Genomic DNA, 41,954 nt, shown 5'->3' with positions numbered 1-41,954 from the left:
CACCGAAGAATCGCTGACATCCATGCTCTGCACCAGCCGGAGCTGGATGTGTTTTTGCAGCCACCAAAAACCTAGCGCCACCGACACCCCCCGGCTGATCCCGGTAGCAACGGCAGCGCCCCCGATTCCCATGCCCCAGTGGTAGATGAATAAAGGATTTAACGCCAGATTGAGCAACGTGGCCATAATCTGCAGAACCATGACCTTACGGACATGCCCCATGGCAATGAAAATGCCGTCCAATAACGGCGCCAGGGCAAGGGGAAATCCTGCAATTGCAAGCCAACGCAGATATTCCGCCGCCTCTTGCCGGGCTTGAGGGGCAAGATTGAGCAAAGCAGCAATCCGGTCAGCGCCTAAACCTGAAATCAACAAAACCACACTGCCAATGGCAATTGCGCCAAACAAACCATTACCCACCACCCGCCGTCGCCATTGATCATCCCGTGCACCAGTGGCGCGCGCAACCAAGGGCCCGGCGCCTGCCGCAGTAATACTGTAAATGGCATAAAAAGCAATCAAAACAAAGGTGCAAGCCCCCACTGCCGCTTGCGCAGCCACACCGATCCACTGGACAGAAAATTGATCGATAACCTTAAAAGCGTTATTAAGCAGGACGGAAACCGCCGCCGGCCAAGCGAGTGCGAAAACCTGGCCGATGGTAACCTTGTCATGAATGATTTTGTCAGTCACACGGCTCTACCCAAAATTTGGGCTCTAAAATCCAGGATCGCTTGCACTTGGGGCACTTCCCTGGCTTTTTTATTTTTTCTTTACCGAATACAAAGCCACAATGGCGGCATCTTGCAGGCTCAATCTGCAAACAAAGGTTTTGATGCACCAGGGAAAGGCGAAGATGCTGTAAATCTTCAGCCACCTCTTTGGGGGTGCACCCGAATTGTTGGGCCAATTCCCAAAGTGTCCAGGGCCGGATTTGGAGAACTTCTAATAGCTGCTTTCTGCTCACATTTGAAATAACTGCCGGGTTTTTTGACACATTATGCCAAAAACCTTATCGTAACGGCTTTTCGCACCTAAATAGCTATGGCCAAACGCAAAGTCAGTTTTGAAACCCAACTGAAAGAACTGGAAAAGATTGTCACCCGCCTGGAACAAGGCGATGTCAGCCTAGAAGAATCCCTGAAGCTCTTCGAGAAAGGGGTACAATTGGCCAGTGCCTGCCAGAACGCCTTGCAAGAAGCGGAACAAAAAGTTCAAATCTTGACCCAGGCCAATGGTGATTCCCAACTCAAACCATTCCATAGTGATAATGAGCGCTGAAAATCAATTGAAAGCATTTATGGCATCCTGCCAGCAACGAGTCGAATCGGCGCTGGATCAACGTTTACCCCCGGCAGACAAGCTCCCGTCCCGCCTGCATCAAGCCATGCGCTACAGTGTGCTCAACGGTGGCAAAAGGCTGCGGCCGATTTTGACCTATGCCACAGGGGAAGCACTGGGCATTCCCCCAGAACAATTAAATGGCCCTGCCTGCGCGGTGGAATTTATTCACGTTTATTCTCTCATTCACGATGATTTACCAGCCATGGATGATGATGAGCTACGGCGCGGAAAGCCCACTTGCCATATTCAATTTGATGAAGCCACCGCCATTCTCGCAGGCGACGCCTTGCAAGCGTTAGCATTCCATGTACTGGCAGGGGATCCGAGCATGGACGTTTCCGCCGATGCCCGTATTGCCATGGTTGATACTTTGGCCACTGCCAGTGGCTCAACGGGCATGGTGGGCGGACAGGCAATAGACCTGGCTTCCGTGGGGCTAAAGCTGGACTTGCCGGCCCTGGAGATGATGCATATCCATAAAACCGGGGCCCTGATTCGTGCCAGTGTCCGTCTGGCAACCTTGGCCAAGTCTGGTGTCGCACCGGAAATTGCGGAGGGGCTGGATCATTATGCCAAATGTATCGGCCTGGCTTTCCAGATTCAGGACGATATTCTGGACGAAGAAAGTGACACTGCCACCTTGGGAAAAACCCAAGGTAAAGATAGGGCTCAAAACAAGCCCACCTACCCTGGATTGCTTGGCCTTGAAGGCGCCAAACAAAAAGCCAGGGAAATGCACGAAGCCGCTTTAGCGGCACTAGAACCTTTGGAAGGGCAAGCCGATTTGCTGAAAGCCTTATCTCTCTTTATTATTCAGAGGCGTCATTAGTATAATCGCTTGGTATTTACAATGTTAAGATCAATCAGCCTGTCAGGCTGAAGTCAAGAGGAGGTAGAAAATGGCAAATGAAAATGAAAAGGATCAATCCACAGAAGAAAGTGGGGTTACCGAAAAAGTCGAAGAAGCCGTAGAAAAAGCCAAAGAAGTTGCAGGTGAAGCCGCGGAAAAGGTCGAAGAGCTCGCTGAAGATGTCACGGAAGAAGCGAAGGAAGCCGCATCAGGAATTGCGGCCACTGTCCTTTCTTTAAAGGAAAAGAACCCAAAGCTATTTTATGGCGGCATTGCCGCAATTGTTTTATTGCTCTTCGGATCATTCTTCCTTGGGGGTGGCGGTGGCACCAAAGCACCGGTGCCGACTATTCAAATCGGCAAAACCTACACCTTGGTTAATCCCAATGTAACGGGCGGTGGGGACGTGCTTTTATTCTCTGCGCCGGGACGTTTAGGCGCTACAGATCCTAAAATCCGAGAACAAGAGCAAGTGTGCGTTGTGGATTCCGGCACTAAAGCGAAGGTCACCGAGCAGACTGTGGTCAACTATATTCAATACGTTAAAGTCGAGCCCCTGGAAGGAGACTGCGCGGGCAAATCCGGCTGGACATCCATTGTTAACTTGAAAGCCGAGTAAGACTTTCAAAACCCTCACAGAGAAAAGGTATGGGTTGAATGGCCCATACCTTTTTTTATATCTCCCGGAAAACCCGTACCGGACTTTGCCGAAACACCTTGCGGGTGCTCCAATAGCCTGCTATCCCTGTCAGCAAGGCCCCAGTGACAGGTAATATCAACCATAGAAATGGATGAAGCTGGTATGCCATCCGAAAAACCCTGGCATACACAACCCATATCACAATTTCAGTCAGACACACTGCTAATGTCCCCGCCAACGCACCCAGCCCAAGAAATTCAACCCACAGGCTGACTTGTAATAACCGCTTTCTAGCGCCAAGCGCTTTCAACAATGCCCCCTGATAGATTCGCTCGTCAATGGAGCTTCTCACGGCCGCCATCAACACGGTTATCCCTGCCAGTAAGGCAAAGGAGAGCACGTATTCCACAGCAAAATTGACCTGGCGCAAAATCATCCGGAAGCGCTTCAAAATCATTTCCACCTCCACCAGGGTCACGTTGGGGAAACGTTTGATTAATTGGCTGAGCCTGGCTTTTTCCGTCACCGGAAGATAAAAGCTGGTCATATAGGTAGCGGCAAAACCCTCTAGACTTCCTGGCGCGAAGATCATATAGAAATTAGGGGTCATGGAATCCCACTGCACGGTACGTAAGCTGGTTGCGCGAGCATCTATCCGCCTGCCTTCCACCAGAAAACTCAAACGATCACCCACATGAATTCCCAGGCTTTTAGCTAAATCCAACTCGACTGACACTTGCCGCTCTTCGAGGTGATTTCGCCACCATTGACCGGAAACCAGACGATTATCGCCCGGCAATTGCGTTGCCCAGGTCAGGCTTAAGTCCCGATTGATCGCCATTTCCCCTTCACTATCCTTGCGCGCCAGACGATGGACATCCATGCCGTTGACTTCAATCAAACGGCCCCGAACAATGGGAAAGAATTCACTGCTTTGAGCGCCCAAATCATTGATCAAAAAGTTTTTAAACGATTCCAATTCATGGGGGAAAATATTCAGCACAAAGTGGTTGGGGGCATTGTCTGGCAACTGACTTTGCCAAGTCTCCACCAAATCGGTTCGTACCAGCAAACTCACAGCCATCGCCGCCAAAGTCACGCAAAAAGCCAGAACCTGCCCGATAGTGGCTTGCCGGTGCCGGCTCAGGTTCCGGAGACCCAAACGCCAGGCCAGGCTCGTTCGTTTGATGGCAACCTGACTGACAAGCAACAACCCATAAACCAATGCCGCGAGAACCAACAACCCACCAATTCCGCCCCCCAAAATAAGAAAGCTTAATTCATAATCTTTGGTAAAACGCCATAACAAAAGCGTCACCACCATCACAGCCAGACCATAAACCAGCCACGCACTGATGGGCGGGGGGCTCAATTCCCGGCGCAATACCAATAATGGCGGCACCCTCTTTAAGCGCAGCAGCGGCGGCAAAGCAAAACCCAACAGCATCAGCAGGCCGGTGACCGGACCAAAGCTATAGGCGAACCAGTCCGGTTGGGCGAGATGTTCGGGCAATAAATTCCGTAAAAAATAAAGCAGCGTCTCCTGTACCGCCCAGCCGATAAAAGTACCCATCGCACAGGCGATGATGCCCAGCACCAAAAATTGCAGCACATACAAACGCAAAATTTCTCCTTGCCGCGCTCCCATGCATTTCATGACGGCAGTGGCATCGAAATGGCGCTCGCTGTAACGACGCGCCGCCATCGCCACGGCCACCCCGGCAATTAGTACCACCATGATACTGGTGAGCCCAAGGTAGCGCTCTGCCCGGCTAACCGCCCGCCCGACATCCGGCCGGTCCACCCGGATATCCAGCAACCGCTGATTGCTTTGCAGTTTTGGCTTCAGCCAGCGTTTGAAAGGCTCTAATTGCCGCTGACCGCCCGCAAACAGAAAGTTGTAATGTGCCCGGCTGCCCGGGGCCAAAATTCCCGCAGCAGGCAAATCTTCAATTCGCATTAACACCCGGGGCGCCAGACTATAAAAATTGGTGCGGGTGTCAGGCTCATAAGTAATAATCCGGTCAATCGCCAGAGATACCTTGCCTACCTGCAAGGTATCGCCCAAGCGCAGCCCCAATTGCGCCAAAACCCGGCTTTCCACCCAAACATGGCCAGGAGGCGGGGGCTGACGGGTGACTGTCTCTTGGGCCAGATCGGTTGTCGTGGTTTTCAAAAAACCCCGTAGCGGATAGTTTTCGGAAACTGCTTTCACCCCCACCAACAGCAATTGATCTTGCTCTACCACGACGCTGGTAAATTCAATTTTTTCGCCGGTGGCAAGCCCCATTGACCGGGCCCGCTCCAACCAGACTTTGGGAAGAGGCGAATGGCTGGTAACCACCATATCCGCCGCCAGAAAATCCGCCGCTTGTTGCGTCATGGTGCGAGTCAACCGATTGGCCACCAATACGATGGCAGTGGTACTGACAACCGCAATGATCAATGCCAATACCAAGATACTCAGCTCTCCCGCCCGCCAATCTCTGCGCAACAGGCGCCAGGCCATCGAGAATCCGGTTTTCATCGCTGCACCTTGATTTTTCCCGCTTCCAATAACAGGGTTTTCTCACAGCGTTGGGACAACGCCTCGTCATGGGTCACCAATACCAGCGTCGTGGCCTGAGCGCGGTTCAATTCAAACAATAGATCGATGATATGGCCGCCAGTACGCCGATCCAGATTGCCGGTAGGCTCGTCGGCAAACAGGATTTTGGGCATGGTGACAAAGGCCCGGGCAAGGGCGACTCGCTGTTGTTCTCCACCCGACAATTGCCGGGGATAGTGCTCCAACCGGTGACTGAGTTCTACCCGTTGCAGAAATTCCCGGGCCATGGCCTCCGCTTTCGTCTCGCCTTTCAATTCCAGAGGCAACATGACATTTTCAAGGGCCGTCAAGCTGGGCAGTAATTGAAACGACTGAAAAACAAAACCCACCATTTGCCCCCGTAGTTGGGCGCGGCCGTCTTCGTCCAAATCAGTCAAGGAAACGCCATTAATGAGTACACTACCAGAGGTTGGCAAGTCCAAACCCGCCAGCAAGCTCAGCAATGTGGACTTCCCGGAACCAGAGACGCCCACGACAGCGACGGTTTCGCCAGCATGAATTGTCAGGTTGACATCCGTTAAAATATCCAGTCGGCCCTCCAAGGTAGGGACCGATTTTCCAAGATGATGGGTTTGAATCATGGCTTGGGCAGTGTTTTCTGCCTTGGCCATCTCACGAATTGAGGCTTGTTGCATGGTTAAAGCTTGGCTCTTGTTCATTCTGTTCATCGGTTTGCCGCAGTCAGTGTATTCGGCCACCATTTTAGTCTTGGGCGATAGTTTAAGCGCGGGTTACGGCATCCCTATCGATCAAGGCTGGGTTGCCTTGCTGGAACAACGGCTTAAAAAAGAGCATAAAGACATCCAGGTTGTCAATGCCAGCATCAGCGGGGAAACCACTGCCGGGGGAAGGTATCGGCTTCCCGGGCTTTTAAAACGCCACCACCCGGATATTGTCATCGTGGAGTTGGGGGGTAATGACGGTCTGCGCGGCATCGCGCCAAAACAAATGGAACAGAATCTGGCAGCCATGATTGAGACGGCACGGCAAGGCGGCGCCAAAGTATTGTTGCTGGGCATGAAGATGCCCACCAATTACGGCCCTCAATTTGCGCAACTGTTTGAATCTGTTTATGCAAAACTGGCGAAAAGATATGGGGTTAGGTTGATTCCTTTTTTCCTCGATGGCGTGGCCATGGATGCCAGTTTAATGCAGGCTGACGGCATTCATCCCAACGTCAAGGCTCAAGCGCAACTGCTGGAGGCCGTCTGGGGACCTTTATCCAACATGTTAAACTAATTCACTGATGTTACGCACGATCATTCCCCATTATCGTCCCCCTCCCCCGCAAGCGGGGGAGGGGGCAAGGACGGATTCCCTGACTGCCGTGCCGGCAAGGGAGGGAATGTAGGCTGTTCTCCGGCCTTCATCTACCACGATGGGAGAGGCGATAACCAAGCATTGACTCCCCTCTCCCTGTGGGAGAGGGGCCGGGGGAGGGGGCATTCCGGGCAAGTGCGTAACCTCAGTAATTCATTTTATCCCAAGAGGAAGATTTATGGCCGTTGACCCCGTTTTATGTTCTGCTGCCGATAGTTTATTGGTAGTCATTGATATTCAGCCCTGCTTGGCTGAAGCCATGCCGGAAGAAGAGCGGGAATCGATGATAGGCAATACCGCGATGTTGCTGCAAGCGGCATCAGAACTGGATATTCCCATGATTTTAACCGAACAATACCCTCAAGGACTGGGGACTACGACCCCGGAGTTGCTCGGCTTTCTGCCCCAAAACACCTCGCCTCTCCCTAAAACCGGCTTTTCCTGTTTTTGCGCGGAAGGGTTTAAGAGCGTATTGGCAGACTCCCGGTGCTCGCAAGTGATTGTTACAGGACAAGAGACGCATGTTTGCGTGTTGCAGACGGCATTTGACTTCCTTCATCAGGGATATCAAGTCTTTGTCGTGGAAGACGCTGTTTGTTCCCGCAATCCGGAACATAAAATCTATGCCTTGGAACGCATGCGCCAGGCAGGGGCGGTGGTTACTTGCGGCGAATCGGTGTTATTTGAATGGCTCAGAGACGCCAGCCACCCAAAATTCAAATCCCTGGCCCAACTTATCCGCTGAAAAACCCATGGATATTCAATCTCTCCTCGACAAACTTACCCAAAACGAACCCATTCAATTTGCCGATACCATGGCCGTCATTGAACGCCATTTTCACTACAACCCCACCGCTTTTGCCAACGGGCTGGGGAATGAGCGTGTTTTCAATGACGCGGGCGCCAATGAAGGCTCTTGCAAAATCTTTGCGTTTGCCCGGCATTTAGGCCTGGATGAAAATCAGACCTTGGCGTTATTTGGCGAACATTACAGGCATGTATTGGAGCATCCGGAAGGCAGCGATCACCAAAATATCCGCCAATTCATGCGCCACGGTTGGGCAGGCATCGAGTTTGCCGGCGAGCCCCTTACTTCGCGGCAGTAATCTGGTTGCGGCCAGATTTTTTGGCCCGGTACATGGCGGCATCCGCCGCTTTGATGAGTTGCTCCACCGTATCTTCTAACCTGGGAACCTGGGCCACCGCGCCTTCACTAATCGTAACCACCCCAAAAGGGGAATCAGGATGCTCAATTTGCAAATCGAGGACGCTTTGGCGCAGTACCTGCGCGACTGCCATCACGCCGGATTGATCGGTCTCGGGCAGCACCACAGCAAATTCCTCCCCGCCATAACGGGCCACAAGATCGTGGGATCGATGCACCACCTTGGCGAATGCAGCGGCAATTTGTTTTAGGCATTCATCCCCGGCTTGATGACCAAAATAGTCGTTGTAGGGCTTGAAGTAATCAATATCAATCATAATCATGGCAATCGGCCTCTGATTACGTTTTGCCCTAGCAAATTCCTTTTCCAGAAATTCATCAAAATAACGGCGATTGTGAAGGCCGGTTAAGGCATCGTGAAAGGACATTAACCGCAGCCGCTGATTGGCCTCCTTCAGTTCTCTGGTAGCCTGCATCAATTTTTGAGTCTGACGCTTGCGCTGCTCGATTTCTTTCTTGAGCCTCAAAGCAGACCGGATCCGGGCAATCACCTCCACGCCTTTGAAGGGCTTTTCAATATAATCCATGGCACCGGCTTCGAATGCTTCCTTAAGATGTTCTTCTTCAGTGCTGCCGGTAATCATAATCACGGGGATATCGTGGGTGTTAGAGGCTTCTTTTATCTTTCTGCAGGTTTCAATACCCGATGAATCCGGTAAAAAAATATCCAAAATCACTAAGTCGATATTAGACCCGGGGGCTCCACCATCAATGCCCAAACATTCAAAAGCCTGGTTAGCCGTATGAACGGAAAGGGTTTCATATCCCTCTGCTTGAAGCCGCAAACCTAATAATTTACCCAAATGGCTATCATCATCCACTATCAAAATGGCCATTACCACCTCATTTCTTTGCGCAATCCCCCGTACCCTTCTGCCTTATTTAAAAGACGGTATATAACCAACAATAGTTCGAATTTCCTATTTTTATTGAGGTTAAGTGAAAAAAAATTGAAGCGCTTGGCGTAATCTCCAAATCGAGGAAATACTGTCTGATTCAGCGTTTTCCTAAAGAAAAACCAGTCACCAAAGGGTTGGATCTGTCCATCAACACCAACCCTTGCCAACTTCAGCTTTTTGCGATGTACTTTATCATACCGCCTCAAGCTTAGGAGAGATCCCATGTCCGATTATTCTACCGAAGACATACGCAATATTGCCTTCATCGGCCACGCTGGTAGTGGCAAGACAGAACTGATTGAAACCCTGCTCGCCGCCAGCGGAATGATTCCACAAAAAGGATCCAACGGCAGTCGAGTCTGCGATTTTGATCCTTTAGAAAAACAACTAGGGCATTCCCTGGAGCCTTCACTTTACTTTCTTAATCATTTAAATACGCGGATAAATTTGCTTGACACGCCAGGTTTTCCTGATTTCTTAGGGCGAACTTTAAGCGTCTTACCCGCCGTAGACACCGTGGCTTTAGTCGTGGACGCCGTTACCGGATCCAGCACGCTCGATCAAAAACTCATGGAAGTGGCAGCCCAAAGAAAACTCTGCCGGTTGATCATTATTAATAAAATCGATTCCCCAGAAGCCGACCCCAACGGCATATTACAAGCGCTGCAAGAAGCTTTTGGCAACGAATGCCTGCCCTTGAATCTGCCTGCCGATCAAGGCAAATCCGTGGTGGATTGTTTTTTCCAACCTGACGGTAAACCTACAGATTTTTCATCGGTGGAACAAGCCCACTCCGATTTAGTGGATCAGGTGGTGGAAGTGGATGAGGCCCTGATGGAAATCTACTTGGAACAAGGCCAGGAACTGCAACCGGAACAGCTCCACGACCCCTTCGAAAAAGCACTCAGAGAAAGCCATCTAATTCCGGTGTGCTTTGTTTCCGCCAGGACCGGCGCGGGCATAGAGCAATTGCTCCAAGTCATGGCCAAACTCATGCCCAACCCCAAGGAAGGCAACCCCCCCCAATTTTATAAGGGAGAGGGGGAGCAGGCAGAACCTGTGACAGTTTCCCCGGAGATCGATGCCCATGCTATCGCCCATGTATTTAAAATCAATGTGGATCCCTTTATTGGCAAATTGGGCATTTTTAGAGTGCATCAAGGCTCGATTGGCAAGGATAGCCAATTGTTTATCGGGGATGGCCGCAAACCATTCAAGGTCAGTCATCTTTATCAACTCCAAGGCAAGCAGCAATTTGAAATAGACCGGGGCGTCCCTGGGGATCTTTGCGCGGTCGCCAAAGTGGAAGCCATTCATTACGACGCCGTGCTTCATGATTCCCACGATGAAGACTTCTTTCACCTGGAACCCATCCAATTACCTACCCCCATGGTCGGCGTCGCCGTGCAGCCGGTCCGTCGTGGTGACGAACAAAAACTCTCGGATGCCCTGCACAAGCTGGTGGCCGAGGACCCCAGCGCCAAAGTGGAGCACGACCCGGAAGCTAACGAAACCGTGCTGTGGGGCTTGGGAGGGCTTCATTTGAGGGTGCTGCTGGAACGGATGAAAAGCCGGTTCAACCTGGAAGTTGAAACTCATCCCCCCAGTATCCCCTACCGGGAAACCATTTCCCGCCCCGCGGAAGGCCACCACCGCCACAAAAAACAAACCGGCGGCGCGGGCCAATTTGGCGAAGTTTTTCTGAAAATTGAGCCCTTGCCTCGGGGCGCGGGTTTTGAATTCGTCAACCAAGTGGTAGGCGGCGCCATCCCCTCGCAATTTATTCCGGCAGTGGAGAAAGGGGTGCGTCAAGCCATGGCGGAAGGGTTTGTGGCGCAATTCCCGATGCAGGATATCCGGGTAATTGTTTACGATGGCAAACACCACCCCGTCGACTCCAAGGAAGTCGCTTTCGTTGCCGCTGGCAAAAAGGCCTTTTTCGATGCAGTGGAAAAGGCCCAGGCAATCATTTTAGAGCCCATTATGCAGATCATCATTACCGCGCCTAACGCCAGCATGGGTGATATTACCGGTGATATCGCCTCCCGCCGGGGACGAATCAATAGCAGTAACGCTCTCGCGAATGGCTGGGTGGAAATCAATGCCTTGGCGCCTTTAAGTGAATTGCAAGACTATGAATCTACTTTAAAATCCATTACCGGCGGCGAAGGCAGCTTTACCATGACCTTTAGCCACTACGATCCTTTGCCACCTCAAATCCAGAAAAAACTGGCAGAAGAACGCCGTAAAGAGAAAGAATAAGGCCTTTTGATCGTTGCAGGATAATCCTAAAACCTAAAATTTTTGAGGCTTCAAGATGCTCAAGTGTCATTCCTTGGGCGTTGGTGGCCTGAATGGCCGCCATCAAACCCAAGTAGTTGCCACTCTCAATAAAATAAATTCTAAGGACAAACCACCGGCAATGTCCGATCCAGGCATATTTCTCCAGGTTTTGGGTCGGCTTGATAGGCATACACCTCCACCCCTGCCGATATAGCTTGTCGAAGTGTTTTGCCGTACACAGGATCAATCTCATCGGCGGGACGCAGTTCCCGCCCATCTTTCCGCTGAACACAAAACACCAGCACGCCCCGGCCGCCTTGATTGACAACTTCTATCAACTCCCTTAAATGCTTGGTGCCCCGAACAGTCACGGCATCAGGAAATAGCGCGATCTCACCTTCAACCAAGGTGACATTTTTCACCTCTACATAACAGGGCGGATGGCCTTCTCTTTCCAGTAGCAAATCAATCCGGCTTTTTTCCCAACCGTAACGCACTTCCGTGGAAATCTGCGAATATCCCTGTAAAGGCTCAATCACGCCTGTTTCTATACCTTCCCTAACCAGTTGATTACTCAGCCCGGTATTAATGCCTACCCACACCCCGGGCTCTGGCTCGACCATTTCCCAGGAATAAGGATATTTACGCGCGGGGTTTTGAGTATCGCGCAGCCAAACCTTAGAACCTGGAACGGAACACCCTTTTAAAGAGCCGGTATTGGGTGTATGAGCGGTAACCGATGTTCCGTCTTCCAACGTAACGTCGGCAAGAAAACGTTTGTAACGTTTGATCAGTTTGCCAGGCAGCCAGGGACCCTGAATTTTCATTCAGGGCAAATCCAGTTGATTATCTACCTTCTTTACCCCTTCGGTATACCAACAATCATTTTCCGCCAATTTGATCTGCTCCCGGAAAGGAACCACCCCCTTCAAAGTAACCTCGAAGTTTTGGCAGAGGCAGGCGACCTCTACCGCCTCGACAAACCTATCCGCATCCAACACCACCCTTAAAGCTTCCAGCAGCTGGTCATCGCTGTCTTCCTCGGGTGGGATGACCGATAGATCATTCTTGACATTCCGGCTCCCAGGCACCCACCACCCGTACACTTCGGCCAAACGCCGGTCACATAAAGATTTCACCTTACCCTCTAGATGTACCCTGCCATCGGCCACGTGCAGTATAAATTCCCCTTCTTGAGTCTCTAGTTGACGCCAAACGTCCTTGTCCCCCTTGTGATCCACCCTCACCAGGCCATAGTGTTGAAATACCAGATCACCATAGAGCGCCTTGGCCAAATGATCCAAAATTTCCTCGTCCCCCATTGCTTCGGCTGGACGAACATAAAGCCGGTCATCCACAGCGGATACGCCTTTTATCTCCAAAGCACAATAATAGGCCCGGCGCTTGGCGGAAATTTCCGCTACCTCCCCTTTTAAAATCGCCACATTGCCCAAACATTCCACCTCAATCTGGTCGCGATGAGGATTGACCCAAGGATCTAATTCCAAAGCCGCGCGCACAGCCTTAGCCAATTCATTTTGATTCATTTTGTCTCCCTGAAATTAATCAACAAAAGATTCAATGGTATTCTATCGTTAGGAAAAGTATTTTGGTGAAATCCAGGACAAAAATGAGCCGAGTAATTTTTTGTTGGCTGGCAGGGTTGTTTTTTACACCTCTATTATTGGCTGACAGTTTTATTTTACCGCCTGCTGACGTTGACTTGGTGGGTACAATTGAATCCACCCAAGTGCAAAAAGGGGAAGACCTTCTCGACATCGCCCGGCGTTATGACATAGGACAAAACGAGATTCTACTGGTCAACCCCAAGCTTGACCGCTGGCTGCCCAAACCCGGCGCCAAAGTCATTATTCCCAGCCGGTTTATTCTTCCTGATGCGCCGCGCAAAGGCATTGTCCTTAATATCCCGGAAATGCGCATGTATTACTATCCCAATCCCCGCCGTGGACAACCCCGTTTGGTCGTTACCCATCCCGTCAGCATTGGACGAATGGACTGGACCACCCCTCTGGGAACCACCCGTGTTGTTGCCAAGGTTAAAAACCCCAGCTGGCGTCCCCCGACGTCCATAAAAAAAGAACACGCCGCGGAGGGTGATCCCTTACCTGATGTAGTCCCACCGGGACCTGACAACCCCCTTGGCCGCTATGCCATGCGCTTGGGCATTCCTGGTTATCTGATTCATAGCACCAACAAGCCCTATGGTATCGGCATGCGGGTAACCCACGGTTGCGTGCGCATGTACCCTGAGGATATTGAGAGACTGTTTCCTGAAATCAAAGTAGGCACGCCGGTGACCCTGGTTAACCAACCTATCAAGGTAGGCTGGTTTGCCGGCGAGCTTTTTATCGAAGTCCATCCGCCGCTGGAAGAAGAGTCGAAGCCCTATGAAGCCATGCTGGACCACGCATTGGCTTTAATTGAAAAAAAACTTGGCCCGTCCCCTGCGATACAAATCAATGGCGCGGCTTTAAAAAAAGCCTTGCAAGAACAACAAGGCATCCCGGTCAAAATTTCCAAAAGTCCGTTTCAGCCCTTGATAGCCCGGATTTCAAAAGACAAAAAATAAGCCCCGTATAGGGGCTTATTTATAAATTTAATATTTTCAGCTTTTATTTCATCATGGATTTGTGAAACAAACGGTCCAGCTTGGCGTTGATTGCTTCCAGCTGACTGGCATTTTCAGCAGTTTGCTGTTCCAGCTTATGGAAATGCTCATGAGCACCACGGGCTTCCGCCAAGGCTTGTTGAGAAGTTTGCTCAACGCTATTTAAGCGCGATTCCAGCGCGGAAAGCTTGGAATGCATTTCTTCATGCTTATGGGCAGAAGCGCAACCAGTGATAACTCCTGCAACAGCGAGAACGGTGGAAATTTTTACAATTGTTTTTAACATGGCTCCATCCTTTTTATGAGTGGCACAACAGAAGTTGTAATAATCACACAAATAGTATTTATAAGTCAAAAAATCCCAACAAATTCTAACGGATAACTACCCGGGTCCCCTTTCCGACCCATTGGCTAAGTTGGTCAATTTGCTCGTTGGTTAAAGCGATACAACCCCGGGTCCAATTAAACAGCCCATGAATCCGCGCATCCGCCCGCCCCAGTCCATGGATGCCAATATAGCCACCCAAAGGGGTATTTTGTGAAGGAACAGCCTCCTCGAAATTTGCCTTGAGGAGAGAGCGGAAGGTTTCATTATCAATCAGCCCTGCGTTTTGCCCATATTTCACAAAAGGAATGGTGGGATAATTCAAGCCAAAAAACCGATGATAGCGGCTATTCTCCTTGACCCATCCGATATGAAATTCTCCCAGCGGGGTTTTATTATCACCCTGCCGCTTTTGCTGAGTGACTCCGCCGCGGCCGATGGCAATATTTTCAAAGACCGCCAAATCCTTTTCCCCTTGCTTAACGTATAAAGTCAGTGCCTTGGTATCCACTAAAAGCCAAATTTCTTCACCGGCGCCAGCCGAACACCCCCAGCTCAATCCCAGCCACAGAATCAGCCCCCAGAACTTGCTTTTTTCAATCATTCGCCCCCGCCGATCACCATGATAAACTTGAGAAACGTTTTTTATTGCTTTCTTAAATAATATACAAAAAATCGATACAGGTATTTAGACCATGAAAATCGAAACGCGCCAAACCATCCCTTATCCAGATCAAAAACCTGGCACCTCCGGCCTGCGAAAAAAAACCAAGGTCTTTCTCGAACAGCCTAACTACCTGGAAAATTTCGTGCAATCCATCTTCGATTGCCTGCCAGACCATGCGGGTAAAACCCTGGTTTTAGGCGGGGACGGGCGATATTTTAACCGACAAGCCTTGCAAACTATCATCAAAATGGCGGTTGCCAATGATTTTGGCGCCCTTTTGATCGGCCAGAGCGGGCTTCTTTCCACCCCGGCAGCTTCCCACTTAATCCGCAAAAACCAGGCGCTTGGAGGCATTATTCTTTCCGCTAGCCATAATCCAGGGGGACCGGAGGGGGACTTTGGCATCAAATACAATATTGCCAACGGCGGTCCTGCCCCTGAAAGCTACACCGAAGCTTTCTTTCAGCGCAGTAAAGAAATCACCGAATACAAAATCGCTTGCATAGACGACGTTGACCTGGACCAGCAACAACAACTTAGCATCGGCAATACCCAAATCACTATTGTTGACCCGGTTGATGACTATGCCGAGCTGATGGCGCAGCTTTTTGACTTCGACAAGATGCGCACTGCCCTGACCACAGGCAAAGTGAGTATTTGCTTTGACGCCATGCACGCCATTACCGGGCCCTATGCCAAAAGAATTCTGGAAGAGCAATTGGGCGCGCCTGAAGGCTCTGTCATCAATGGAATCCCTAAGGAGGATTTTGGTGGCGGCCACCCCGATCCCAATCTGGCCTATGCCAAAGAACTGGTAGCCAAAATGAATGGCCCCAATGCCCCGACCCTGGGTGCTGCCTCTGATGGTGATGGTGATCGCAATATGATTTTGGGCGCGGGTTTCTTTGTAACCCCCAGCGATAGCCTGGCGCTTCTGGCGGCCAACGCCCAACTAGCCCCGGGCTATGCCCAGGGACTCAGTGGCGTCGCCCGCTCCATGCCTACTAGCCGCGCGGTAGATCGGGTGGCGGAGGAATATGGCCTGCCCTGTTATGAAACGCCCACTGGGTGGAAATTCTTTGGCAATCTGCTCGACGCCGGCAAAATAACCTTATGTGGCGAAGAAAGCTTTGGCACCGGTTCCAATCACGTCCGGGAAAAAGACGGATTGTGGGCCGTCCTGTTTTGGCTCAATATTCTGGTGGAAAAAGAGCAACCGGTCGCTGATATTGTCAAGGAACATTGGCGCAGCTTTGGTCGCCATTATTATTCCCGCCACGATTATGAAGCCGTTGAAACCCGAGCCGCCGAAGGGATTATGGATCATCTGCGGCAACAATTGACATCCCTTCCCGGCCGCCAGTTTGGCGATTATAAAGTGGTGCTGGCGGATGAATTCAGCTACACCGATCCCGTGGACGGTAGTGTCACCTCCGGCCAGGGATTGCGGATTGGCTTTGAGCCTGAAGCGCGGCTGGTATTTCGCCTGTCCGGCACCGGCACCGAAGGTGCAACTTTAAGAATCTATATCGAACGCTTCGAGCCAAATCCGGAAAAACACAATCTGGAAACCCAGCAAGCGTTAGCAAAATTGATTGAATTGGCAGAATCATTGAGTGAAGTAAAAGCCCGCAGCGGCCGGCCAGGACCCACGGTGATTACATAACAAGATAAGGTATCTATAGTCTTCCAGATGCCAATCCCCCGGCATCTGGAAGACGCTATTGAAAATATTCCCGAGTCAAACGAAATACCACCGGGCTCAGTAACAACAGCGCAATCAAATTGGGCAGCGCCATGAGCCCGTTCATCACGTCCGCCAGTAACCAGACTTGGTTCAACTTTCCCATGGCGCCCAAAGGAATGGCCAACAGCCACAAAAATCTATAAGGGTAAATCACCCGCACGCCTAATAGATACTCGGCGCAGCGCTCACCATAATAGCTCCAGCCTAAAATGGTAGTAAAGGCAAAAACCGTCAAGCCGCCACTGACAATATAAGCACCGTAACCGGGCAAGCCGGCCTCAAAAGCCAGTGTCGAAAGCTCAGCCCCGTTAGCCCCATCGCCCCAAATCCCGCTCATGATAATAACCAACGCGGTCAGGGAACAGACAATCAAGGTATCGATAAAAGTGCCCAGCATCGCCACCAGCCCTTGCCTGACTGGATCTTGGGTCTGAGCGGCAGCATGGGCGATGGGAGCACTGCCTAGCCCTGCTTCGTTGGAGAAAATCCCCCGTGCCACCCCATAGCGGATAGCCATCCACACCGCGCCTCCGGCAATGCCGCCAGCCACTGCGGATTGCTCAAAAGTGTACGTCACAATCAAATGCAACGCGGCTGGCAATTTCTCATAATTCAACCCGATAATGAAACAAGCCGCGCCGAAGTAGGCCAGCGCCATCAGCGGCACCAATTTGGAAGCCACTTCGGCAATGCGGCGAATGCCGCCCAAAATTACCGCGCCGGTCAGCCCCATCAAGACCACACCGGTCCAACGCTCTTGAACCTGCCATACCGATGCCACCGCGTCGGCCACAGAATTGGCCTGGACCATGTTGCCGATGCCAAAGGCGGCGATCATGCCAAACAAGGCAAACAGCCCGCCCAGCCACCGCCATCCCCGCCCCAAACCATTGCGGATGTAATACATGGGGCCGCCGACGTAATTGCCGAGCTCATCCACCTCCCGGTAACGTACCGCCAGCACCGCCTCGGCGTATTTGGTGGCCATGCCGAACAAAGCCGTCAACAACATCCACAACACCGCCCCCGGCCCTCCCAGGGCAATGGCGGTAGCCACGCCGGCAATATTGCCGGTGCCAATGGTTGCCGACAGCGCCGTCATCAACGCTTGAAAAGGCGTAATGTCACCCTCCCCCTTACCTTGGCGGCCACGCCATAATAAAAGGAAGGCCGTTCCCAACCGACGCCAGGGGATGAAACGCAACCCCAGGGTCAAATAAATACCCACCCCGAGTAATATGGCCAAGGTCGGAGGCCCCCAAACCCAGGCGCTGATCAAGTTAAGCCATTCCCCTAATTGTTGTGCCATATTCATTATTTTCTAACATAACCTACAAGGATTTGGCAGCTTAACTGATGTTACACACTTGCCCGGAATGCCTTCTCCCCCGGGCCCCCTCCCACCGGGAGAGGGGAGCAACGCTTGGTTTTCCGCCGCTTCTGTCCTTGGGCGGAGAACAACCCACATCCCCTTCCTTGCCGGCACGGCAGGGTCAGATAATCCGCACTTGCTCCCTCCACCGCTTGCGGGGGGGGGGGGGGGGGGGGGGGATAGTGCGGAATGATCGTGCGTAACATCAGAGCTTAAGATTTCTTTAGGTGCTGGGGTGTTTCTTCCGTGGGACGTCGTAAACTCTTCCCTGAGGACTTGATGTCGGCCATCCAGGCCGCCAACACCCACGGAAGAAACACCCCAGCACCAGAGCTGAATTCATAGTGAAGTTTTCTAAAAAGCTACCCCAATTAGCATCGTGGAACGACTTTTGGAAGAGTTCTAAATCACTTTGGCGCTTTTGACCGGGCCATCACTCGCCAAAAACAACCGCAGTTTACCAAAACATTCACGCCGGTTGGCAACGCAACCGGACTCTTCCATAATCACCTCCACAAAGCCAACAGCCACCACGACATCATCGTTTGCCGATTCTCGTATTTCAAACCAAAGACTTTCGTTATCTATCCAGCCATTTTGGGTACAAAACACGTTCAACCCCTTCCCAATCCCCGGAAAAGCAAATTGATAGGTGGCAAGACTTCTGCCCGCAATGCCTGGATTAGAGGTGCCCACCAATGCTAGGAATGCTCCATAATAACGATTTTTGGGAGGAGGTTGTCATGAAGGCCGTAATCTGGTCTCTCACCTTGCTTTTTGCGCTATGTTTTGTTGCATCCAGCCAAGCCGAACCCCCATCCTTCGAGAGTCTAAAAGAGCGCTACCTCCAGGACCACCCCGGTAAAGGCAAGTACGGGAAACACTGGCAACCCATTCCCATCCAGCGTTATTGGAACCCCAAGGATTTTTATCAACCACCAGGCAGCGTTAAAGGCGAATTCACCCGGCAGCAGTGTGTCGAATGCCATCAAAACGTCACGCCCGGTTTCGTCCATGCCTGGAAAAACAGCACCCACGCCAACTTAAAGCGCCTTCGCACCCTCTCAAAAAACGATGTGCGGGCCTATAAAAAACAAATCCTGGCGCAAGTGGAGACCAATTTAGTCAGCCAGGGAATTTTACGGCAAGGCGAACATTTGCAGGAAGTCAACTGTATCGACTGCCACGGCGGCGTGGGTAAGCAAAAAATCCGCCATGATATAGATCTAAAACTGCCGGATCGAACCGCCTGCGGCACTTGTCATGTAGAACAATTCGCCCAGGCGGAATCGGAAAAAGCGCAAACCTGGCCCCAGAATCAATGGCCCAAGGGACACCCGTCCCACGCCATGGATTGGAAAGCCAATGTGGAAACCGCGGTCTGGGCGGGCATGGCGGAGCGGGAAATCGCCCAGGGCTGCGACATGTGCCACTATCAGCAAAACAAGTGCGATGGCTGTCACACCCGCCACAGTTTTTCCGCCGCCGAGGCCCGCCAGCCGGAAGCCTGCGCTACCTGCCATAACGGGGTCGATCACAACGAATTTGAAAACTACCTGCTTTCCAAGCATGGCACCGTCTATCAAACCCACAAATCCCAATGGAACTTCGAAGCCCCCTTGAAGGAAGCCTTCACCCGGGGCGGTTATACCGCGCCCACTTGCCAGTTATGCCACTTTGAATATCGAGGCGAATACTCCCACAATCTGGTGCGAAAGGTGCGCTGGGGATTCAACCCTACTCCGGAAATCGCCGATAATCTGAACCATTCCTGGTTTGAGGCGCGCAAGGCCGCCTGGATCGGCACGTGCAGTCAATGCCATTCCCCCAGATTTGCCAAAACCTATCTGGAAACCGCCGACCAAGGCATTCTGCAAGGACTTAAAGTGGAACAAGAAGCCAAAAAAGTCATTCAGGCCCTTTATGATGATGGTTTGCTGGTTGGGCAAAAAACCAACCGCCCCGCACCGCCAGCGCCGGTAAAAGACGCACCCGGCGGTTTCTTTCAGCTTTTCTGGGCCAAAGGCAACAATCCTTCCCATGTGGAACGTGTCTATGCGGATATGTGGGAGCATGATTTAATCAAGCTTTATAAAGGCTTGGTACACGCCAATCCCGGTGGATTTACCTACAGCGAAGGGTGGTCGCCGCTGCTTGCCGATTACAGCGAAATCATGGATGAAAATACCCACCTGCGGGAACAAGCACGGCAGCAAACATCAGGACTTAAGGAATTGCTCAATACCGCGAATTTATCCTTGGAGCCAATGCAATTTCCTTTGGGAATGGTTCTGGTGGCCGGAGGACTAATGATTCTCGGGCGCAAACGCAAACCTTGATGTTTTTTCGCTCTCTTATAGGCGGCGCCATGCTGCTGGTTGGCGCCGCTTTGATTGTTTCCGCCCTGAGGCCAAGGCAAGCCAATTGGCAGATCAAGAAAACCCCCATTACCCTACCGCCCGACCTAAATGCGTTTTACCGCCCTACATCCCTGGAAAAGTGGCGGCTCCATCAAACTGAAACCGGCAGGCGGCTCACAGTCACCGTTGCTTTTTATGCCGATAAAACCGGTCACCGCCACCAGGTTCTATTGCCTGAACCAACCAGCCGCCGCTGGCAAAATTGGCAAAGGCTGGGTGCCTATTTGAGAGAACATACCGAACAAAATGCCCTTATCCTCGCCTGGTGGGATAACGGCCAAAGGATCGATTTTCTCAGCGGCCGATCCACTTGGGTTAAACACCCCCCTGCAAAAGCCTTCGCCCGGAATGATCGATCTTTGTGGCAACGATTGAGCGGGGGATTTGACGCTACGGAAGACCGCCTTGTCACACTTGCCCACCTATGGACCCTGGACAGAAAAACGGCCGCACTGGAACTCTCCCGGCTGACGTCCGGGAAGCCGCTTTATATGCTAATCAACAGTGATGATTTGGCCCGGCTCGATGAAATCCAACGGCTAGGGGGGAAGAAACTGCCATTGGAACTGAAAATTTTCCCAAGGTCTGATAATTTCCACGGGCAAATTGCCGCGGTGCAAGCCTGGGCCCAGCAAGGCGGCAGCGGTTACTTACCCCAAAACGTACCCGGTGGCATTGCCGCGTGGCGGATCACCGGTAAAACCAATCCACCTTTATGGTTGCTTCTATTGCCTTTCTCCTCTTCCCCAAAGCAGCCGCCAAGAAATCTGGAGCGAGTCTTCACGACCGATGACCGTAATTTAATCTTGTACCGGTTAAAGTCACCTCAAAATCTCCCCTGACGCCGCCAACGGTCGGCAATGGCTTCCACATTCAGATCTTCCGGTCCGGTGCGCCAGGCATCATGGTAGTCCACATCCTGGCTGTTCGGGGCAGGATCGGGTTGATCAATACGCACCCGTGTCGGCAGCGGTACCGCTTCTCCCATAACCATTGCTTCTCCACGGCCAAGCGCGGGCAAAATATCCACCAAATCGCTTTCTGCATCGGGCACCAGATCGCGCACGTAGGCTTGATCGTCAGGATTGGTCAAGCGCAAACAAATGTAAGTTGAACACTGGGAAAGCACCGTTTCCGACAACTCGTGAGGGCGCTGGCTGACCACGCCCAGCCCGACGCCGTATTTACGCCCTTCCTTGGCAATCCGCTCCATGGAGCGGCGGGTTCCTTCATACTGGGTATTGCCCTCCCGGGGGATATAGGCGTGGGCTTCTTCGCACACCAGTAGCAGTGGAAATTCCCGATTACGGGGATTCCAATAGTTGAATTCAAACGCCAACCGTCCAATCTGGGAAGAAACCGCCGGACGCACATCAAACGGCACGCCGCTCAAATCGATAATAGTCACCTGGCATTTGGGATCCCCCAGCCCGACGAAATCCCGCAGCAATTTGGGCAGCGATTCGGAAGTATTGCGCCGCTTGGGCTTCAGCAAAAAGTCATAGCGGACATCGCTCATCCGGCTTTGCAGCTTGACCAAAAATTCATCAAACTGGCCAAACAACGGCCCCTTGGTCTTGCCAAAATCAGTACGGAGTTCGTTGGCGTTTTTAAATTCCTTGTAGAGTTCTTCCAACGAAAAATAAATGGGCGCATCAATGGAAACAAAACCGATATCCAGCTTTTCCGCTTCCTTCTTCTTCAGGCTGTAGAGCGCCTCCCGCAAAAACGCGGTTTGCACAGACGCCGAGGTGTCAGAGCGGTCAATCAACAGGTCAATCAACTCCCCATAGGTCATCAGCCAATAGGGAATCTCCAAAGCCCGGGCGTCAAAATAACGATAAGTGCCTTCTTTAAACGAGGCCTGCCGCTGCCCGTCCGAATTCTTCCAACAATATTCCCCGTGAAGATCCAGCAAAATGATGTGAGCCTTGGGCATGGCATGGACCGCCTGCTGAAGCACGCTGGCGACTGTCCAGGATTTCCCCGAACCCGATTGCCCGAGAATGGTGAAATTACGCCCGCACAGGGTACTGGGATTCAAATGGGCCCGCTGCTGACCGCTGTTGGAAATCTGCCCCAGGGAAAAATCGAACGCTTTAAATTTAGCGAAAATATTCTGAATATAGGCCTTGCTGGCCGCGTAAACATCCGCGCCGGGCGTGGGATAATGGCGGACCCCGCGCTGGAATTCTCCTGCCTGATTCAACTCCCCCAACGGAATCAAATGGAGTAAAACCCCCGATTCCGTTTCCCGGCTTTGATTGACCATCGCCAGCACCCGCACCGAATTTTGCTGGATAAAAACATAGCTACCCAACTGTCCTACTAGAATTTCTTCTCCATCTACCTGGACAGTGTGGGTTTTATTTTCCTGCGCCAGAAGCCGGGCTTCGAAATGGTTGGCTTTTACCTGAGTAAGATAAGCTATGGCTGGTAGTTCCAAGGGTTCCTCCATTGTACGTTGCTGTCTTGCCAGTAGTCCGTGACATGGGAAATGATTGCGTCAAATATCACTGAAATCTGACAAAGGGGAATCATTTATGATTGAATATAGTCAGTGGTTGGTTTTGAATTATTTTAAGCATAGCCAAAATTCCCAGGCAAAAACCCTTGCAAAGTTGATATGGCAACACAGCGGGATAAAGACATAGATAAGCTCAACAGCGATATCTCGGCTTCTTCCGAGGTAGAGTCAGTGGAAATCGCTTCGGACAACCCGATTCCGATGTTTTGCCCCGTCACCCATGGCTTGGTCTGGCAACGGCGCAATTATAAAGGGGCCGAACGCAGGCGCGCCACCCGTTTTCAGCGCGTGGATATCCGCGTACTGTTCAGGCCTAAAGGTTTATTTACTCGCAAAACCCCACCCCAACCAGGGTTAGTTCTTGACATCAGCCCAGTAGGCGCCGCTATCGCCACTACCATTGAGCTGCGCAAAAAACAAAAGCTCAAGCTGTATTTTCAGTTTCAAGATGGCCAGGTTTTTTCCATCATGGGCCGGGTCAAGCGGGAAATTGCGGAAAATGAATACCAAGGTTACGGGATTGAATTCAGCGCCGATAAGATCAAATTCAAGGATCATCTGCTGCGCACAGCGCTGGAAAAGAAATTCCATAAACGTTGATATAAAACGCCTCGAGTTCAAGAATTGTTTTTAACACCATTTTCCATAGCTATCGCAGAAATCTCTTTGCCTGACCCCAGCAATACCGCAATCCACCTAGTTTCCGGATGGCTTTCCAAGAACATTTTGACGATGATGGTCATCGGTACCGAAAGGAACATCCCCACGGGCCCTAAAATCCAGCCCCAAAACATCAGGGAAAGAAAGACCACCAAGGTAGACAACCCCAAGCCACTGCCCACCACCCGAGGATCGATAATCCCGCCAATAATAGTGTTGATGACCAGATAGCCCAGCGCTGTGTAAAAGGCAGGCCCCAAGCCCAGTTGCACCAACGCCAAAAGAATTGCCGGCACAGCGGCTATGAAGGAACCGATATTGGGAATGAAATTCAGCACAAAGGCGACAACTCCCCAAAGGACAGGATAATCCACGCCGACAATCACTAACCAAAGAGCGACAGCAACCCCAGTTGCTAGGCTAATCAAGGTTTTCAAATTAAGATAACGGCGCAGCTTGACGAAGAAATCTTCAAACCGGGCGGCAAAGCGGGAATCGCCAAACGCCATTTTAAGCTTGTCCGGCAAAATCACCGCTTCCAGAAATATAAAAGCGACATAAAAGAGGATCAAAGCGGTATTGGTAAAAGCCCCGCCAAGGGCAGTGAGCATTTTGCCGGCAAATTGCATGATTTTACCCGGATCGGTGTATTGCTCGATCACATCATAGGAAGTATTGAAGCCGTATCGCTGCAAATGGGCAAACAATCCGGCCGTGTTTTCCCGCAGCCGGTTTTGGTAGGAAGGAAGATTTTCGATGAAACTGTCGATGGACTTGCCGACAAACACCCCCATCAACATCATGATAACCAAAAGCCCCAGCACAACGACAGTAATCGCCACCCCCCAAGGCCATCCCCGCCGATGCAACCAATCCAATACCGGCCAACCGATGATGGCGATAAAAACGGACAGCAAAAAGGGCGTCAACAAAGAAGCCGCCGCCTGTACCCCTGCCAGGATAATCACAAATGCCGCCGCGGATATCAGCCAATGGGGTCGGTTCATAAGCGCTGCTTGAACTTTATTTGTCAGAAAACACTAGAGTAATTCAATGGGCGCTCTCAAACAAACCCAGCCTTCCTCTCCCACTCTCTATTCAACAAAACTTTAACCATCTTACGAAATTGAATCTATGTAACAAAACAAGTGAATATTACATTGTGAGGCATGAAAATCGGATGATAAGGTAGTAGTCATCTCAATACTCCACTGAACGATATCCTTCACAGGAGGACTGCCCCATGACTACAGGTTTTCACGGTTCACCCACCAGCGTTAAAGATCTCTATCGAACCTGTTACAAAGGCGATATAGCTGAAGTGGAAGGGCGTTTTTGCCGTCTCTTTACACCTCCTGAAGTACTTCCCGATACCAGCCCCCGGCACCTATTAAATGAACTTGGCAAAACCAACGGCCCCATGGACGAACAAAACGCCGCAGATCCTATCGGAGACAGTAACGTACCTGCTGGTTTTACTTTTTTTGGCCAGTTTGTCGATCATGACATTACTCTGGATACCGTCTCCCAATTAGATTCCTTGGCCGTTCCTGGCGCAATCCGCAACATGCGCACGCCTAGCTTGGACCTGGATTGTGTCTATGCCGGAGGACGGGAGGCCACGCCTTATCTTTATAAACCCGACGGCAGGTTGATTACCCGTCCGGTAGTGGATGTGGATAGCGCCGCGCCTTTCCGCGATCTATTGCGGGTCAATGTCGGCGGCAATATCCGCCGCGCGGTCATTGGTGATCCGCGCAATGACGAGAATCCTTTCATCTCCCAACTGCAACTGGGGATGATTGAATTTCATAATCATGTTTTCGCCGCCCTGCCCGCAACTGAACATCGTTTCGAAGACGCTCGAGATACCGTCATTCACTATTATCACCGGGTAATCCTGGAAGATTTTCTGCCACGGATTATCGACAATGACCTTTTAGAAGATATTTGCATCCATGGTAATTGTTATTACAAAATCGATCAGGGCCGCCAACCCTGCATGCCCGTTGAATTCGCGGTTGCCGCCTATCGGTACGGCCATAGCCAGGTCCGGGCCCGTTATAACTATAACGATAATCAACTGGACGTGGACGTTTTCCAATTGGGTGCTTTTAGGCGGGTACAACACAAGATCGACTGGAAATACCTGTTTGAATTAAACGGCGGCGCCGATACTCAAATGGCTCGGAAAATTGACACTGCCTTACCCCATGCACTGATGGCGATGCCCATGAGAATCACCGGCATCGAAGGCGATTCCCTGGCGGCCCGCAACCTGCGGCGGGGGCTTTCTTTCCGATTGCCATCGGGGCAAGCGATTGCCCGGAAAATGGAAGCAGATGGCAAATTGTCAGGCAGCGTACTGGAAGTCAGCGATGAACTGAAAGCTTTGGGGTTCAAACAAACCCCGCTGTGGTACTATTGCCTGCAAGAGGCTCAGACCATCGGTTCCGGTAATAAGCTGGGGCCGGTTGGTGGACGTATTGTGGCGGAAGTGCTGGTGGGGCTGCTCAATGAATACCGCAACCGCACCGGCAAGGGATTGGATTATTTGCCAGCCGTGACCGTGCCCCAACAAGAATCAGACAGATTTCAAATTATTGATCTTCTGACTTATGCCGAGGTTGTTTAATTCATTTCCCCCAACGCAAGCTAGGCGTTACTATGGGCGCATCCCAGAGAGCTTTGGTCTCTTCATCCAGTCGGGTGAGGGTCAGGGAAGCGCCCGCCATTTCCAACGATGTACAGTAATTGCCCACCAGGGACCGGCTCAGGGTTAACCCCCGCGTTTCCAGTTCCTGTGCGGCGGCATAGAATAAAATATACAGCTCCATCAAAGGTGTGCCACCCAGGCCATTGCATAAGAGCAACAAGGGCTCGCCCGCCCGAGGCTTGAGGTCCTGGCAGATGGCGTCAATTAATTTGCTGGCGATTTCATTGGCGGACATGGCCTGAACCCTTTCCCGCCCCGGTTCGCCGTGAATGCCAACCCCCAATTCGAATTCGTTTTCAGCCAGGCTGAAAGTCGGTGTGCCGGCCGCCGGTACGGTGCAACTGGACAAGGCGACGGCCATGGACCCGGTGGCGGCGTTGACTTTCTCCGCTAGCGCCTTGCACGCGGCCAAATCATCGCCCCTTTCCGCCGCCGCGCCGACTATCTTCTCCACCACCACCGTGCCCGCCACGCCCCGGCGGCCATGGGTGTGAGTGGAATCGAACACCGCCACGTCGTCGGTAATCAGAACGGTTTCCGTAGTCGCCGAAGTCATCTCCGCCGCCATTTCGAAGTTCATGACATCCCCGGAATAATTTTTGACAATATATAACACGCCGGCGCCGCCATCCACCGCTTCGGCCGCAGCCATCATTTGATCCGGCGTGGGCGAGGTAAACACTTCCCCGGGGCAGGCAGCATCCAGCATCCCTTCACCCACAAAGCCGATGTGCATGGGCTCGTGACCGGAGCCCCCGCCGCTGACGAGCGCCACTTTGCCGGCTTTGGGGGGATTCTTGCGCCGGACAAATTTGCCAGCCTCGTCATAAACAATCAAGTCACTGTGGGCGCGGGCAAAACCGGCCAAGGCTTCCTTAAGCACGTTTTCAGGCTGATTGATAATCTTTTTCATGCCTGGCCCTCCAGAACCTCACAAATCTTCTTGATCGCCAATTGGGAAGCCCGGGCCCCCGGATCCCAATGACCGATGGAACGATCCCCCAAGGAAGCCGCCCGCCCCTTGGTGGCGCGCATGGATTTGGTTTTCTCCAAGGCTTCATCAGCCGTTTGAAGGACGCGCTCGATCAAGTTTTCTCCCCCCTGCTGGAGGGTCTCCAGTACCGGCACCAACACATCCAACATGGTTTTTTGCCCCACGTCGGCTTTGCCCCGGGCCTTGACGGAATCAATACCGGCGGCAAAGATTTTTGCCAATTCCGCTGCACTTTCCGGCGCCTTGTCGGCGGCCTTGCCCATGGCCATCAGCAATGAACCATACAACGGGCCGGAAGATCCGCCCACGGTCGTCACCAGCAGCATGCCCATTTTCTGCATGGCGGCGGGAAAGGGCTGGCTGGCGATTTCATCCGCAGCATCGGCAATCGCCAACACGCCTCGCTTGATGTTACTGCCAAAATCGCCGTCTCCGGTTGCCTGGTCCAGTTGGGTAAGCTCTTGTTCGTGGGCGGCGATCTCCTCCGCTACCGCCAAGATGATTTTTTTCAATTGTTCTTTCTCCATCCAAAGCCACCTCGGTCTTGTCAGGTTGATGTTAGATGATCAAATTCTCCAGTATCCGGGCCCTATCCACAATGCCCGCTGTCAGCTCATCGAGGCCGGCTGCTGCAAGCATGGCCCTGAAGTTTTTGCTGCGATGGGTCATGTGAGAAGCGGCCAGCATAAGTTCCAGCTCTGGTTTGGGCACCGAACGCATGAAACGCTTGATAAGATTGATTTCCACGCCATTGACATCAAAATCCCCCAAAGCCAACGCCCTGGAAAAACTGTAAAATTCACGGATTTTGGCTTCGCAGAGTTGGGCGCAGCGGTGTTGCCGGAAGCGATGCCTGAGGGATTCTTGAATGGCCAAGGCCGCCACGGCAGCGCTGTAAAAGGCATTCAATACGCCGTGGGAAAAAATGGGATCGACAAACCCCCCGGCATCGCCAATGCAATAAACATTTTCCCGGCATAACGCTTCCACATGATAGGAAAAATCAGGGCGACCACCAAGGGAATCGCCAATAAACGCAGCCTCTTGTAACAATTCCCGCAAATACGGTGTTTTCCGGCAAATTTCGTGAAAGTAACGCAAACGTTCTTGCGGACTCTTGTTTTCCAGCTTGCCCCGGTAAACCACCAATCCCACGCTGGTTTTATGGCGCAAGGGAATATGCCAGATCCAACCATCTTCGTAGGAAAGCACAAAAGTGACAGGCGCTTTTTTCGTCAACGCTTGAAAGGGGTAGCTACGGCCATCAGCGGCCAAAAAGCGGGCGTTGTCAAAATATCCCCAGAAGGAAAGGAATTGATGCTCTGCCTTTGCCAAGCGTTTGCTGCGGGACTGGCGGGCAACCAGGGTGGAAGCGCCGCTGGCGTCAATCATATAGCGGCAGGACAACTCCCCTTGAACCGGGCTTGAGCCGCGCCGGTCCAGGTAGCTAATTCGGGGGTTATCTCCGCTGAGATTAACCTTGACGGCCGGGGTTCCTTCAAAAATTTGCGCGCCGCACTCGCGGGCATGTTGCAACAATAAATGATCAAACCGGTCCCGCTCCACGTGCAGCGCCGGCCTTTTAAAACCAAAATCGGAAAAAGCGATGCGGTGGATGCCCCCTTCCCAAACTGTAATCCCCCCCGCCTTGGCGATAAAGCCTTCCTGCTCAATTTTGGCGCTTGCGCCCGTCAAATCGGTATATTTCCAGAAGTGCGGAATCAGGCTCTCTCCCACCATGGGACGCGGGTGCCTGGCCCGTTCCAGCACCACCGTATCGATACCCGCTTTGGCCAACAAGGCAGCGGCGCTGCTTCCGGCAGGTCCTGCCCCTATGATGGCGACATCACACCGGCGGGGAATGGGCGCTGGGTTCATTGCGCCTCATCCAGCCGGAACCTGCCCTTGAGCAGGGTGGCTTGCCACGGATTATTGCCACTCCAAAGATTCCCCGCCAACAGCTCGCTGATGGCTTGTTTGATATGAGCGTCGCGATGGGCCTCAAAAAACACATTTTTGATAAGCCGGGACTGGTAAAAACGCTCCACGAAGGTGTACATGGTATTAAATCCCAGCTTGTGGGCATGGTCGTCCGGTTGATGAAGACGGGGATCGCCTTCCTTGCCTTCCACTAAGCCTTGATGAATCCGGTCCGCAGCGCGGGCGGCGCCAGTCAGTGCCAGAAAGACCCCGGAGGAAAACACCGGATCAAGGAAGCCCGCCGCATCCCCCACACTGATAAACCGGGGGCCATAACGGGCACGATTGAGAAAACTGAAATTGGCTTCCGATTTGACTGGCCAACATTGATCCGCGCCTTCCAGCAACTGGTTTAACAAAGCGGATTGACCGACATAGTGGTGAAACAGGTTTTCTGTAGTTACTCCTTCAGGCTTTCGGCCACGTACAACCAAGCCAATACTCACCCGCTTTCCGGCAAGGGGAATCACCCAGAGCCAGCCCACATCCACCATCAAAATCCAGATATTGCCAGTCTCGAATAGTTGATCCGCCAGTTGTCCCTCGACTGAAGCATAATGCGAGTACAGGGCGAAATTCCCAAGGGTCTTGACCTTTTCCAGCGCCCGCTGGCGCCGTCCCAGCATGGCGTTGCGGCCGGTGGCATCCACCAGGTAACGACCCAGGAATCGCCCATTTCTAGTATCTACCACCACTTGATCGGCGCTAAAATCCACTTTTTCCACCGCGCAATTTTGCCGGGTCTCGGCACCGTGCTTGGCCGCATTTTCAAACAGCTTGCGGTCAAACTCGCTGCGATCCACCTGATAGGCCCGCCTGCCCCCGCTGAGCTGGAAAAACATGCGTTTGCCCAATGCCTCATCAATAAAAACAGCACCGGACTTAAACACATTGCCTTCGCTCCAGTCCAGCCCCAGCCTTTGGATGACTGGCTCGCTGTAAGGCAACATGGATTCGCCAATATGAAAGCGGGGATGGCGGCCTTTCTCCAGCAACAACACGCGATGTCCGTACTGGGCCAACAAGGTGGCGGCGGTGCTGCCGGCGGGCCCGCCGCCGGCGATGATGACATCGTATTCACGTTGGTGTGTCATTCGTCGGCTCCACGAAATTTCAATGGGATGGACCACCCTGCCCCCAACGCCACGTCGCCTGTTTTGCCCAGAGACACTGCCCTGAATAAAGGCGCCGCGGCCAAGGCCGGGCACTCGCAGGCCGATTTGGCGTCATCACCTTCCAATTTCGCACCTGAAGGATGGGGACGGCCCAGTGTTGCCCTGGCCTTCTCTGGCGAGCCACTCAACACCCAAGCCATGGCAGCCGGATATAGCCCCACGCCAGGTTCTAAATATTCAGGCCAAATTTCCTCGTAACACACCACAAGCAAAGACTGGACACCGCTTTGCAGGCGGCACCACGCCTCCAGCCACGCCATAGCCACGGTGGCTTCTGCCGCCGCCAGGGAAGTGGAAGGCTGCCGGCAGCCTGTCGCGATACTCCAGTATCCGGCGGCGGTATTGTGTACCGAGTTATGAAATTGGGTCGGGGAAATCAAGCCATCGGGCTTGGCCAGTTCGATACAAAGCCGGTCGGTAACCTGCATTTCGCTGCCCGCGCTGGCAAAGATAGCTGGTAAATCCGCAGGATTCATGCCGGCATTTTCACACGCCATTAAACCGGCGGACAACGCCAGCTGCACCGCCTGGCTGGTCCGCCGCCTTATCGATGCGGGGATCCGCCGCTTATCCGGCAGCGCAACCGGGAACCGCAACCTTGAGGACAGCGTTTCATCTGAACTGCAACAGGCCCAACCCGCTAAAAACATTTGGGAAGTTCCGGCATTTTTCATGGAAATTCCAATGCCATTCCGCTGTGGGCCAAGAGTACGCTGGCGTTACTGCCGCCAAAACCGAAGGCATTGCAAAGGGCAAAGGCCACTCGATCATTCTTTTCGGGTTTGCTCAACAATTGCAGTTTTACCTCCGGATCGGGAGTTTCCAGGCCATAGGTGCCCGGCAAAAAACCCGCCAGCATGGAAACCAAGGTGGCCACAACTTCCACCGCCCCCGAGGCCCCCAAGGTGTGTCCCAACAAACCCTTGATGCCACTGCAAGGCACCCGGTCGCCAAACAGGCGGTGAATCGCTTTCGCTTCAGCCAGATCATTCAACCGGGTAGCCGTGGCATGCAGATTGACATAATCTATGCTTTCCGGAGCGATATTCGCCATCGCCAAGGATTGCCGCATGGCGGCCTCCGCCCCGGTGCCTTCCGGATCCGGAGTACTCATGTGATGGGCGTCGGACGATTCTCCCACAGCCAGCAAGTGCGGGAAGTCTCTGTTGCCATGGCTTGCTTTTTCCAATAACAACATGGCCGAGCCTTCGCCTATATTGATGCCGCAGCGCTCCGCATCCATGGGGCGACAAGGGTCGGGCGAGACCAGATCAAGCGCGTGAAACCCCCGCAGCGTCAGGCGGCATAAAGTGTCCACGCCGGCCACCAACGCGGCATCGCAAACCCCTGTTTGAATCATCCGCTGTGCCGATCCCAGCGCCTTGGCGCTGGAAGAACAGGCAGTGGAAACCGCGTAACACGGCCCTTCCAATGCCAGCTCTTTTTGCAGGTATTCCGCGGTGGCTTGCACCGCATGACGGCGGAGAAAATTGAAATCCTCCGGCATCCGCCCGTATCGGACGAAATGCATGTAGGCTTGTTCCGAATCATAGATACCGGAAGTACTCGTTCCCATCACCACGCCAACCCGACTGACGCCGTAACGTTCCCGGGCATTTGCGATTACGCTCCGGAAACCATTGGCTTCCAGGGCCGCCAGTGCATAGCGGGCATTGCGGCAATCGAAATCTTTTAGCGCTGGAGTGATTGCAGGCATGGGATCTGGCGCCTCGCCCACCACCGTGGGAAAAGGCAGGGAAATAAATTCAGGCGGCGCCAATAGGCACCGGTTTTCACGAAGCGCATTCAGCAAGGCCGCGTTGCCTCCCCCCGCCACCGATTGACATTGCCAGGCGGTAATAGCCACCGGCTTCATCATGGGCGCCATATTACTCCCCTCCGCTTTTCTCCAGGGGTAAACCTTTGGCGCGCCAGCCGAGCATGTAGCCTTTCAACAATTTTATATCCTTACATCCAAGGCTTTTAAAACCGGCAGCGGCAATATACGCCCGGGGACCGTGTTCACAAGTCACTATAATGGACTTTTCCCGGCAAGCCTGCTTTAACTCCGGTGTCATCTTTCCGGCAACATTCCAGAATGGAATATTCACCGCGCCGGGAATATGACCGCTTTGGTATTCCTTCGCTGACCGCACATCGAAAATCAAGGGCCGGGTTCGAGCATCCAACTGCCCGGCAAGGCTTTCCGGCAGCATTGTCCGGTTAGCGCAACCGGTTAAGAACAAACATAAAAAAGAAACAAGCCTTGCCATGAATCTCGATACCCCTTTACATCCAATACCGCTACATTGTAACGGAATCGGTTATCCAGGTTCGAACAAAACCCCTTGGCAAGTTTGCATAAAGTATGACTAAGCGGAGGAACTTGTGATTTTTGACAAGCGGGCCAAGCCGGTTATTTTGCCCCCCTTACTTAAATTATTGCGTGGTGATAACGACCTGATCGATTCCTGCCTCTACGACACTAGGTGATCCGTCATCTGCGGTTTCAATTAATACAAAAATCTTTTGTCCGGCAAAGTTGCTGATATCTGCGGTATGGGTCTGCCAATTACCCTCAGAGAGGGTGCCGTCAGCGTGGATATCCAAAACGGCGGTAAAATCATTCCCCCCGACAATCACCACATGGAGGTAGTCCTCCTCATTGGCATTCGCCAAATGGGCAAAGTAGTAGGAAAAACGGATACTGGCCTGGGTAGTCCCGGTCAGATCTATTTCCGGCGACACAATGGAAGTCATCCCCCCATCCACATCATAGCTATCCACTCTCTTGCCCGCCTTGCCGCGGGTGATCAAGGCGTAACGGCCCTGGGCCGCATCGCCATTTTGAATTAAATGGCCCCGATAGAAAGTGGGCGCGGGATTGGTTCTGAGCCATTTGCCCTTGGTGGCGGTATCTTCGCCATCGGGATCTCGCTGCCAACCTTGCGCATCAGACTCAAAATCAAAGCTAATGGTGATGGGACTACCCGGATCTGGCGTGCTTTGCGTCACAGACCAATTAAAGGAAATGGTAGCCGCTCCTCCGTTACCATCATTCACGGTGACATTAACCGGGCTTTGACCTGTCTGAGAAACAGTCCCGGAAATCAGGCCGCTAGCACTGTCCATGGTCAAACCGGTGGGCAAACCATTGGCAGTAAATGTCAAACTATCTCCATCACTGTCCCGGGCGGAAATTTGCAGTGATATGCTGTCACCCACCTGGTTTGTCTGATCCGGTACAGCTTCAATAGTGGGGCTGTGATTGCTTGGGCCAGGGTCAGGCATGGTGGTGCCGCCGGACGTTATTTCCCAACCGAGGTAATTGGCCCATACCTGCATCGAGCCGCTGGATCTCGTCCCTTTGATCCGCACTCTCAGTTCCTTTTGCGGGGATACGTAATCGGAAAAGGCGGCATTGATTGTGGTGGTCACTTCCAAATCATCCTCGTTATGCACCGTAGAAGTATCGACAAGCTCCCATTGACTGGCGGTGAAATTGTAGAGATAGATCTTTTGCTTGACGTTCCTTCTGGAATATTGGCCTCGATAAATCACTTTGATTTTTTGAATATTGCCCGCACTCTCGGAAATAGTAGTGCTGGCAAACCAGTCAACCACGGTATCTCCGGAGACAGATTCCGAATCGATATCGTAGGTATCATCGTCAGAAGCCCGGAAACTCGCCAGCGTGCCCCAATCGTGATGCCCGTGGGTAACAGTAATTGAGGCTGGGAAGTATGTACTAGTGGTAGTCGCGCCCCCACTCACGGTAATCTGGATTTGTCCCGTGCTTGTGCCACCTCTGCCATCAGACAGGGTGTATGCCAGCGTGTCAGAACCTGTAAAGTCCTGGGGCGGCGTGTAGGAATAAATGCCGCCTGACAAATCCGTCAATGTCCCCACCGTCGCGGGCGTCGTGCTGACCTGACTGACAAATAAGGGATCCCCATCAGGATCCGTGTCATTGCTTGTTAGATCAGCCGCAGAGAATGTCAGCGCGGTATTCACGTTGGTACCAAAGCTGTCGCTATTGGCTACCGGCGCTTGATTTACCGGTGGGGCAGGGGCAACCGTCAAATGGATCGTTGCCACATTGCTGTCCAGCCGCCCATCGTTGGCTTTAAAGGTGAAACTATCTTCCCCCGTAAAATTAGCCGCGGGCGTATAGGTCAAATTAGGCGCGTTGCCGCTTAAAGTTCCCGAACCAGGCTGGCTTACCACTTGGAAGGTCAATGGATCCTGGTCAGGGTCGGTGGCAGTCAAGGTGATGGAAGTTGTTTGCCCTTGGAAAAGAGAAATCGACTGATCACGGGCGTTTGGAGCCCGGTTGCTTGCCGGCGGTGCTTGCCGCGCTTCAAGACATAAGGTCAACACCGATTCCAACACATTCCAGGCTTCGGCATCATTGGCCGACGCGGTGGAAACACCAATCAAACCATAGCGGGGGTCGTTCGGATCGCTGATTCTGTCGGTCAGGATTTTGCCTTCAATCAAATCAGCAGCAAAGCCACGATCCCCCAGCAGCAATGCCAAACGGGCCAACTGCGCGTAGATTCTCGTCTCGCCATTGACCAGATTTTCCTCATCGGCAATCAGGCATCCATTAGGGGTATTGGCGCCGGTACAATTGGGCACCTGGGTTCCGTTAAAGGTCAGATACTCAGGAATCTTGCCATTGTTGAGGTAATAAGTCTTGAAGAAATCCAGGCTTCTTTGCGCCGCGTCACGCGCGGCTGAACGCCGGTTTTCATCCAGCACGCTGGTGGGTAAATCCGCAGCCTGGGCCAAATGCAAGGCAATCCACAAGGTTTGTATCACCTTGAGGTGTTTTCCTTGATTGGTATCGCGGTTTTCAAAGTCCCCGGTCCAGTTGGCGCCCGCCTTGTATCCGTTGTAGAACAATCCGGGCACGCTGGGTACTTCAGATTTCAACAACAAGTCGGTGGCCGAAGCCAGCACTGGTTTCCAGCGCGGGTGATAGAAAGCGGCCTGACCCAGCATGTATAAATCATTGTAATCGGTAGGAACAGGGTCGGTAGTCAACACGCCGATACCCGTGGCCTTGGCCGGCGGATTCAGAGATGAATCCGTGGTCCCTGCCCAGTCCCAAGCATAGCCTATCAAGCCGTTGGGATAGGCGGGAAAATCCAGTTGGATTTTATGATCCCGGTCCGTAACACTGGTCCAGTACAAACCGGTCAGCAAGGTATCGGCGAGCTTTTCTGTTTCTGGAAGATCGAAAACGCTCTTGCCTTCCAGCAAACCGCGAATTACCCGGAAATCATCAAGCGGGGCGTTACTGTTCTTCCACACATTATCAAAGAATACCAGCGGCTTGTGACGAGTGCGGTCAATCGCCCAATTTACGATGTGGTAAAGAGGATCCACCATGAGTTCATTAACGAACCTGTAAGATTGGCGATAGGCGGTTTCCCTGCCCATGCATGCGGATGCCCGCAGCATCAACCCCATGTGCTCGGCGGTCATATGGTGGCCGTGGGGGTAAATATCCACATTACCGGGATCATCTATCAAATTGGTGAAAATGCCATAAGATGCTGGCTCCGGCGCACTACTATCCCTCATGGCATTGAGGATGAAGTTCAATCCGCTCTCTGCCGCTTCCCTGCGTTCAGGCGTTAGCCAATTGAGCGTGGCGGAGGGCGGAACAGCATCCGGAGAGCGCGCTGCCTGGGTGAGCTCGACCAATGCAAACTGGTCAACATTGACGGTAAAGCGATAAAAGTTTTTGGCCGAAGGTTGTACCGGAACGCTGATTGATTGTCCCCCGCCCGGCGCCGTGACGGATACTGCCGACACCTTGTAACCTTCAGGGGCCCGGTAATCGAAGGTGACATCCTTGGGTGAAGAAACCAGCGGCAACTGCAAGCCGGAATAATTGAGCACGTAAAGGTAATGTTTGCTCTGGGAAGCCTGACCTACTTCCACATGAATCCCTTCCGGTCCTTTGACGATCAGCCGGTCAGGCACGTGAATTCTGACCAGTTGTTCGACGGTGCTAAGATCGTCGTTGGCTTTGTTCGGATCACTGACCGAGGCGAACATATCCGATCCCCGAACGGTTGGATTATAGACCGCCACGCCCTTGCCATAAAAATTGACGCTTTCTTGTATCTGGGGGCCGAAGTTAAACAGATCCTGGAATATACTGCCGCCGCGGGAATTTCCCATCTCATCCATAGTGCCGGGAAGCTCGCCCGTGGCAAAAACGATCCCGCCGTTGGTGACGAAGTTTTTAATCAGTTGCGCTTTTTCATCAGAAATGGCCGCCACGCTCGGCAACCACAAAATTTTTAGATTATTCAGTTCCCCAGCGGGATTGCCTGGATCGGCGACGATCTTGAATGGAACATGCAGCTTGATCAGGGCATGGGCCGCCCCCCGGTAACCCCCCAAATGGGGTTTGGGCAGGGCGCTGTCACCCGGTTCGGTGGACCACCAATCAGGGTCGTTATTGGGATTGGTGGTGGTCACGTACATGCCGTAAGCGCCACCGGCCTTGAAATCCTGAAAATCGCGGGTCGGCGAGCTGTACCAGATTCCCACATCCGCTACCCGCGGCGTTCCCAAGAGTGCGTTTTGATGCTCCTTGATGAATTGGAACCACTTGGCGCGGAAGGCGGAATCCACCGACAGGGTCATCTCCGGCGTTTGCGCTTCAAAGGGCACCACGCCAACGGCCAGGGAAGCCGCCATGGTCAAGCCCGCATCCAGGGGGCGGCTGCCATAGGAAAAAGCCCAGGAGGGATTCTCCCGGTCCACCGCCCGCGCCCATTTGTACATAGTAATTTTATTGCTGAACTCATCGACACTGGCCCATTTCATGGCCTTGGTATTGGAAACGCTGTCGATTTCCCAAACCCGCAGAAAGTTTGTATTGCTAGCTCTGTAAGTGCCATCCAGTCCGGCTTCGGTAGCATCCATATAATCGGTAGGGAAGTTTTCGATCACCACCATGAAGTTGGGATTAACCTGGTGAGCGGCTTTACGAACATCTTCCAGGAATTCAGCCAGGTTTTCGTGCCGCCACTGAATCCATGCTCTGAAGGCCGGATCATCCCAATTGATGCTCGTAGGAACCGGCAGTCCATTACTACCCCCCAAACCACGGGCAATACTCCAATTCTTGAACGCTGCTGCCGCCGCTGGCTCCGTGGCAGCCCAGGAAGCCCCGGTACCCAGATATATAGGAACGTCAATCCATACCCCATCCAAACCAGAAACCGCCAGCTGTTTGATCCGATTAATGAAATAATCGCGGTAGCCGGTATTGGGAGACATCCAGGCACTCTCCATCCCCGGTTCCACCCAGACCTCCTGGGAACCGTAGAACACATTGGGCGATCCGTCGATGCCTTTTTGAATCCAGTCGGGGTGGTCCTTATACATGGTATGGGCAAGGTTTTCGCCGTTGGGGGTGGTGACTTCCAGTGATGGATAATAAACCACCGCCCGCATGTTGCGGTCATGGGCCATGTTCGCAACCTTGGTGAGAAAGTTCAGCTGAATCTGGAACTGGGTCTCGTTCAGGTAATTACTCAGGCCGGAATCCACCTCGAGCACCGACACATTCTCGTTCTTGCGAACGGTCATTAAATCGGCCACTTCTTGATCGGACATCTCAGGATCGGCATCAAATCCACCAATCCGCGCCAGCTTGGCCCAATCCGCAATCGTTGGCGAAAGGGAGGATTGCGTACCATTTGGGCTATTGGCATAAGCGCTGATACCAGTCAAAGTAACAATGAGCCAAACGATGCCAATCAGTGGCCAAGATAGATAAACGGCAATGAATCGGGCGGGTAATTTCATCGAGTACTCCGGAAGCTGCTTTCTTTTTGATTTTTCTGAATCCGGGCATCACTGTTGATGAATACCAACAAAAAATGGCCGGATTATATAATTTGATTGTAAATGTATTCGTACATAAAGCGCAATATATATTTATCTAACGTGAAAAATACGCCTCTGTACTCCAAAGCCCTTGACCTTTATCGCCTCACACCATGTTTTTAATTTTTTGTGATAACTTAGGATTTCAACAATTCATCACCAGAAGAAGATCGCCATGCATGTGACTTTCGTTCAAGCCAATCGAGCCATTGAAGCCGCCATAGAAGAGGCCAAGAAAATCCATACCAAAATGTGTATTGCCGTAGTGGATTCAGGCGCCGACTTAAAAGCTTTCATGCGGATGGACGATGCCTGGATTGGCAGCACCGATATCGCTATCAAGAAAGCCGAAACCGCTTGCCTGTTCGGCATGCCCACGGAAGAAATCGGCAAGCTGTCTCAACCCGGCGGGCCTTTATACGGCATTGAACATTCCAACGGCGGGCTGATTACCTTCCCCGGTGGACTGCCGATTGTGGATGAAAACGGGGTGCTGCTGGGAGGCATCGGGGTAAGCGGCAGCGCGGTGGAAAATGACCGGCAGGTGGCCCTGGCCGGGGTAAAAGTCATTGGGGTGACGGATTTGCCGGAGCATCCCTGGCGGACTTGATGCTAACTAAAGGAAGATTGGGAATGACCTCTCTCCCTCCTTAATTTGATTTTGTAGGAATCATCACCGGACACAACAAAAATCCCGCAACCACGCCGCAAGCAACCGCCAGGGAAAGCATTTTCAGAACCGGCATCTGCGCCATCCCCAAGGCGGCAAAGGCGGTCAAAGTCGTCAGCATGGAAGCACCCATGGCCTGAAAAGTGGCATCGGGATCGCCTCCCCGGCGTTCGGTATAGAAAATCCCGTAATCGACGCAAATGGCGATGGCCAGAAGCGCGGCAATCAAATGGAAGAAACTGACCGGTAGTTGCAACACGGCAAAGGCGGCCAGAATGAATACCATGCCCGTCAATGCCGGCAGCAATACCCGCAGCGCGGTGACAGGGGTGCGGTAACGCCACCAAAGCCCGGCGAAAATCACTCCCAAACCCATGCTCAAGGCGACAATCGCCCGTTGCCGGTAGCGTTCCGCCAGGGCATTGATTTGCGCTCTCTGGCTGAAATAGGAAACCCCGGCAAGCCCGGCCAATGCTTCCCGCACCGCCTGGGGCTGATGCGGCCCGAGCCAGAAGGCGAGTTGAACGCCCTCTTCGGTCTCTTCCCACTGACCCACCAGAAACTCGGCTACTTCCGACCGGAGCGCGGCTTCATTATCCAGCCAGGACTTATGTTTGGGTGTTAGATTCCCCAAAACATCGGCGGCCAAGCCCTGTTCCGACAAGACCCAGCGCCAGTATTCCGCCAAAGCGGGGGTAAGTTGGCCCGTATATATACGGGCATTTTTTTCCTGCAACTTCCTCGACACCAGCAGAGGATATATCCCATGGAAATCATGCAGCGATTTTTGTTGCTTGAGGCGCCGCAACACCCGGGTCGCTGCCTCCGCACGGATCAGGGCGGTTTCCAAGTCACGGCCTTCAATCAAGACCGCCCGGCCCGGTTCGATCCCGCCCAAGCGGGCGCGGATAGCGTGGTCCTGCTGCCTGAGCTTGGGATCAATAGCCGCCAGCCGCTCCAAGTCATCCAGCCACTGGAGCTTGGGTATTACCAGAAGCGCTCCCGCCAGCAGTACAACCACCGCCGCTTTAAGTCCCAGCGGATAGCGCCGGCAAAGAGCAAGCCAAGCCGTCAAGCCCGGGACTTTCAAAGGGGTAATGCTGCGGTTTTTTCCCAGAAAAGCAGGCAAGCCATAGCGCGTCATCAGCAAGGCGGTGACAATGCCCACGCTGGCGAATACCGCAATCTGGCGGAAGCCCGGATAGCCAGTGGCCGCCAACGCCAGATAACCCACCACGGTGGTGCCGCCGCCCATGATCAGCGCCGGCCACAACCTGTTGGCGATTGATTCGCCATCCGTTTGCCCTCCGCGCCAATGGGCCATCACATGAATGGGATAGTCCACGCACACGCCAATCAAGGTGGCGCCCAACGCCAGGGTCAAGCCATGAACATAGCCGAAACTCACCTGGACGGCCAACGCGCCGGTGGCAAAGGCAAATACCAGCACCAGAAAGGTGGCCAGCAAGCTTTTCAGATTACGGAACAACAGGATAAAAACTAGCATCACGCCCAGGCTGGAAATCAAGGTCACCCGGTTGACGTCGGCTTGAATCCTGCTTTGCGCGGCCACGGCAAAGACCGGCACGCCGGTCATGGTAAGCTCCAACTCAGCCCCGGTCGTCCGTACCAGTTGATCGAATAGTTGCCGGATGGCCTTTTGCAGCTCCCGCTGGGCAGTGAAATCAAAAGCGGCGGCCTGGCTTTCCAAAACAATGGGATAAAAATCTTCCAGGGTTCTGCTATTGTCTTGCAGCTTGTCCCGCCAATCGGCAAAGGCCTCCAGGGTCAAAAGCAGGGGGTCCTGGGGGGCGATTTGCTGGATCAGATCGCCAAACGGGGATAATAACGATTGTTTCAGTAGCGCTGCCCGTTGCGGCAAGGCATCGATTGAGAGCAGCCGCCGCGCCTCCCGCTCGGGGTTGAGACTATAGATCTGCCAGGCGTGGCTGGCGTAACGGCGAATCACCTGGTTGATGGAAACCGGCGGCGCAAAGGCGGGCCAGGCTTTGGCAACGCCTGGCTGCTTGGCGAGCTGGTGTAAAAAGGTTTGACCCAGGTTGACCAGCCCGGCTGCTTCGGCGGCGCTCTTTTCTTTGGGCGCTACCGCCAACAAGTAACGGCGGGCAAAAACCTGGTGCTGCAATTTTTCCACCATTTTCATGCCCGGGCCAACTTCGCCCAGAAAGAATACCGACAAGCGGGACTCGAAACGCAGTTGCCAGGCCAATGCCGCGATTATTAATCCCAGCAGTGCCAGGATAGTGAGTTGCCGCTTCATTCCCCGCGGGCTTCCCGCAGCAGGCGGGCAATGGTAAAACGTAAATCCGCGCCCTCTTGATCGAGGACAAATGCCGTCCGGCTGATATCTCCGTCCTTTTCCTCCAGGGTCAGGACGCGTTGTTTGTCCTTTTCTTCCAATACGACCTTTTTAAACGGGGCGGCATCAGGATCCAAGGGAAATAGCTGTATTTTCCAGTGTCCGTCATTTTGGGTGACTGTCATCTTGTAATTGCGCTGGACCGCTTCCAGGTCGCTTTGCATCAAATGGCGCAGCAACAAAACGCCCTGGACTTGGGAATAGTTGGAAGGCAGCGAAAGCCGGCGCCGTTCGCCGCTGCGGCTGTCAAAATACAATAACTCATCGGGCGTCGCCGCCATAATGACCCGGTGCGGGCTGAGCTGGAGCTTGATCATCACCCCGTCGGGGGAAGCCAGCATATAACCATCCCCTTGCCAAGGGTTGGTTAGCAACTTGACCTGGCGGGATTCTTTATATAAGTATTGGGTGGGTTGGTTGAGGCGAAGCTGGCGGTAAATGGTATCGGGGCCGGCCTGGCAAAAAGGGGCAAACAGCAAAAGAAAACCGATCCCGGTTTTAATAAGTGTCAAGAGTTTTTCCATAAACTTTTCCCATGCTTGATGACTTCCCGCAAGGTTTCATGGGGCGGCGGCGCCCGGTCCAGGTCCGGGAAGCGCCAGC

At 52.8% G+C, this 41,954-nt stretch carries 38 protein-coding genes and 1 pseudogene (1 of these 39 only partly in view); 14 read left to right on the top strand and 25 right to left on the bottom strand.

The window, feature by feature from the left end:
• Window positions 1–693: pseudogene (locus tag AXA67_06165) on the bottom strand (hypothetical protein).
• Window positions 686–997, bottom strand: a complete 312-nt coding sequence (locus tag AXA67_06160) for a hypothetical protein (GenBank protein KXJ41435.1) — start codon at window positions 995–997, stop codon at window positions 686–688. Before AXA67_06160 ends, AXA67_06165 begins: the two are co-directional and overlap by 8 nt.
• Before the next feature lie 47 nt (window positions 998–1,044).
• On the opposite strand from AXA67_06160, the gene AXA67_06155 reads away from it, so the two are divergent.
• From AXA67_06155 to AXA67_06145, 3 genes are all read left to right on the top strand, one after another.
• A complete protein-coding gene (locus tag AXA67_06155; protein KXJ41434.1) occupies window positions 1,045–1,281 on the top strand; it encodes an exodeoxyribonuclease VII small subunit in 237 nt (78 codons plus the stop codon).
• Entirely contained in the window at window positions 1,271–2,173 is a 903-nt protein-coding gene (locus AXA67_06150; GenBank protein KXJ41433.1) for a geranyl transferase, read from the top strand. The genes AXA67_06155 and AXA67_06150 overlap by 11 nt, the downstream gene beginning before the upstream one ends.
• A 70-nt stretch (window positions 2,174–2,243) precedes the next feature.
• Window positions 2,244–2,813: a hypothetical protein gene (locus AXA67_06145; GenBank protein KXJ41432.1), complete on the top strand. Its 570-nt coding sequence runs from the start codon at window positions 2,244–2,246 to the stop codon at window positions 2,811–2,813.
• A 55-nt stretch (window positions 2,814–2,868) separates the two neighbouring features.
• On the opposite strand, the gene AXA67_06140 is transcribed toward AXA67_06145, so the two are convergent.
• Together AXA67_06140 and AXA67_06135 are read right to left on the bottom strand one after the other, a co-directional pair.
• Window positions 2,869–5,361, bottom strand: a complete 2,493-nt coding sequence (locus AXA67_06140) for an ABC transporter permease (GenBank protein KXJ41431.1) — start codon at window positions 5,359–5,361, stop codon at window positions 2,869–2,871.
• Window positions 5,358–6,053, bottom strand: a complete 696-nt coding sequence (locus tag AXA67_06135) for an ABC transporter (GenBank protein KXJ41444.1) — start codon at window positions 6,051–6,053, stop codon at window positions 5,358–5,360. Before AXA67_06135 ends, AXA67_06140 begins: the two co-directional genes overlap by 4 nt.
• Before the next feature lie 22 nt (window positions 6,054–6,075).
• Between AXA67_06135 and AXA67_06130 the strand changes: the two genes are divergently transcribed.
• From AXA67_06130 to AXA67_06120, 3 genes are all read left to right on the top strand, one after another.
• Window positions 6,076–6,681, top strand: coding sequence for an arylesterase (locus AXA67_06130; protein KXJ41430.1), 606 nt, complete (start codon window positions 6,076–6,078; stop codon window positions 6,679–6,681).
• 259 nt (window positions 6,682–6,940) lie between these two features.
• On the top strand, window positions 6,941–7,507 hold the full coding sequence (locus tag AXA67_06125) for a hydrolase (GenBank protein KXJ41429.1): 567 nt from the start codon (window positions 6,941–6,943) through the stop codon (window positions 7,505–7,507).
• 7 nt (window positions 7,508–7,514) lie between these two features.
• Complete coding sequence (locus AXA67_06120; protein ID KXJ41428.1) at window positions 7,515–7,868, top strand: type III effector; 354 nt, start codon at window positions 7,515–7,517, stop codon at window positions 7,866–7,868.
• Here the strand turns inward: AXA67_06120 and AXA67_06115 are convergent.
• Entirely contained in the window at window positions 7,852–8,823 is a 972-nt protein-coding gene (locus tag AXA67_06115) for a hypothetical protein (protein KXJ41427.1), read from the bottom strand. The two genes, AXA67_06120 and AXA67_06115, sit on opposite strands and share 17 nt — an antisense overlap.
• Entirely contained in the window at window positions 8,823–9,110 is a 288-nt protein-coding gene (locus AXA67_06110) for a hypothetical protein (GenBank protein KXJ41426.1), read from the bottom strand. Before AXA67_06110 ends, AXA67_06115 begins: the two co-directional genes overlap by 1 nt.
• On the opposite strand from AXA67_06110, the gene fusA reads away from it, so the two are divergent.
• Entirely contained in the window at window positions 9,109–11,148 is a 2,040-nt protein-coding gene (fusA, locus tag AXA67_06105) for an elongation factor G (GenBank protein KXJ41425.1), read from the top strand. The genes AXA67_06110 and fusA overlap by 2 nt on opposite strands.
• Window positions 11,149–11,288: 140 nt before the next feature.
• Here the strand turns inward: fusA and AXA67_06100 are convergent, their stop codons facing one another.
• Window positions 11,289–11,996 (bottom strand): sugar fermentation stimulation protein SfsA, encoded by a 708-nt coding sequence (locus AXA67_06100; protein KXJ41424.1) that lies wholly within the window; start codon window positions 11,994–11,996, stop codon window positions 11,289–11,291.
• Complete coding sequence (locus tag AXA67_06095) at window positions 11,997–12,716, bottom strand: hypothetical protein (GenBank protein ID KXJ41423.1); 720 nt, start codon at window positions 12,714–12,716, stop codon at window positions 11,997–11,999.
• An 83-nt stretch (window positions 12,717–12,799) separates the two neighbouring features.
• Between AXA67_06095 and AXA67_06090 the strand changes: the two genes are divergently transcribed.
• Window positions 12,800–13,759, top strand: a complete 960-nt coding sequence (locus AXA67_06090) for a hypothetical protein (GenBank protein KXJ41422.1) — start codon at window positions 12,800–12,802, stop codon at window positions 13,757–13,759.
• 43 nt (window positions 13,760–13,802) lie between these two features.
• Here AXA67_06090 and AXA67_06085 read toward each other — a convergent pair whose 3' ends face one another.
• Both AXA67_06085 and AXA67_06080 read right to left on the bottom strand, forming a co-directional pair.
• The gene (locus AXA67_06085; GenBank protein ID KXJ41421.1) at window positions 13,803–14,084 is read right to left on the bottom strand and encodes a hypothetical protein; all 282 of its coding nucleotides are present in this window, start codon (window positions 14,082–14,084) and stop codon (window positions 13,803–13,805) included.
• Window positions 14,085–14,169: 85 nt separating this feature from the next.
• Window positions 14,170–14,697: a hypothetical protein gene (locus AXA67_06080; protein ID KXJ41443.1), complete on the bottom strand. Its 528-nt coding sequence runs from the start codon at window positions 14,695–14,697 to the stop codon at window positions 14,170–14,172.
• A 121-nt stretch (window positions 14,698–14,818) separates the two neighbouring features.
• On the opposite strand from AXA67_06080, the gene AXA67_06075 reads away from it, so the two are divergent.
• The gene (locus tag AXA67_06075) at window positions 14,819–16,456 is read left to right on the top strand and encodes a phosphoglucomutase (GenBank protein KXJ41420.1); all 1,638 of its coding nucleotides are present in this window, start codon (window positions 14,819–14,821) and stop codon (window positions 16,454–16,456) included.
• Window positions 16,457–16,511: 55 nt separating this feature from the next.
• Here the strand turns inward: AXA67_06075 and AXA67_06070 are convergent, their stop codons facing one another.
• Together AXA67_06070 and AXA67_06065 are read right to left on the bottom strand one after the other, a co-directional pair.
• Window positions 16,512–17,846 carry a sodium:alanine symporter gene (locus tag AXA67_06070; protein ID KXJ41442.1) on the bottom strand — a complete coding sequence of 445 codons (1,335 nt, stop codon included), beginning with the start codon at window positions 17,844–17,846 and terminating at the stop codon, window positions 16,512–16,514.
• 465 nt (window positions 17,847–18,311) lie between these two features.
• A complete protein-coding gene (locus AXA67_06065) occupies window positions 18,312–18,539 on the bottom strand; it encodes a hypothetical protein (protein ID KXJ41441.1) in 228 nt (75 codons plus the stop codon).
• Window positions 18,540–18,652: 113 nt separating this feature from the next.
• On the opposite strand from AXA67_06065, the gene AXA67_06060 reads away from it, so the two are divergent.
• Together AXA67_06060 and AXA67_06055 are read left to right on the top strand one after the other, a co-directional pair.
• Complete coding sequence (locus tag AXA67_06060; GenBank protein ID KXJ41419.1) at window positions 18,653–20,248, top strand: hydroxylamine reductase; 1,596 nt, start codon at window positions 18,653–18,655, stop codon at window positions 20,246–20,248.
• Window positions 20,248–21,171: a hypothetical protein gene (locus tag AXA67_06055; GenBank protein KXJ41418.1), complete on the top strand. Its 924-nt coding sequence runs from the start codon at window positions 20,248–20,250 to the stop codon at window positions 21,169–21,171. The genes AXA67_06060 and AXA67_06055 overlap by 1 nt, the downstream gene beginning before the upstream one ends.
• Here AXA67_06055 and AXA67_06050 read toward each other — a convergent pair.
• Entirely contained in the window at window positions 21,156–22,787 is a 1,632-nt protein-coding gene (locus tag AXA67_06050) for an ATPase (GenBank protein KXJ41417.1), read from the bottom strand. The two genes, AXA67_06055 and AXA67_06050, sit on opposite strands and share 16 nt — an antisense overlap.
• 168 nt (window positions 22,788–22,955) lie before the next feature.
• On the opposite strand from AXA67_06050, the gene AXA67_06045 reads away from it, so the two are divergent.
• Window positions 22,956–23,456 carry a hypothetical protein gene (locus AXA67_06045; GenBank protein ID KXJ41416.1) on the top strand — a complete coding sequence of 167 codons (501 nt, stop codon included), beginning with the start codon at window positions 22,956–22,958 and terminating at the stop codon, window positions 23,454–23,456.
• Window positions 23,457–23,473: 17 nt separating this feature from the next.
• Here AXA67_06045 and AXA67_06040 read toward each other — a convergent pair whose 3' ends face one another.
• Window positions 23,474–24,523, bottom strand: coding sequence for a hypothetical protein (locus AXA67_06040; protein ID KXJ41415.1), 1,050 nt, complete (start codon window positions 24,521–24,523; stop codon window positions 23,474–23,476).
• Window positions 24,524–24,759: 236 nt separating this feature from the next.
• Here AXA67_06040 and AXA67_06035 point away from each other — a divergent pair, with 236 nt between their 5' ends.
• Window positions 24,760–26,151, top strand: coding sequence for a hypothetical protein (locus AXA67_06035; GenBank protein KXJ41414.1), 1,392 nt, complete (start codon window positions 24,760–24,762; stop codon window positions 26,149–26,151).
• A gap of 1 nt (window position 26,152) precedes the next feature.
• Here the strand turns inward: AXA67_06035 and AXA67_06030 are convergent, their stop codons facing one another.
• The 8 genes from AXA67_06030 to AXA67_05995 all read right to left on the bottom strand — a co-directional run bounded on the left by AXA67_06030 (window position 26,153) and on the right by AXA67_05995 (window position 38,220).
• Window positions 26,153–27,145 (bottom strand): dihydroxyacetone kinase, encoded by a 993-nt coding sequence (locus AXA67_06030; GenBank protein ID KXJ41413.1) that lies wholly within the window; start codon window positions 27,143–27,145, stop codon window positions 26,153–26,155.
• Window positions 27,142–27,753 (bottom strand): dihydroxyacetone kinase, encoded by a 612-nt coding sequence (locus tag AXA67_06025; GenBank protein KXJ41412.1) that lies wholly within the window; start codon window positions 27,751–27,753, stop codon window positions 27,142–27,144. The genes AXA67_06030 and AXA67_06025 overlap by 4 nt, the downstream gene beginning before the upstream one ends.
• A gap of 31 nt (window positions 27,754–27,784) precedes the next feature.
• Window positions 27,785–29,104: a monooxygenase gene (locus AXA67_06020; GenBank protein KXJ41411.1), complete on the bottom strand. Its 1,320-nt coding sequence runs from the start codon at window positions 29,102–29,104 to the stop codon at window positions 27,785–27,787.
• Window positions 29,101–30,300, bottom strand: a complete 1,200-nt coding sequence (locus AXA67_06015) for a pyridine nucleotide-disulfide oxidoreductase (GenBank protein KXJ41410.1) — start codon at window positions 30,298–30,300, stop codon at window positions 29,101–29,103. The genes AXA67_06020 and AXA67_06015 overlap by 4 nt, the downstream gene beginning before the upstream one ends.
• Entirely contained in the window at window positions 30,297–31,055 is a 759-nt protein-coding gene (locus AXA67_06010) for a hypothetical protein (protein KXJ41409.1), read from the bottom strand. The genes AXA67_06015 and AXA67_06010 overlap by 4 nt, the downstream gene beginning before the upstream one ends.
• Window positions 31,052–32,269 carry a 3-ketoacyl-ACP synthase gene (locus AXA67_06005; GenBank protein KXJ41408.1) on the bottom strand — a complete coding sequence of 406 codons (1,218 nt, stop codon included), beginning with the start codon at window positions 32,267–32,269 and terminating at the stop codon, window positions 31,052–31,054. Before AXA67_06005 ends, AXA67_06010 begins: the two co-directional genes overlap by 4 nt.
• Window position 32,270: 1 nt before the next feature.
• Window positions 32,271–32,654 carry a hypothetical protein gene (locus tag AXA67_06000; protein KXJ41407.1) on the bottom strand — a complete coding sequence of 128 codons (384 nt, stop codon included), beginning with the start codon at window positions 32,652–32,654 and terminating at the stop codon, window positions 32,271–32,273.
• A gap of 166 nt (window positions 32,655–32,820) precedes the next feature.
• Window positions 32,821–38,220 carry a hypothetical protein gene (locus AXA67_05995; protein ID KXJ41406.1) on the bottom strand — a complete coding sequence of 1,800 codons (5,400 nt, stop codon included), beginning with the start codon at window positions 38,218–38,220 and terminating at the stop codon, window positions 32,821–32,823.
• 256 nt (window positions 38,221–38,476) lie between these two features.
• Between AXA67_05995 and AXA67_05990 the strand changes: the two genes are divergently transcribed.
• Window positions 38,477–38,911 (top strand): glycolate utilization protein, encoded by a 435-nt coding sequence (locus AXA67_05990; GenBank protein ID KXJ41405.1) that lies wholly within the window; start codon window positions 38,477–38,479, stop codon window positions 38,909–38,911.
• Between the two features lie 40 nt (window positions 38,912–38,951).
• On the opposite strand, the gene AXA67_05985 is transcribed toward AXA67_05990, so the two are convergent.
• The 3 genes in view from AXA67_05985 to AXA67_05975 are tightly spaced (each overlapping or abutting the next) and all read right to left on the bottom strand, a layout consistent with a single transcriptional unit that may run on beyond the window.
• Window positions 38,952–41,252 (bottom strand): hypothetical protein, encoded by a 2,301-nt coding sequence (locus AXA67_05985; protein ID KXJ41404.1) that lies wholly within the window; start codon window positions 41,250–41,252, stop codon window positions 38,952–38,954.
• Window positions 41,249–41,875: a hypothetical protein gene (locus AXA67_05980; GenBank protein KXJ41403.1), complete on the bottom strand. Its 627-nt coding sequence runs from the start codon at window positions 41,873–41,875 to the stop codon at window positions 41,249–41,251. Before AXA67_05980 ends, AXA67_05985 begins: the two co-directional genes overlap by 4 nt.
• A protein-coding gene (locus AXA67_05975) for a hypothetical protein (protein ID KXJ41402.1) crosses the window boundary here: on the bottom strand, window positions 41,860–41,954 show its final stretch. The gene runs 523 nt beyond the window's last position; 95 of the gene's 618 nt are visible here — the last part of the coding sequence; its start codon lies beyond the right edge, outside the window; the stop codon is at window positions 41,860–41,862. The genes AXA67_05980 and AXA67_05975 overlap by 16 nt, the downstream gene beginning before the upstream one ends.

The sequence above is a fragment of the Methylothermaceae bacteria B42 genome (assembly GCA_001566965.1).
In the GTDB taxonomy this organism is placed as follows: Bacteria; Pseudomonadota; Gammaproteobacteria; order Methylococcales; family Methylothermaceae; genus Methylohalobius.
The sequence above is the reverse complement of the archived record's forward strand: the minus strand, read 5'-3'. Positions and strand labels throughout refer to the sequence as shown.

Coding starts and splice junctions, on each gene's coding strand:
- AXA67_06155 (KXJ41434.1), top strand. CDS start 1,045: ATGGCCAAACGCAAAGTCAGTTTTGAAACCCAACTGAAAGAACTGGAA.
- AXA67_06150 (KXJ41433.1), top strand. CDS start 1,271: ATGAGCGCTGAAAATCAATTGAAAGCATTTATGGCATCCTGCCAGCAA.
- AXA67_06145 (KXJ41432.1), top strand. CDS start 2,244: ATGGCAAATGAAAATGAAAAGGATCAATCCACAGAAGAAAGTGGGGTT.
- AXA67_06140 (KXJ41431.1), bottom strand. CDS start 5,361: ATGAAAACCGGATTCTCGATGGCCTGGCGCCTGTTGCGCAGAGATTGG.
- AXA67_06135 (KXJ41444.1), bottom strand. CDS start 6,053: ATGGCCAAGGCAGAAAACACTGCCCAAGCCATGATTCAAACCCATCAT.
- AXA67_06130 (KXJ41430.1), top strand. CDS start 6,076: ATGGTTAAAGCTTGGCTCTTGTTCATTCTGTTCATCGGTTTGCCGCAG.
- AXA67_06125 (KXJ41429.1), top strand. CDS start 6,941: ATGGCCGTTGACCCCGTTTTATGTTCTGCTGCCGATAGTTTATTGGTA.
- AXA67_06120 (KXJ41428.1), top strand. CDS start 7,515: ATGGATATTCAATCTCTCCTCGACAAACTTACCCAAAACGAACCCATT.
- AXA67_06115 (KXJ41427.1), bottom strand. CDS start 8,823: ATGGCCATTTTGATAGTGGATGATGATAGCCATTTGGGTAAATTATTA.
- fusA (KXJ41425.1), top strand. CDS start 9,109: ATGTCCGATTATTCTACCGAAGACATACGCAATATTGCCTTCATCGGC.
- AXA67_06110 (KXJ41426.1), bottom strand. CDS start 9,110: ATGGGATCTCTCCTAAGCTTGAGGCGGTATGATAAAGTACATCGCAAA.
- AXA67_06100 (KXJ41424.1), bottom strand. CDS start 11,996: ATGAAAATTCAGGGTCCCTGGCTGCCTGGCAAACTGATCAAACGTTAC.
- AXA67_06095 (KXJ41423.1), bottom strand. CDS start 12,716: ATGAATCAAAATGAATTGGCTAAGGCTGTGCGCGCGGCTTTGGAATTA.
- AXA67_06090 (KXJ41422.1), top strand. CDS start 12,800: ATGAGCCGAGTAATTTTTTGTTGGCTGGCAGGGTTGTTTTTTACACCT.
- AXA67_06085 (KXJ41421.1), bottom strand. CDS start 14,084: ATGTTAAAAACAATTGTAAAAATTTCCACCGTTCTCGCTGTTGCAGGA.
- AXA67_06075 (KXJ41420.1), top strand. CDS start 14,819: ATGAAAATCGAAACGCGCCAAACCATCCCTTATCCAGATCAAAAACCT.
- AXA67_06070 (KXJ41442.1), bottom strand. CDS start 17,846: ATGGCACAACAATTAGGGGAATGGCTTAACTTGATCAGCGCCTGGGTT.
- AXA67_06060 (KXJ41419.1), top strand. CDS start 18,653: ATGAAGGCCGTAATCTGGTCTCTCACCTTGCTTTTTGCGCTATGTTTT.
- AXA67_06055 (KXJ41418.1), top strand. CDS start 20,248: ATGTTTTTTCGCTCTCTTATAGGCGGCGCCATGCTGCTGGTTGGCGCC.
- AXA67_06050 (KXJ41417.1), bottom strand. CDS start 22,787: ATGGAGGAACCCTTGGAACTACCAGCCATAGCTTATCTTACTCAGGTA.
- AXA67_06045 (KXJ41416.1), top strand. CDS start 22,956: ATGGCAACACAGCGGGATAAAGACATAGATAAGCTCAACAGCGATATC.
- AXA67_06040 (KXJ41415.1), bottom strand. CDS start 24,523: ATGAACCGACCCCATTGGCTGATATCCGCGGCGGCATTTGTGATTATC.
- AXA67_06035 (KXJ41414.1), top strand. CDS start 24,760: ATGACTACAGGTTTTCACGGTTCACCCACCAGCGTTAAAGATCTCTAT.
- AXA67_06030 (KXJ41413.1), bottom strand. CDS start 27,145: ATGAAAAAGATTATCAATCAGCCTGAAAACGTGCTTAAGGAAGCCTTG.
- AXA67_06025 (KXJ41412.1), bottom strand. CDS start 27,753: ATGGAGAAAGAACAATTGAAAAAAATCATCTTGGCGGTAGCGGAGGAG.
- AXA67_06020 (KXJ41411.1), bottom strand. CDS start 29,104: ATGAACCCAGCGCCCATTCCCCGCCGGTGTGATGTCGCCATCATAGGG.
- AXA67_06015 (KXJ41410.1), bottom strand. CDS start 30,300: ATGACACACCAACGTGAATACGATGTCATCATCGCCGGCGGCGGGCCC.
- AXA67_06010 (KXJ41409.1), bottom strand. CDS start 31,055: ATGAAAAATGCCGGAACTTCCCAAATGTTTTTAGCGGGTTGGGCCTGT.
- AXA67_06005 (KXJ41408.1), bottom strand. CDS start 32,269: ATGGCGCCCATGATGAAGCCGGTGGCTATTACCGCCTGGCAATGTCAA.
- AXA67_06000 (KXJ41407.1), bottom strand. CDS start 32,654: ATGGCAAGGCTTGTTTCTTTTTTATGTTTGTTCTTAACCGGTTGCGCT.
- AXA67_05995 (KXJ41406.1), bottom strand. CDS start 38,220: ATGAAATTACCCGCCCGATTCATTGCCGTTTATCTATCTTGGCCACTG.
- AXA67_05990 (KXJ41405.1), top strand. CDS start 38,477: ATGCATGTGACTTTCGTTCAAGCCAATCGAGCCATTGAAGCCGCCATA.
- AXA67_05985 (KXJ41404.1), bottom strand. CDS start 41,252: ATGAAGCGGCAACTCACTATCCTGGCACTGCTGGGATTAATAATCGCG.
- AXA67_05980 (KXJ41403.1), bottom strand. CDS start 41,875: ATGGAAAAACTCTTGACACTTATTAAAACCGGGATCGGTTTTCTTTTG.